Annotated in this window: 51 protein-coding genes, 5 tRNA genes and 4 pseudogenes (2 of these 60 cut by a window edge); 21 read left to right on the forward strand and 39 right to left on the reverse strand. The window is 73.2% G+C overall.

All coding sequences use genetic code 11. The annotated features are described in order from the left end of the window. Positions 1-166: the beginning of an ABC transporter permease gene (locus VSR01_RS16740; protein WP_326450017.1), read on the reverse strand. 857 nt of this gene lie to the left of the window's left edge; the window shows 166 of its 1,023 coding nt (coding positions 1-166); its start codon is at positions 164-166; its stop codon lies beyond the left edge, outside the window. 137 nt (positions 167-303) lie between these two features. Between VSR01_RS16740 and hrpA the strand changes: the two genes are divergently transcribed. Together hrpA and VSR01_RS16750 are read left to right on the forward strand one after the other, a co-directional pair. Continuing rightward, positions 304-4,347, forward strand: coding sequence for an ATP-dependent RNA helicase HrpA (gene hrpA / locus VSR01_RS16745; protein WP_326450018.1), 4,044 nt, complete (start codon positions 304-306; stop codon positions 4,345-4,347). Between the two features lie 79 nt (positions 4,348-4,426). Further along, positions 4,427-4,501, forward strand: a tRNA-Asp gene (locus tag VSR01_RS16750). A 721-nt stretch (positions 4,502-5,222) separates the two neighbouring features. Here VSR01_RS16750 and bldC read toward each other — a convergent pair. Then, positions 5,223-5,429, reverse strand: coding sequence for a developmental transcriptional regulator BldC (gene bldC / locus VSR01_RS16755; RefSeq protein ID WP_003949541.1), 207 nt, complete (start codon positions 5,427-5,429; stop codon positions 5,223-5,225). Positions 5,430-6,020: 591 nt separating this feature from the next. Continuing rightward, positions 6,021-6,866 carry a hypothetical protein gene (locus VSR01_RS16760; RefSeq protein ID WP_326450019.1) on the reverse strand — a complete coding sequence of 282 codons (846 nt, stop codon included), beginning with the start codon at positions 6,864-6,866 and terminating at the stop codon, positions 6,021-6,023. Positions 6,867-7,068: 202 nt separating this feature from the next. On the opposite strand from VSR01_RS16760, the gene VSR01_RS16765 reads away from it, so the two are divergent. Then, entirely contained in the window at positions 7,069-8,205 is a 1,137-nt protein-coding gene (locus tag VSR01_RS16765; protein ID WP_326450020.1) for a Leu/Phe/Val dehydrogenase, read from the forward strand. A 281-nt stretch (positions 8,206-8,486) separates the two neighbouring features. After that, positions 8,487-8,747, forward strand: a complete 261-nt coding sequence (locus tag VSR01_RS16770) for a DUF3073 domain-containing protein (protein WP_326450021.1) — start codon at positions 8,487-8,489, stop codon at positions 8,745-8,747. Positions 8,748-8,789: 42 nt separating this feature from the next. On the opposite strand, the gene purM is transcribed toward VSR01_RS16770, so the two are convergent. The 5 genes from purM to VSR01_RS16795 form a co-directional block, all read right to left on the reverse strand. Then, positions 8,790-9,884: a phosphoribosylformylglycinamidine cyclo-ligase gene (gene purM / locus VSR01_RS16775; RefSeq protein ID WP_326450022.1), complete on the reverse strand. Its 1,095-nt coding sequence runs from the start codon at positions 9,882-9,884 to the stop codon at positions 8,790-8,792. A gap of 96 nt (positions 9,885-9,980) precedes the next feature. Continuing rightward, positions 9,981-11,498: an amidophosphoribosyltransferase gene (gene purF, locus VSR01_RS16780; protein ID WP_326450023.1), complete on the reverse strand. Its 1,518-nt coding sequence runs from the start codon at positions 11,496-11,498 to the stop codon at positions 9,981-9,983. Positions 11,499-11,769: 271 nt separating this feature from the next. Next, complete coding sequence (locus VSR01_RS16785) at positions 11,770-12,573, reverse strand: maleylpyruvate isomerase family mycothiol-dependent enzyme (RefSeq protein WP_326450024.1); 804 nt, start codon at positions 12,571-12,573, stop codon at positions 11,770-11,772. Positions 12,574-12,656: 83 nt separating this feature from the next. Further along, a complete protein-coding gene (locus tag VSR01_RS16790) occupies positions 12,657-12,860 on the reverse strand; it encodes a DUF4177 domain-containing protein (protein ID WP_326450025.1) in 204 nt (67 codons plus the stop codon). Positions 12,861-13,033: 173 nt separating this feature from the next. Next, positions 13,034-13,768: a PGPGW domain-containing protein gene (locus tag VSR01_RS16795; protein ID WP_326450026.1), complete on the reverse strand. Its 735-nt coding sequence runs from the start codon at positions 13,766-13,768 to the stop codon at positions 13,034-13,036. Positions 13,769-13,845: 77 nt separating this feature from the next. On the opposite strand from VSR01_RS16795, the gene VSR01_RS16800 reads away from it, so the two are divergent. Next, positions 13,846-14,100, forward strand: a complete 255-nt coding sequence (locus tag VSR01_RS16800) for a type II toxin-antitoxin system Phd/YefM family antitoxin (protein WP_326450027.1) — start codon at positions 13,846-13,848, stop codon at positions 14,098-14,100. After that, positions 14,085-14,486 (forward strand): PIN domain-containing protein, encoded by a 402-nt coding sequence (locus VSR01_RS16805; protein WP_326450028.1) that lies wholly within the window; start codon positions 14,085-14,087, stop codon positions 14,484-14,486. The genes VSR01_RS16800 and VSR01_RS16805 overlap by 16 nt, the downstream gene beginning before the upstream one ends. Positions 14,487-14,606: 120 nt before the next feature. Here VSR01_RS16805 and purL read toward each other — a convergent pair whose 3' ends face one another. The 3 genes from purL to purS are packed head-to-tail and all read right to left on the reverse strand — an operon-like array spanning position 14,607 to position 17,799. Further along, complete coding sequence (purL, locus tag VSR01_RS16810; protein WP_326450029.1) at positions 14,607-16,856, reverse strand: phosphoribosylformylglycinamidine synthase subunit PurL; 2,250 nt, start codon at positions 16,854-16,856, stop codon at positions 14,607-14,609. Beyond that, positions 16,853-17,557 carry a phosphoribosylformylglycinamidine synthase subunit PurQ gene (gene purQ / locus VSR01_RS16815; RefSeq protein WP_326450030.1) on the reverse strand — a complete coding sequence of 235 codons (705 nt, stop codon included), beginning with the start codon at positions 17,555-17,557 and terminating at the stop codon, positions 16,853-16,855. Before purQ ends, purL begins: the two co-directional genes overlap by 4 nt. Continuing rightward, the gene (gene purS / locus VSR01_RS16820; protein ID WP_326450031.1) at positions 17,554-17,799 is read right to left on the reverse strand and encodes a phosphoribosylformylglycinamidine synthase subunit PurS; all 246 of its coding nucleotides are present in this window, start codon (positions 17,797-17,799) and stop codon (positions 17,554-17,556) included. The genes purQ and purS overlap by 4 nt, the downstream gene beginning before the upstream one ends. Before the next feature lie 418 nt (positions 17,800-18,217). Between purS and VSR01_RS16825 the strand changes: the two genes are divergently transcribed. From VSR01_RS16825 to VSR01_RS16840, 4 genes are all read left to right on the forward strand, one after another. Then, complete coding sequence (locus VSR01_RS16825) at positions 18,218-18,535, forward strand: histone-like nucleoid-structuring protein Lsr2 (protein WP_326450032.1); 318 nt, start codon at positions 18,218-18,220, stop codon at positions 18,533-18,535. Between the two features lie 131 nt (positions 18,536-18,666). Beyond that, a tRNA-Gly gene (locus VSR01_RS16830) sits at positions 18,667-18,737 on the forward strand. Positions 18,738-18,767: 30 nt separating this feature from the next. Then, a tRNA-Gly gene (locus VSR01_RS16835) sits at positions 18,768-18,843 on the forward strand. 111 nt (positions 18,844-18,954) lie between these two features. Further along, positions 18,955-19,030 (forward strand) — tRNA-Gly (locus tag VSR01_RS16840). A gap of 60 nt (positions 19,031-19,090) precedes the next feature. Here the strand turns inward: VSR01_RS16840 and VSR01_RS16845 are convergent. From VSR01_RS16845 to purD, 4 genes and pseudogenes are all read right to left on the reverse strand, one after another. After that, positions 19,091-19,991: pseudogene (locus VSR01_RS16845) on the reverse strand (phosphoribosylaminoimidazolesuccinocarboxamide synthase). A 96-nt stretch (positions 19,992-20,087) separates the two neighbouring features. After that, positions 20,088-21,620: a N,N-dimethylformamidase beta subunit family domain-containing protein gene (locus tag VSR01_RS16850; protein WP_326450033.1), complete on the reverse strand. Its 1,533-nt coding sequence runs from the start codon at positions 21,618-21,620 to the stop codon at positions 20,088-20,090. Positions 21,621-21,965: 345 nt separating this feature from the next. Next, positions 21,966-23,561 (reverse strand): hypothetical protein, encoded by a 1,596-nt coding sequence (locus tag VSR01_RS16855; protein ID WP_326450034.1) that lies wholly within the window; start codon positions 23,559-23,561, stop codon positions 21,966-21,968. 435 nt (positions 23,562-23,996) lie between these two features. After that, entirely contained in the window at positions 23,997-25,253 is a 1,257-nt protein-coding gene (purD, locus tag VSR01_RS16860) for a phosphoribosylamine--glycine ligase (RefSeq protein ID WP_326450035.1), read from the reverse strand. Positions 25,254-25,437: 184 nt separating this feature from the next. Between purD and VSR01_RS16865 the strand changes: the two genes are divergently transcribed. Further along, a complete protein-coding gene (locus tag VSR01_RS16865; protein WP_326450036.1) occupies positions 25,438-26,190 on the forward strand; it encodes an SLATT domain-containing protein in 753 nt (250 codons plus the stop codon). Between the two features lie 48 nt (positions 26,191-26,238). On the opposite strand, the gene VSR01_RS16870 is transcribed toward VSR01_RS16865, so the two are convergent. Both VSR01_RS16870 and VSR01_RS16875 read right to left on the reverse strand, forming a co-directional pair. Beyond that, entirely contained in the window at positions 26,239-26,892 is a 654-nt protein-coding gene (locus VSR01_RS16870; protein ID WP_326450037.1) for a hypothetical protein, read from the reverse strand. A gap of 222 nt (positions 26,893-27,114) precedes the next feature. Next, complete coding sequence (locus VSR01_RS16875) at positions 27,115-27,804, reverse strand: GntR family transcriptional regulator (protein WP_326450038.1); 690 nt, start codon at positions 27,802-27,804, stop codon at positions 27,115-27,117. 289 nt (positions 27,805-28,093) lie between these two features. Here VSR01_RS16875 and VSR01_RS16880 point away from each other — a divergent pair, with 289 nt between their 5' ends. Together VSR01_RS16880 and VSR01_RS16885 are read left to right on the forward strand one after the other, a co-directional pair. Further along, positions 28,094-29,773, forward strand: coding sequence for a serine/threonine-protein kinase (locus VSR01_RS16880; RefSeq protein WP_326450039.1), 1,680 nt, complete (start codon positions 28,094-28,096; stop codon positions 29,771-29,773). A gap of 14 nt (positions 29,774-29,787) precedes the next feature. Beyond that, positions 29,788-30,102 (forward strand): hypothetical protein, encoded by a 315-nt coding sequence (locus VSR01_RS16885; RefSeq protein WP_326450040.1) that lies wholly within the window; start codon positions 29,788-29,790, stop codon positions 30,100-30,102. A gap of 81 nt (positions 30,103-30,183) precedes the next feature. Here VSR01_RS16885 and VSR01_RS16890 read toward each other — a convergent pair whose 3' ends face one another. Continuing rightward, positions 30,184-31,467: an adenylosuccinate synthase gene (locus VSR01_RS16890; protein WP_326450041.1), complete on the reverse strand. Its 1,284-nt coding sequence runs from the start codon at positions 31,465-31,467 to the stop codon at positions 30,184-30,186. A 135-nt stretch (positions 31,468-31,602) separates the two neighbouring features. On the opposite strand from VSR01_RS16890, the gene VSR01_RS16895 reads away from it, so the two are divergent. Beyond that, positions 31,603-32,439, forward strand: a complete 837-nt coding sequence (locus VSR01_RS16895) for a diacylglycerol kinase (protein ID WP_326450042.1) — start codon at positions 31,603-31,605, stop codon at positions 32,437-32,439. 115 nt (positions 32,440-32,554) lie between these two features. On the opposite strand, the gene VSR01_RS16900 is transcribed toward VSR01_RS16895, so the two are convergent. The 6 genes and pseudogenes from VSR01_RS16900 to VSR01_RS16920 all read right to left on the reverse strand — a co-directional run bounded on the left by VSR01_RS16900 (position 32,555) and on the right by VSR01_RS16920 (position 36,553). Then, positions 32,555-33,820 (reverse strand): cytochrome P450, encoded by a 1,266-nt coding sequence (locus VSR01_RS16900; RefSeq protein ID WP_326450043.1) that lies wholly within the window; start codon positions 33,818-33,820, stop codon positions 32,555-32,557. A 50-nt stretch (positions 33,821-33,870) separates the two neighbouring features. Next, positions 33,871-34,713, reverse strand: coding sequence for an MBL fold metallo-hydrolase (locus VSR01_RS16905; protein WP_326450044.1), 843 nt, complete (start codon positions 34,711-34,713; stop codon positions 33,871-33,873). After that, positions 34,710-35,258, reverse strand: a pseudogene (locus VSR01_RS37795) (NUDIX hydrolase); the annotation flags it as partial. The gene VSR01_RS16905 and the pseudogene VSR01_RS37795, both read right to left, overlap by 4 nt. Before the next feature lie 156 nt (positions 35,259-35,414). Further along, positions 35,415-35,774, reverse strand: a pseudogene (locus VSR01_RS16910) (NUDIX hydrolase); the annotation flags it as partial. A 156-nt stretch (positions 35,775-35,930) separates the two neighbouring features. After that, positions 35,931-36,392 (reverse strand): annotated as a pseudogene (locus VSR01_RS16915) (RidA family protein); the annotation flags it as partial. Further along, positions 36,389-36,553 carry a DUF4177 domain-containing protein gene (locus VSR01_RS16920; RefSeq protein WP_326450045.1) on the reverse strand — a complete coding sequence of 55 codons (165 nt, stop codon included), beginning with the start codon at positions 36,551-36,553 and terminating at the stop codon, positions 36,389-36,391. The pseudogene VSR01_RS16915 and the gene VSR01_RS16920, both read right to left, overlap by 4 nt. Before the next feature lie 81 nt (positions 36,554-36,634). Between VSR01_RS16920 and VSR01_RS16925 the strand changes: the two genes are divergently transcribed. After that, positions 36,635-37,660 carry an ArsA-related P-loop ATPase gene (locus VSR01_RS16925; RefSeq protein WP_326450046.1) on the forward strand — a complete coding sequence of 342 codons (1,026 nt, stop codon included), beginning with the start codon at positions 36,635-36,637 and terminating at the stop codon, positions 37,658-37,660. A gap of 14 nt (positions 37,661-37,674) precedes the next feature. Then, the gene (locus tag VSR01_RS16930) at positions 37,675-38,997 is read left to right on the forward strand and encodes an ArsA family ATPase (RefSeq protein ID WP_326450047.1); all 1,323 of its coding nucleotides are present in this window, start codon (positions 37,675-37,677) and stop codon (positions 38,995-38,997) included. Positions 38,998-39,132: 135 nt separating this feature from the next. Here VSR01_RS16930 and VSR01_RS16935 read toward each other — a convergent pair whose 3' ends face one another. Next, the gene (locus VSR01_RS16935) at positions 39,133-39,465 is read right to left on the reverse strand and encodes a WhiB family transcriptional regulator (RefSeq protein WP_326450048.1); all 333 of its coding nucleotides are present in this window, start codon (positions 39,463-39,465) and stop codon (positions 39,133-39,135) included. 386 nt (positions 39,466-39,851) lie between these two features. On the opposite strand from VSR01_RS16935, the gene VSR01_RS16940 reads away from it, so the two are divergent. Continuing rightward, positions 39,852-42,269, forward strand: a complete 2,418-nt coding sequence (locus VSR01_RS16940; RefSeq protein ID WP_326450049.1) for a transglycosylase domain-containing protein — start codon at positions 39,852-39,854, stop codon at positions 42,267-42,269. Positions 42,270-42,484: 215 nt separating this feature from the next. Here VSR01_RS16940 and VSR01_RS16945 read toward each other — a convergent pair whose 3' ends face one another. Beyond that, entirely contained in the window at positions 42,485-42,943 is a 459-nt protein-coding gene (locus VSR01_RS16945; RefSeq protein ID WP_326450050.1) for a GatB/YqeY domain-containing protein, read from the reverse strand. Positions 42,944-43,159: 216 nt separating this feature from the next. Between VSR01_RS16945 and VSR01_RS16950 the strand changes: the two genes are divergently transcribed. Both VSR01_RS16950 and VSR01_RS16955 read left to right on the forward strand, forming a co-directional pair. Then, positions 43,160-44,089 carry a metallophosphoesterase gene (locus VSR01_RS16950; RefSeq protein ID WP_326450051.1) on the forward strand — a complete coding sequence of 310 codons (930 nt, stop codon included), beginning with the start codon at positions 43,160-43,162 and terminating at the stop codon, positions 44,087-44,089. An 85-nt stretch (positions 44,090-44,174) separates the two neighbouring features. Beyond that, a tRNA-Pro gene (locus tag VSR01_RS16955) sits at positions 44,175-44,248 on the forward strand. Between the two features lie 396 nt (positions 44,249-44,644). Here the strand turns inward: VSR01_RS16955 and cyaB are convergent. From cyaB to VSR01_RS17000, 9 genes are all read right to left on the reverse strand, one after another. Beyond that, a complete protein-coding gene (gene cyaB / locus VSR01_RS16960; RefSeq protein ID WP_326450052.1) occupies positions 44,645-45,205 on the reverse strand; it encodes a class IV adenylate cyclase in 561 nt (186 codons plus the stop codon). Between the two features lie 7 nt (positions 45,206-45,212). Beyond that, positions 45,213-46,280 carry an aldo/keto reductase gene (locus tag VSR01_RS16965; RefSeq protein WP_326450053.1) on the reverse strand — a complete coding sequence of 356 codons (1,068 nt, stop codon included), beginning with the start codon at positions 46,278-46,280 and terminating at the stop codon, positions 45,213-45,215. Between the two features lie 11 nt (positions 46,281-46,291). Beyond that, complete coding sequence (locus tag VSR01_RS16970) at positions 46,292-48,448, reverse strand: B12-binding domain-containing radical SAM protein (RefSeq protein WP_326450054.1); 2,157 nt, start codon at positions 48,446-48,448, stop codon at positions 46,292-46,294. A gap of 177 nt (positions 48,449-48,625) precedes the next feature. Then, positions 48,626-49,525, reverse strand: a complete 900-nt coding sequence (locus VSR01_RS16975) for a helix-turn-helix domain-containing protein (protein ID WP_326453689.1) — start codon at positions 49,523-49,525, stop codon at positions 48,626-48,628. Then, complete coding sequence (locus tag VSR01_RS16980) at positions 49,525-49,935, reverse strand: hypothetical protein (RefSeq protein ID WP_326450055.1); 411 nt, start codon at positions 49,933-49,935, stop codon at positions 49,525-49,527. Before VSR01_RS16980 ends, VSR01_RS16975 begins: the two co-directional genes overlap by 1 nt. Before the next feature lie 86 nt (positions 49,936-50,021). Further along, entirely contained in the window at positions 50,022-50,207 is a 186-nt protein-coding gene (locus VSR01_RS16985) for a hypothetical protein (RefSeq protein ID WP_326450056.1), read from the reverse strand. Positions 50,208-50,209: 2 nt separating this feature from the next. Continuing rightward, on the reverse strand, positions 50,210-50,533 hold the full coding sequence (locus VSR01_RS16990) for a hypothetical protein (RefSeq protein ID WP_326450057.1): 324 nt from the start codon (positions 50,531-50,533) through the stop codon (positions 50,210-50,212). 305 nt (positions 50,534-50,838) lie between these two features. Further along, complete coding sequence (locus VSR01_RS16995) at positions 50,839-51,240, reverse strand: hypothetical protein (RefSeq protein WP_326450058.1); 402 nt, start codon at positions 51,238-51,240, stop codon at positions 50,839-50,841. A 183-nt stretch (positions 51,241-51,423) separates the two neighbouring features. Continuing rightward, on the reverse strand, positions 51,424-52,119 hold the full coding sequence (locus tag VSR01_RS17000) for an ATP-binding protein (RefSeq protein ID WP_326450059.1): 696 nt from the start codon (positions 52,117-52,119) through the stop codon (positions 51,424-51,426). A 57-nt stretch (positions 52,120-52,176) separates the two neighbouring features. Here VSR01_RS17000 and VSR01_RS17005 point away from each other — a divergent pair, with 57 nt between their 5' ends. Both VSR01_RS17005 and VSR01_RS17010 read left to right on the forward strand, forming a co-directional pair. Further along, complete coding sequence (locus VSR01_RS17005; protein WP_326450060.1) at positions 52,177-53,040, forward strand: helix-turn-helix domain-containing protein; 864 nt, start codon at positions 52,177-52,179, stop codon at positions 53,038-53,040. Beyond that, positions 53,037-53,267: a DUF397 domain-containing protein gene (locus VSR01_RS17010; protein ID WP_326450061.1), complete on the forward strand. Its 231-nt coding sequence runs from the start codon at positions 53,037-53,039 to the stop codon at positions 53,265-53,267. Before VSR01_RS17005 ends, VSR01_RS17010 begins: the two co-directional genes overlap by 4 nt. Positions 53,268-53,404: 137 nt before the next feature. Here VSR01_RS17010 and VSR01_RS17015 read toward each other — a convergent pair whose 3' ends face one another. The 4 genes in view from VSR01_RS17015 to VSR01_RS17030 are tightly spaced (at most 11 nt apart) and all read right to left on the reverse strand, a layout consistent with a single transcriptional unit that may run on beyond the window. After that, complete coding sequence (locus VSR01_RS17015; protein ID WP_326450062.1) at positions 53,405-53,809, reverse strand: hypothetical protein; 405 nt, start codon at positions 53,807-53,809, stop codon at positions 53,405-53,407. A 2-nt stretch (positions 53,810-53,811) separates the two neighbouring features. Continuing rightward, positions 53,812-54,786, reverse strand: a complete 975-nt coding sequence (locus VSR01_RS17020; RefSeq protein ID WP_326450063.1) for a hypothetical protein — start codon at positions 54,784-54,786, stop codon at positions 53,812-53,814. Further along, entirely contained in the window at positions 54,783-55,094 is a 312-nt protein-coding gene (locus VSR01_RS17025) for a hypothetical protein (RefSeq protein ID WP_326450064.1), read from the reverse strand. The genes VSR01_RS17020 and VSR01_RS17025 overlap by 4 nt, the downstream gene beginning before the upstream one ends. A gap of 11 nt (positions 55,095-55,105) precedes the next feature. Next, positions 55,106-55,695, reverse strand: the 3' portion of a protein-coding gene (locus VSR01_RS17030) for a hypothetical protein (protein ID WP_326450065.1). Its footprint extends 235 nt past the window's final position; the window shows 590 of its 825 coding nt (coding positions 236-825); its start codon lies beyond the right edge, outside the window; its stop codon occupies positions 55,106-55,108.

Raw genomic sequence — 55,695 nt, forward strand, 5'->3', positions numbered from 1 at the left:
GGATGCGGCGCGGGGTGGGGTTGGCCATGTTGTACGTGTACGACCCGGCGAAGAGCCCCGCGGCGGCGGCGATCAGCAGGAGCAGCACGCAGGCGGGCAGGAACGGCGACCTCCTGAACGCGTCCCACCTCGACGCCCGCGCCGCACTCGCCCCGTTCTCCGCCACAGCGCCACGGTATGCGGTGTACGTCACACTCGCCTGTCGGCGCCGGGCGCCGGCACACCGGCGGTGCGGCCCCCGGCGCCGGGGGGCGCGAAACGTGTTCGCCGGGAGCGCGCCCCGGATGCGATGCTGGGGTGCGTATGCCTACCGACCAGCGCCCCGCCGACCGGGCGGAAGACCACACCGCGAGCCTCCCGGCCCTGGCCGGGAGGCTCCCCGCGCTCACGTTGCGCGACGAGCAGCGCCTGGGCCGGCGCCTTGAGGGCGCCCGGCGCATCCGCAAGCCCGAGGCGCGCGCCGCGGTGCTCGCCGAGATCGGCGCGGAGATCGACAAGGCCGAGCAGCGCACCGCGGCGCGCGCGGCGGCCGTGCCGCGGATCACGTATCCGCAGGAGCTGCCGGTCAGCAAGAAGAAGGACGACATTCTCGCGGCGGTCCGCGATCACCAGGTGGTGATCGTCGCGGGCGAGACCGGCTCGGGCAAGACCACGCAGATCCCGAAGATCTGCCTGGAGCTGGGCCGCGGCGTGCGCGGCCTGATCGGGCACACCCAGCCGCGGCGGATCGCCGCCCGCACGGTCGCCGAGCGGGTCGCGGAGGAGCTGCGCACGCCGCTGGGCGAGGCGGTCGGCTGGAAGGTCCGCTTCACCGACCAGGTGGGCGACTCCACGCTGGTGAAGCTGATGACCGACGGCATCCTGCTCGCGGAGATCCAGACCGACCGCGACCTGCGCGCCTACGACACGATCATCGTGGACGAGGCGCACGAGCGCAGCCTGAACATCGACTTCATCCTCGGCTACCTGGCCCAGCTGCTGCCGCGCCGCCCCGACCTGAAGGTGATCATCACCTCGGCGACGATCGACCCGGAGCGGTTCTCCCGGCACTTCGGCGACGCGCCGATCGTGGAGGTCAGCGGGCGTACGTACCCGGTCGAGGTGCGCTACCGGCCACTGCTGGAGGAGGGCGGCGACGACGCGGACCGCGACCAGGTCACCGCGATCTGCGACGCGGTCGACGAGCTGCAGGCGGAGGGGCCGGGCGACGTCCTGGTCTTCCTGTCCGGCGAGCGTGAGATCCGCGACACCGCGGACGCGCTGAGCAAACGGCAGCTGCGGCACACCGAGGTGCTGCCGCTGTACGCGCGGCTGTCCTCGGCCGAGCAGCACCGGGTCTTCCAGCGCCCCGGCGGCAACGCGGTGCGCCGCGTGGTGCTGGCCACGAACGTCGCCGAGACGTCCCTGACCGTGCCCGGCATCCGCTACGTGGTCGACCCGGGCACCGCGCGCATCTCCCGCTACAGCCACCGCACCAAGGTGCAGCGGCTGCCGATCGAGCGGATCAGCCAGGCCAGCGCCAACCAGCGCAAGGGCCGCTGCGGCCGCACGTCGGACGGCATCTGCATCCGGCTGTACGACGAGGAGGACTTCCTGTCGCGGCCGGAGTTCACCGACGCGGAGATCCTGCGCACCAACCTGGCGTCGGTGATCCTGCAGATGACCGCGGCGGGCCTCGGCGACATCGCGAAGTTCCCGTTCATCGACCCGCCGGACAGCCGCAACATCAAGGACGGCGTGCAGCTGCTGGAGGAGCTGGGCGCGCTCGACCCGCAGCAGAAGGACCCGCGCAAGCGGCTGACGGCCACCGGCCGCAAGCTGTCGCAGCTGCCGGTGGACCCGCGGCTGGCCCGGATGGTGCTGGAGGCCGAGCGCAACGGCTGCGTGCGCGAGGTGATGGTGATCGCGGCGGCGCTGTCCATCCAGGACCCGCGCGAGCGCCCCTCGGACAAGCAGCAGCAGGCCGACCAGCAGCACGCCCGGTTCCGCGACCCGACGTCGGACTTCCTGGCGTTCCTCAACCTGTGGAGCTACGTCCGCGAGCGGCAGCGGGAGTTGTCGTCCTCGGCGTTTCGCCGGATGTGCCGCTCGGAGTTCCTGAACTACCTGCGGATTCGCGAATGGCAGGACATCTACAGCCAGTTGCGTACCGTCGCCCGGCAACTGGGCATCGACACCGGAGACTCGCACAGGGGCGAGGGCCGGCGCCGGGACGACGGCGGGGAGCGGCTCGACGACGCGGTGGACCCGCAGCGGGTGCACGTCTCGCTGCTGGCCGGGCTGCTGTCGCACCTGGGCCTGAAGGACCCGGAGAAGAACGAGTACGGGGGTGCGCGCGGCGCGAGGTTCGCGATCTTCCCCGGCTCCGCGCTGTTCAAGAAGCCGCCGCGCTGGGTGATGTCGGCGGAGCTGGTGGAGACCTCCCGGCTGTGGGCGCGGGTCAACGCGCGGATCGAGCCGGAGTGGGTGGAGCCGCTGGCCCAGCACCTGGTCAAGCGCAGCTACAGCGAGCCGCACTGGGAGAAGGACCAGGCGGCGGTGATGGCGTACGAGAAGGTGACGCTGTACGGCGTGCCGCTGGTCGCCGACCGCAAGGTGAACTACGGGCGGATCGACCCCGAGGTCTCCCGCGAGCTGTTCATCCGCAACGCGCTGGTGGAGGGCGACTGGCGCACCCACCACCAGTTCTTCCACGACAACCGCAAACTCCTGGGCGAGGTCGAGGAGTTGGAGCACCGGGCGCGCCGCCGGGACATCCTGGTCGACGACGAGACGCTGTACGACTTCTACGACGCGCGGATTCCCGACCATGTGGTGTCGGGGGCGCACTTCGACTCGTGGTGGAAGCACAAGCGGCGCGAGGACCCGGAGTTGCTGACCTTCGAGCACTCCATGCTGATCAACGAGAACGCGGAGGCGGTCACCAAGGCCGACTACCCCGACTCGTGGCGGCAGGGCGCGCTCACGTTCCGCGTGACGTACCAGTTCGAGCCGGGCGCCGATGCGGACGGCGTGACCGTGCACATCCCGTTGCAGGTGCTCAACCAGGTGTCCGCGGACGGCTTCGACTGGCAGATCCCGGGCTTGCGCGAGCAGATGGTCACCGAGCTGATCCGTTCGCTGCCCAAGGCGATCCGCCGGCACTACGTCCCCGCGCCCAACTACGCGAAGGCGTTCCTGGACAAGGCCGTCGCCGGGCCCGATCCGCTGCCGGCCGTGCTGGCCCGGGAGTTGCAGCGGATGGTCGGCGTGCCGGTGGCCGCGGAGGACTTCGACCTGGCGAAGGTGCCGGACCACCTGAAGATCACCTTCCGGGTGGTGGACGAGCGGCGCCGCAAGATCGCCGAGGACAAGGACCTGGAGGCGCTGCGGCTGAAGCTGAAGCCGAAGACCCGCGAGGCGATCACCCGGGCCTTCGACCGGGCCTCGGCGGACCCGGCGCGCGGCGGCGAGACGCCGACCGGGCAGCGCACCGGGCTGACCGACTGGACGGTCGGCACGCTCCAGCGCACCTTCGAGACGCGGCGGGCCGGGCAGCCGGTCAAGGCGTACCCGGCGCTGGTGGACGAGGGCGCGACGGTCGCGGTGCGGCTGTTCGACACCGAGGCCGAGCAGGCCGAGGCGATGTGGCGCGGCACCCGGCGGCTGATCCTGCTGGGGGTGCCGGTGAACCCGGCGAAGTTCGCCGCGGACCGGCTGTCCAACCAGCAGAAGCTGGCGTTGTCCCGCAATCCGCACGGCAGCGTGCAGGCGCTCTTCGAGGACTGCGCGACCGCCGCGGCGGACCGGCTGATCGCCGCGCACGGCGGCCCGGCGTGGGACGAGCAGGGCTACCGCAAGCTGTACGACGCGGTGCGCGCGGACCTGGTGGAGGTGACCGTGCGCGCGGTGGAGCAGGTCCAGCAGGTGCTGGCGGCGTGGCAGGCGTGCGAGCGGCGGCTGAAGGACACCAGGAGCCTGGTGCTGGTGGCCAACCTCCAGGACGTCAGGGAGCAGCTGGCCGGCCTGGTGCACCCGGGCTTCGTCACCGAGGCGGGGCTGAAGCGGCTGCCGGACGTGATGCGGTACTTGGTCGCGGTGGACCGCAGGCTGCAGCAGATGCCGACGGGGGCGCAGCGGGACACCACGCGGATGGAGAAGGTCCGCGAGATCCAGGCGGAGTACGCGGAGCTGCTGGCCGCGCAGCCGCAGGGGCGGCCGGTGCCGGCGGCGGTGCGGGACATCCGCTGGATGGTCGAGGAGCTGCGGGTCAGCTATTTCGCGCACGCCCTCGGGACGGCGTTCCCGGTCTCCGACAAACGCGTGTTCAAGGCGCTCGACGAGGCGTGGTCGCGGACGCGGTCCTGAGTTCGACCCCGCGGCCTGACCTGCTGTACAGTCTGTCTCGCAGCCGCGCGGCCCCCTTCGGGGAAGCCCGCGCAGCCCAGGTCCTGTGGAGCAGTTTGGAGTGCTCGCCACCCTGTCAAGGTGGAGGCCGCGGGTTCAAATCCCGTCAGGACCGCACGCTGAGCCTACGGCCCGTTTCCGCGATCACGCGGAGGCGGGCCGCTTTGCGTTCCCCCTGCGGAGGCCTTCGGGGCCTGCGCAGCTTGCGGGGGTCGGTCGCTTCCGCGGCGGGCCGGGCACGCAGTTCCCCGCGCCCCCGCAGCGGCGACACCCGGCGTCGAGGCGGCGCACGGGGGTATGGGACGGGGGCAAGTGCCGCCCAACGCACGGGTGTTGGAGGTTGGGGGGTTTGTTGCCCGGTCAACTGTCGTAATAGGGGCGGAAGTTCCTATACCCCACCGGAGGCAAGATCCACAAGGGCGTCTCATGTGACGGGTGTCACTCAAAAAGGTCGCGGAACGTGGGAACTTGAGCGGTTCGGCGACGCCCTCGATTTAATATGTGCAATGGCACTGCCCGTCGCAGGAGCAACCAGGACCCCACGCACACCACACCCCCACGCCGGACGGGCACCCCGCAAGCACCCTACGGACGCCTCACAAGCACGCCGCGGGCGGCCCCCCGTGCCGCCACGCCCCCTCCCCGCGCACACAAAAGGATCGCACCGGACCCGGCGGAGTCCGATGCGATCCTCTTCATACCGTCAAACCAAGAAGCTGAGCCGAACCGTGGAGCGTGTCGTGCACTCCCTCCGGCCGCCCGTTGGGGGCGAGTCGGCCGTCGGGCCGGGTGGCCTGCGCGGGGTGGGGGCCCCGCTCACCGCCCGAAAACAGCTCTCAGGCCTCGCTGCGCTGCTGCGGAATGCCCGCGAGCAGCGCCCGGACCTCCGCCTCGCGGTAGCGGCGGTGCCCGCCGAGCGTGCGGATGGACGTGAGCTTGCCGGCCTTGGCCCAGCGCGTGACCGTCTTCGGGTCGACGCGGAACATGGTCGCGACCTCGGCAGGGGTAAGCAACGGCTCGGCATCAGGGGTGCGAGCGGTCATGAGCGGCCTCCTCGAGAGAACCGAACCAACGCGGTTCTTTCCTCTAAATTCTGCACCTTGACCCACGTTGCCCGAAATGGGCGACGCGGGCCGAGTCGGTAATAGGACGAACGGCTTGTCCTCGGCACTACAACTACACCATCCGTCCAGCCGCGTCGGCCAAACCGATGGATTTGCCCTCTCAGGTGTTCAACCTCGACGGAAGCCGATGGACCGGGCCATAGCGGACAGTCACCCCAACGTGACGATCAGTCACAGTTCAACCATCTGCAACATCCCCACCTTCGAAACGAGCCCGAGGCGGGCCCGATGTCCCATTTTGGCATGACAGATGGTGATGCAGGCAAGAGTCCGGTTACGTGCTCTGCGTCACGCTTGGGCCAATACCGCCATGTCTGAGAGCAGAAGGCAAGCGAAGAGGCTCAAGAGACACGAGGAGACAACAGCCCGCACACAGATCCTTCACAACCGGGCGAATGCGCAACCCTGGTGTGATTCCGACCACACACCCGCCCACACATCCGCCCGCCGTCCGACGCCGTCCGCGCATCCGGCCCGCCCGCCGCACCCGCATCCCGCCCGCGTCCGCGCTCAGTTGGCGAACTGCATCTCCCGCACCGCGCGCCACCGGTCGGTCAGCCGCTCGTACGCCACGCCCGCCGCCTCCGAGTCGCCCTCGCGCAGCGCCGCGAGCCCCTCGGCCACGTCCGCCGCCGAATGGTCGGCCACCAGCCGGTCCTCGCCCATGAGATGGGCCAGACCGCCGTAGTCCAGCTCCACCAGCGAGCGCGGGTGGAACTCCTCCAGCCAGCGGCCGACGTCGATCAGCCCGTCGATCAACGGCCCTTCGTCCAAGGCGTCCTTGAGCACCCGCAGCCCCCGCGCCACCCGCCGCCTGGCCTGCACCATGGGCGTGCGGTAGCGCAGCAGCGGCTCCTTGGACTCCCCCGCGCCGGCCGGTTCGTACTCCCGCTCGTCGTCGCCGACCAGCACGAACCAGCGCACCGGCACGTGCCAGGTGGCCGACCTGATCCAGGGCCTGGCGTCGGGGTTGCGCTCGCGCCACGCCTCGTGGTCCGCGGCGGCCTGACGGCGCACCACCGGCGGCAGCATCGCGTCGAGCACCGGCTCCGGCAGCAGTTCGCCGACGTGCTCCATGGCCAGCCAGCCGCGCAGCCGGGTGCGCCACGGGCAGACGTGCGTCACGCCGCCGACCACCGCCACGAAGGCGTCCCGGCTCTCGTGCACCGGCACCGCGACCGGCGGCACCGGCACCAGGTCGGCCAGGGACTGCCGCAGTTCGTCCTGTGCGGTGCGCCCGGCGCCCGCGGCGGCGTAGCGGTACCAGTGGGTGCGCTCGGGCTCGGGAAAGGCCGCCAGCGGCTCGTACACGCGCAGATAAGCCGCGTACGGGACCAGTACCGGTGAACCGCCCACACCCGCTCCCTCGCCGCCTGCGCCGTGCCTCGACGTCCGACCTCTCGATCGTCCCACGCGGGCCCCATGATCGGTCCCGCAGGGCCTACGCTGACTCCGACGAGCCCTCCGCCACCCTTACGGGGGGCTGAGCACCTCACCGGGCCCCCGACCCGAACGGGCCCACCGCACACCGCTGGACACCTCTGGACACCTCTGGACTATGGGAGTCACCACCGTGACCGACGTACGACAGGCAGTACGCGAGGACGGCGCGCTCGCCACCCTCTTCCGCTCCGAGCAGGGCGGGCACGAGCAGGTCGTGCTCTGCCAGGACCGCGCCTCCGGCCTCAAGGCCGTGATCGCCGTCCACTCCACCGCGCTGGGCCCGGCCCTCGGCGGCACCCGCTTCCACGCCTACGCCTCCGACGAGGAGGCCGTGCAGGACGCGCTCGACCTCTCCCGCGGCATGTCCTACAAGAACGCGCTGGCCGGGCTCGACCTCGGCGGCGGCAAGGCCGTGATCATCGGCGATCCCGAGACGCTGAAGTCCGAGCAGCTGCTGCTCGCCTACGGCCGGTTCGTGGCCTCGCTCGGCGGCCGTTACGTCACCGCGTGCGACGTCGGCACCTACGTCGCGGACATGGACGTCGTGGCCCGCGAGAACAAGTGGACCACCGGCCGCTCCCCCGAGCACGGCGGCGCCGGCGACTCCTCGGTGCTCACCGCGTTCGGCGTCTTCCAGGGCATGCGCGCCGCCGCGCAGGCCACGTGGGGCGAGCCCACGCTGCGCGGCCGCCGGGTCGGCGTCGCGGGCGTCGGCAAGGTCGGCCGCCACCTGGTGGAGCACCTGGTGGAGGACGGCGCGCAGGTCGTGGTGACCGACGTGCGCGCGGACGCGGTGGCGCGGATCACCGCCCGCCACCCGCGGGTGACCGCGGCGGCCGACGTGCGGGCGCTGGTCCGCTCGCCGCTGGACGTGTACGCGCCGTGCGCGCTCGGCCACGCGCTGGACGACCCGACGGTGGCCGCGCTGACCGCGAAGGTGGTGTGCGGGGCGGCCAACAACCAGCTCGCCCACCCCGGGGTGGAGAAGGACCTCGCCGACCGCGGCGTCCTGTACGCGCCGGACTACGTGGTCAACGCCGGCGGCGTCATCCAGGTCGCGGACGAGCTGCAGGGCTTCGACTTCGACCGGGCCAAGGCGAAGGCCGCCCGGATCTTCGACACCACGCTGGCCATTTTCGAGCGGGCCGCGGCCGACGGAGTGCCGCCCGCGGTCGCCGCCGACCGGCTGGCCGAGCAGCGGATGGCCGACCGTACGCCGGCCGCGCGCTGGGGCCGTCCCGAGGAGGCGTGACGGGCGCGACGCGGGGCGTGACGGGTGGTTCGCGTGACCGAGAGCACGGCCCGATAGCAAGTTCGCGCTAGAAGAAGGTAAAATGGGGCCTGACCAGGCAGGACAGGGCCGCAAACAGTGCCTTCGGCGACGCGCGTCGTGCGGGCGACGTACCGTGTGGCGTCGGAAGCAGGTACCGTTGAGGCCCTACGGACCGGTCTCCCTCCAAAGAGGCCGCTTCGCATCATGAACGCGTGTCAAGACTCGGGGCCGTTGAGCCCCGCCGTTGAGGGGGTCGAGCCATGGGGCGCGGCCGGGCCAAGGCCAAGCAGACGAAGGTCGCCCGCCAGCTGAAGTACAACAGCGGCGGCACGGATCTCTCGCGTCTGGCCGAAGAGCTGGGCGCATCGCCGTCGAGGCCGGTTAATCCGGAGCCAGTCGAGGACGATGACGACGAGTTGGAAGACGACCCGTACGCTCAGTACGCGGATCTTTACAACGACGACGATGACGATGAGGAGGAGGACGACTCCCGCTCCTCCTCCCAGCGTCGCCGCGCTTGACGCCGCACGCGCGCTGACCCGGTCCGGGCCTCCCGGACCGGGTCAGCCCGCGTGGTCGCCGACCAGTTCGACGGCGACCGCGCCGTCTTCGCGTGCCGTGATCTCGCCGGCCACCCATGCCTCCACGCCGCGGTCGGCGAGCACCGAGAGCGCCACGTCGACGGACTCCTCGGGCAGGACGGCGACCATGCCGACGCCCATGTTCAGGGTCTTCTCCAGCTCCTGGCGCTCGACGCCGCCCAGCTCGCCGACGGTGCGGAAGACCGGCGCGGGGGTCCAGGTGGAGCGGTCGACCACCGCGCGCAGGCCGTCCGGGATCACCCGGGCGAGGTTGTTGGCGAGCCCGCCGCCGGTGATGTGCGAGAAGGCGTGCACCTCGGCGGTGCGGGCCAGCGCCAGGCAGTCCAGCGAGTAGATCCTGGTCGGCTCCAGCAGCTCCTCGCCGAGGGTGCGGCCGAACTCCGGCACCTCCCGGTCCAGCGCCCAGCCGGCCCGGTCGAAGACCACGTGCCGCACCAGGCTGTACCCGTTCGAGTGAAGTCCGGAGGACTCCAGGGCGATCACCGCGTCACCCGTACGGATGCGGTCCGCGCCCAGCAGCCGGTCCGCCTCGACCACGCCGGTGCCCGCGCCCGCCACGTCGAACTCGTCGGCGCCCAGCAGCCCCGGGTGCTCCGCGGTCTCGCCGCCGACCAGCGCGCAGCCGGCCAGCACACAGCCCTCGGCGATGCCCTTGACGATCGCCGCGACCCGTTCGGGGTGGACCTTGCCGACGCAGATGTAGTCGGTCATGAACAGCGGCTCGGCGCCGCACACCACCAGGTCGTCGACCACCATGCCGACCAGGTCGTGGCCGATGGTGTCGTAGACGCCCATCCGGCGGGCGATGTCGACCTTGGTGCCGACGCCGTCGGTCGCCGAGGCGAGCAGCGGGCGCTGGTAGCGGGCGAGCGCGGAGGCGTCGAAGAGGCCGGCGAAGCCGCCGATGCCGCCGACGACCTCCGGGCGGGTGGCCTTGCCGACCCACTCCTTCATCAGGGTGACGGCGCGGTCGCCCGCCTCGATGTCGACGCCCGCGGCGGCGTAGCTGGCGCCGGTGGTCCCGGTGCCGGTGGGCCCGGCGGCTGTCTCAGACATGGCTGGCACTTTCGTGTCGTGGGTACGTCGCGGGGGCGGCCACGGTGCGGCCGCTCGGGGAGGCGGCGGTCATGGCGGTCGCGGCTCCTGCGGTGGTCACGGCCTGCGCAGGGCGTCGGCGGCGTCGGCGCCGCCGGCCAGCTCGACCTCCAGCAGCTGCTTGCCGAGCAGCTCGGGGTCGGGCAGGTCCATCGGGTACTCGCCGTCGAAGCAGGCCCGGCACAGGTTCGGCTTGGCGATGGTGGTCGCCTCGACCATGGCGTCGATGGAGATGTACGCCAGGGAGTCCGCGCCGAGCGAGGCGCCGATCTCCTCGACGCTCATCCCGTTGGCGATCAGCTCCGCGCGGGTGGCGAAGTCGATGCCGAAGAAGCACGGCCACTTCACCGGCGGCGAGGAGATCCGCACGTGCACCTCGGCGGCGCCGGCCTCGCGGAGCATCCGGACCAGGGCGCGCTGGGTGTTGCCGCGGACGATCGAGTCGTCCACCACGACCAGCCGCTTGCCGCGGATGACCTCCTTGAGCGGGTTGAGCTTGAGCCGGATGCCGAGCTGCCTGATGGTCTGCGACGGCTGGATGAACGTACGGCCCACGTAGCTGTTCTTGACCAGCCCGGAGCCGTACGGGATGCCGCTGGCCTCGGCGTAGCCGACCGCGGCCGGGGTCCCGGACTCCGGGGTGGGTATCACCAGGTCCGCCTCGACCGGGGCCTCACGGGCCAGCCGGCGGCCCATCTCGACCCGGGACAGGTAGACGTTGCGCCCGGCGATGTCGGTGTCGGGTCGGGCCAGGTAGACGTACTCGAAGACGCAGCCCTTGGGGCGGGCCTCGGCGAAGCGCGAGGAGCGCACGCCCTGCTCGTCGATGGCGATCAGCTCGCCCGGCTCGATCTCGCGGACGACGGTGGCGCCGCAGATGTCCAGCGCGGCGGTCTCCGAGGCGACCACCCAGCCGCGCTCCAGCCGGCCCAGCACCAGCGGGCGGATGCCCTGCGGGTCGCGGGCGGCGTAGAGGGTGTGCTCGTCCATGTAGACCAGGCTGAAGGCGCCCTTGACCTTCGGCAGCACCTGGACGGCGGCGGCCTCCACGGACAGCGGGGCGCCGTCCGGGCCGGTCTGGCCGGCCAGCAGCGCGGTGATCAGGTCGGTGTCGTTGGTGGCGGCGACCTTGGTGGCGCGGCCGGGGCCCTGCGGGAGGTCGGCGACGAGTTCGGCCAGTTCGACGGTGTTGACCAGGTTGCCGTTGTGGCCGAGCGCGATGGAGCCGTGCGCGGTGGCGCGGAAGGTGGGCTGGGCGTTCTCCCACACGGAGGCGCCGGTGGTCGAGTAGCGGGCGTGGCCGACGGCGATGTGGCCGGTCAGCGAACCGAGGGAGGTCTCGTCGAAGACCTGGGAGACCAGGCCCATGTCCTTGAAGACCAGGATCTGGGAGCCGTTGCTCACTGCGATGCCCGCGGACTCCTGTCCGCGGTGCTGCAGGGCGTACAGCCCGAAGTAGGTGAGTTTGGCGACCTCTTCACCGGGGGCCCAGACACCGAAGACGCCGCAGGCGTCCTGGGGGCCCTTCTCTCCCGGAAGCAGGTCGTGGCTGAGTCGTCCGTCACCACGAGGCACATCACGAGTCTAGGGCAGGATCGGCCGTCGTCCGAACGAGGGACCCTTCGGATCAGCGGCTTCGCGCCGGGTCTATGCGCGTAGTGCCTTGTGCGGCAAGGGGCTGTGACGTCAACCCCAAGGCGGGGACGCGCTTCTACGGCGGGGGCGCGACCGAGGGCCGGGGGCGGGACGGGTCACGCGGTGATCACTGGGCGTGAGGCCGGGGGGCGCGGGCTCAGCGCAGCACCCGGAGGCTCCGGGCTCAGCCCATCACCGGCAGGTTCCGGGGTCAGCCCATCACCGGCAGGTACGCGGCGAGGTCGGCGCGTTCGCCGCTCGCCGAGACGGCTGCGGCGTCCAGCGCCTCGGACCAGGCGAGGCGGCCGGTGGCCAGCCGCACCCAGGTCAGCGGGTCGGTCTCCACGACGTTCGGCGGGGTGCCGCGGGTGTGCCGGGGGCCCTCGACGCACTGCACCGCGGCGTACGGCGGCACCCGGACCTCGACCGAGCCGCCCGGCGCCTTGGCCGCGAGCGCGTCGGCGAGCACCCGCACGGTCGCGGCGAGGGCCTGCCGGTCCAGCGTGACCGGGACACCGGTCGCCCGGGACAGGTCGTCGCTGTGCACGACCAGCTCCACCAGGCGCGTGACCGTGAAGTCCAGCGCGCGCATCGCGGTGAACACGTGCGGGACGACCAGGTCGGTGCGGACCGCCGCGGCGCGCAGCTCGGCCGCGCGCGCGGTCGCCGCGTCGAGGGCGGCGACCGGGTCCTCGGTCGCGGCGGCCGTCTCCCGGGTGTCCCGGTCCAGCCGGTCGGCGATGCCCGCGGTGGACAGCGCCCACCGCGACAGGCCGGTGACCTGCGCGGTCGGCGGCAGCGGCGGCTGCGCGAGCAGCTCGGGCACGGCGTCGACCTGGCGCACGACGTGCACGACCAGCGTCCGCACGTCCCACCCCGGCAGGCCGCTGTCCGCGGCCCACTGCTCGGCGGTCAGCTCCCGCACGGCGCGCCGCACGTGCTCCACCTGCGCGAGCAGCGCGTCCCACGTCCTGCCGGGGTCGTACGTCCGCGCGCGGCGGCTGGCCTGAGACATGCGCCGAGCCTAACGGCCGCCCCTGACAGACCGGCCCGGCCGGTGGGCGGCGGGCGGGCGGCGGGCCGGCTGGGCGCCGGGGATCAGCCCTGGCGGGGGCGCTCGAAGGTGAGCAGCAGGCCCTCGACGGCCCCGGGGCCTATCCGGCCCTTGACGTCGGCCGAGGTGATCGCCTTGAGCGCCCAGCCGTCCTCCGCGTGCTTGTTGAGGGTCTTCTCCAGCTTGTCGCTGTCCAGGGCGTCGCCGATGAGCGACTCACGGAACGTGACGACCTTGTACTCGTACATGTGCGGGCCCTTCGGGTGCGGTCGGTGGTGCGGGCGCGTGGACGGGTGCGGTTCCCGGGACGAGACCCGCGGGTGCGCGCGACAGGTACGACGGTCGGGACGGCCGGTCGGGTTCCGCCGTTGGGCCGTACGGGTGGCGGCGGGGACAGCCAACCACGCGTGGCGGTCCGCGGTCAGCGCCCGCGGGACTCCGGCGTGTCCCCGGCGGGGTCCGCGGGCTGGTTGGCGGGCTGGTCCGCGCCGGGTTCGGCGGTCGGTTCCGCGGTCGGTTCGGCGGCCGGGGCAGCGCCCGTGGCGTCTTCTCCGCCCGGGGCGTCGCCCGGGGCGTCGCCCGCGGCCGCCGCGCGGCGGCCGCGGACCCGCCGGTAGCTCCACGCCAGCAGGCCGAGCAGGATCAGGCCGGACAGGATGAGGCTCGAACCGGTGCTCCAGCCGGCGAAGGGCAGCCACGACACCGGCCGCACCCCCCAGACCACGCCCGCGCCGATCAGGCCGAGGCCGGCCAGCAGCGAGCCGGCGATCCGCCAGCCGGTCGCGACGCTCGCCTCGACGCCTTCCATGGCCTTGGCACGGACCGGTTCCTCGAACCGGGCGACCGCGGGAATCGCGCGCGACAGCAGGACCAGGCCGGCCAGCACGAGCAGCATGCCCGGCCCCGGCAGCACCAGCAGCGCCACGCCGACCAGCAGCAGCACGCCGCCGAGCGTGCCGAGCACCACGCGGGTGACGGGATGCAGCTGCCCCTCGGGCCTGCGCCGCCCCTCGCGCCCCGCCCGGCCGCCGCCCGCGCCATCGGGCCCCGCCCCCGCGGCCCCAGCGCTCCCGGCGCTCCCCGCCCGGTCGTCCCCGTCCCGCGCGCGCGCCGCGTCGGCCGCCGCCTGCTGATCCGCCCGTCGCGCTGCGCTCACGCCTTCACCGTAACCGCGCGGCCCGAAGAACCCGGGCTTACGCCCCGGACAAGGGGAAATCAGATACTCTGATAGGCATGAAGCTGATGACCGCCACCGAGGCGTCGCGCAACTTCGCCGCAGTATTGGACGCCGCCGAGCACGGTGAGACGATCGTGATCACGCGTGCCGGCCGCAGGCTCGCGCTGGTCGGTCCCGCGCCGACGGGGAACGGCGGCGCGCTCAACGACGCACTGGCCGGGCACCGCCCGGACGACCGCTTCGCCGAGGACGTGAGCGGGGCGCGGGACCTGCTCACCGACGAGCCGGGTGCACAATGGCCCGACGCCTGATCCTGGACACGGGGGTGCTCATCGGTGTCGAGCGCACCGGCGCGGCCGTCGCCTTCGCGCCCGACGACGACGTGGTCATCGCCGCCGTCACCGCCGCCGAGCTGCTCCTCGGCGTGGAACTCGCAGACGACGCCCGGCGGCAGGCACGCGAGGACTTCGTCACCGCGGTCCTCGCCGTCGTCCCGGTGGCGGAGTACGACCTCACCGTCGCCCGCACCCACGCGCGCTTGCTCGCCCATGTCCGCCGCCAGGGCCGCCCGCGCGGCGCCCACGACCTGATCATCGCCGCCACGGCCGCCGCCACGGCCCGCACCGTCGTCACCCACGACCGCCAAGCGGCCTTCGACGCCCTCCCCGGCGTCCGCACCACCTCCCTCACCGACTGACCCGGCGGACGCGGCAGCCGGCGCCTTCCCCGGCCGGGCGCCGGAGACGCCCGCCCCAAGCAGGCGCCCCGGCGCGCTGTCGGCGCGGCCGGGGCACCCGGGGACGTACGAGGAGGGGGATCAGCCCAGCAGTGCCGGGATCGCCTTCTCGTGGGCTTCGCGCAGCTCGGCCAGGGGGAGGGTGAACTCGCCCTGGACCTCCAGCGCGTCGCCGTCGACCACGCCGATCCGGGTGGCCGGCAGGCCGCGCGCGCCGCACATGTCGGTGAAGCGCAGCTCCTCCGAGCGCGGCACCGCGACCACCGCGCGGCCCGCGGACTCCGAGAAGAGGAAGGTGAACGCGTCCAGGCCGTCCGGCACCACCAGCCGCGCGCCGAGCCCGCCGCGCAGGCACGACTCGGTGACGGCCTGGACCAGGCCGCCGTCGGACAGGTCGTGCGCGGCGTCGACCATGCCGTCGCGCGACGCGGCGATCAGGATCTCGCCGAGCAGCCGCTCCCGCTCCAGGTCGACGGCCGGCGGCAGCCCGCCGAGGTGGTCGTGCACGACCTGCGCCCACGCCGAGCCGCCGAACTCCTCGCGGGTCTCGCCCAGCAGGTAGAGCAGGTGGCCCCGGTCGGCGAAGGCCATCGGGGTGCGGCGGCTCACGTCGTCGATCACGCCGAGCACCGCGACCACCGGCGTGGGGTGGATCGCCGTCTCGCCGGTCTGGTTGTACAGCGAGACGTTGCCGCCGGTGACCGGCGTGCCCAGGGCCAGGCAGCCGTCGGCCAGCCCGCGGGTCGCCTCGGCGAACTGCCACATCACCGCCGGGTCCTCGGGCGAGCCGAAGTTCAGGCAGTCCGAGACCGCCAGCGGCTTCGCGCCGGTCGCGGCCACGTTGCGGTACGCCTCGGCGAGCGCGAGCTGCGCGCCCGCGTACGGGTCGAGCTTGGCGTAGCGGCCGTTGCCGTCGGTGGCGATCGCGACGCCGAGGTTGGTGTCCTCGTCGATGCGGACCACGCCGGAGTCCTCCGGCTGCGCCAGCACCGTGTTGCCCTGCACGAACCGGTCGTACTGGTCGGTGATCCACGCCTTGGACGCCTGGTTCGCCGAGCCGACCAGCGCGAGCACCTGCGCCCGCAGCTCCTCGCCGCCGCCCGGCCGGGGCAGCGCGGCGGCGTCGTCGGCCTGCAGCGCGTCCTGCCAGGACGGCCGCTCGTACGGGCGGTGGTACGTCGGGCCCTCGTGCGCGACCGACCGCGGCGGCACGTCCACGATCTGCTCGCCGTGCCAGAAGATCTCCAGCCGGGTGCCCTCGGTCACCTCACCGATGACGGTGGCGATGACGTCCCACTTCTCGCAGATCTCCAGGAAGCGGTCGACCTTGTCGGGCTCGACGATCGCGCACATCCGCTCCTGCGACTCGCTCATGAGGATCTCCTCCGGCGAGAGCGTCGCGTCGCGCAGCGGCACCGTGTCCAGCTCGACCCGCATGCCGCCGGAGCCGGCGCTGGCCAGCTCCGAGGTGGCGCAGGACAGGCCCGCGCCGCCGAGGTCCTGGATGCCGGCGACGAGCTTCTCGCGGAAGATCTCCAGGGTGCACTCGATGAGCAGCTTCTCCTGGAACGGGTCGCCGACCTGCACCGCGGGCCGTCGCGAGGGGCCGGTGGAGTCGAAGGTCTCCGAGGCCAGCACCGAGACGCCGCCGATGCCGTCGCCGCCGGTCCTGGCGCCGTAGAGGATCACCTTGTTGCCGGCGCCGGACGCCTTGGCCAGGTGGATGTCCTCGTGCTTCATCACGCCCACGCACAACGCGTTGACCAGCGGGTTGCCCTGGTAGCAGGGGTCGAAGACGACCTCGCCGCCGATGTTGGGCAGGCCCAGGCAGTTGCCGTAGCCGCCGATGCCGGCCACCACGCCGGGCAGCACCCGCTTGGTGTCGGGGTGGTCGGCCGCGCCGAACCGCAGCGGGTCCATCACCGCGACCGGCCGCGCGCCCATCGCCAGGATGTCGCGCACGATGCCGCCGACGCCGGTGGCCGCGCCCTGGTAGGGCTCGATGTACGAGGGGTGGTTGTGCGACTCGATCTTGAAGGTGACCGCGTAGCCCTGGCCGACGTCGACCACGCCGGCGTTCTCGCCGATGCCGACCAGCAGCGCGTCGGTGCGCGGGGCCTTCTCGCCGAACTGCCTCAGGTGCACCTTGCTCGACTTGTACGAGCAGTGCTCGGACCACATGACCGAGTACATCGCCAGTTCCGCGCCGGTCGGGCGGCGGCCCAGGATCTCCCTGATCCGCTCGTACTCGTCCTGCTTGAGGCCCAGTTCCTTCCAGGGCTGCTCGGCCTCGGGCGTCTGGCCGGCCTGCTTGACCGTGTCGAGACTCATGCGCTGACCAGCTTCTTGAGTACGGAGGTGAAGAACGCGAGCCCGTCGGTGCGGCCGGTGCCGATCAGCGGCTCCACGGCGTGCTCGGGGTGCGGCATCAGGCCGACGACGTTGCCGGCCGCGTTGGTGATGCCGGCGATGTCACGCAGCGACCCGTTGGGGTTGCCGTAGCCGTCGGCGACCGGGCCGGCGGTGGCGTAGCGGAAGGCCACCCGGCCCTCGGCCTCCAGCTCGTCCAGGGTGCGCTCGTCGGCGGTGTAGCGGCCGTCGATGTTCTTCAGCGGAATGGAGATCTCCTGGCCCGCGGTGAAGTCCGCGGTCCACGCGGTCGCCGCGGTCTCGACCCGCAGCCGCTGGTCCCGGCAGACGAAGTGGAGTTCGGTGTTCCGCAGCATCGCGCCGGGCAGCAGGTGCGCCTCGCACAGGACCTGGAAACCGTTGCAGATGCCCAGCACCGGCATTCCGTCCTTCGCCTGGGCGATGATCGTCTCCATCACGGGCGAGAAACGGGAGATGGCGCCGGCCCGCAGATAGTCGCCGTAACTGAAGCCGCCGGGCAGCACCACCGCGTCGACCTGCTTGAGGTCCTTGTCGCGGTGCCACAGCGGCACGGCTTCGGCGCCGGCCAGCCGCGCCGCGCGGGCGGTGTCACGGTCGTCCAGTGTTCCCGGGAATGTGACGACACCAATGCGTGCAGTCACGACTCGACCTTTACATTGAAGTCCTCGATCACGGTGTTGGCGAGAAACGTTTCCGTGATCTCCCGAATGCGGGCGAGGGCCGCGTCGTCGACGGGACCCTCGACCTCCAGTTCAAAGCGCTTTCCCTGACGTACGTCGGAGATCCCCTCGAAGCCCAGGCGCGGCAGTGCTCGCTGCACCGCCTGGCCCTGGGGGTCGAGGATCTCCGGCTTGAGCATGACGTCGACTACGACGCGTGCCACTGGCACTCCCGGTGGTGTGGTGCGTGAGGTTCCCTCAGCGTACCGGGTGGGAAAATCTACGCGCGTGGACATACGTGTGGGTCACATCTGGTTGCCCGAAGCACTCACTCGCACCTCTTCCTCGCACTCCCGCGCGCCTCCCCGCGCCCCCTGGCGCACCACCGGTCGCATCGCGCGGCGTACCGGCGGACACCCCCTCGGCCGCCGGCGAAGGCGCCGAGATCTTCGATCACGTTTATGTATCAGCTGGCGGATTACTTGGGCTGACCCCCGAAGAAAACATAGGGTCCCCGTGCGAAGTGATGCGGCTCTCACGCTTGCGGCGCCGCTTGCTTGGGAATTATCTCGAACAGCACCACCGGGCAGCCCTGTCGCCGTCGCCCGGCGAGCCGATGGCGTAATGAAAGGACCGAACCTTATGGCGCAACGCGTACTGGTCACCCTCGCCGACGACCTGGACGGCGGCCAAGCGGAGGAAACCATCGCTTTCGGCGTCGACGGACAGTGGTACGAGATCGATCTCTCGTCCGAGAATGCGGACAAGTTGCGCAAGGAACTCGCGCCTTACGTGGAGGCCGGCCGCCGCCGCACCCTTTCCGGCCGCGCCTACAAGCGCACCCCGATCGCCCCCACGCCGGCCACCGTGCGCGCGTGGGCGCAGTCGAACGGCTTCGAGGTGCCGGCCCGCGGGCGCATCCCCAAAAAGGTCTACGAGGCGTTCAACCGGGCGAGCTGACGCCGCGTCGGGGCCGGACGCGCGGGCGGTCGGCCCCGATTGGACAGCCACCCCCTGATGTCCGCTAGTGTGGGGACCACGCCGAGGGCGGGGCCACCGCAGCAGCGGGAAAGCCCAGGTCGAGGCGGCGTGCGGGTGTAGCTCAGTAGTAGAGCGCCCCCCTTCCAGGGGGAGGGGCAGTGTGCAATTCCTGTCGCCCGCTCTGGTCACTGGTACAGTGATCGCAGCACGTGCGGACGTGGCTCAGTTGGTAGAGCATCACCTTGCCAAGGTGAGGGTCGCGAGTTCGAATCTCGTCGTCCGCTCCAGCACGACGGAGGCCCCGGTCAAGCGACCGGGGCCTTCGCCGTGTCCCGGCCAGGTGTGCGGAACCCGTTTCTCACCTCCCGGACGCTTCGGGTACAGTAGCGACACGCCCTGCGGACGTGGCTCAGTTGGTAGAGCATCACCTTGCCAAGGTGAGGGTCGCGAGTTCGAATCTCGTCGTCCGCTCCAGCACGGCGAAGGCCCCGGTCGACCGACCGGGGCCTTCGCCGTGTCCGCGGGCCGGGCCGGCTACGCCCACGTCGTCCCGGTCAGGCGCTCGTACGCCTCCACGTAGCGGGCCCGGGACTGCTCGACGATCTGCTGCGGCAGGGGCGGCGGGGGCAGCTCGCCCGACCGGTCCCAGCCCGAGGCGTCCGAGGTGAGCCAGTCGCGGACGAACTGCTTGTCGAAGGACGGCTGGGGATGCCCCGGCTCCCACTGGTCGGCCGGCCAGAAGCGGGAGGAGTCCGGGGTCAGCACCTCGTCGGCGAGCACCAGCGCGCCGTCCTCGTCGCGGCCGAACTCGAACTTGGTGTCGGCCAGGATGATGCCGCGCTCGCGGGCGATGTCCCGGCCACGGGAGTAGACGGCGAGGGTGGCCTGCCGCAGCTGGGCGGCGGTGTCCGCGCCGACCTGCCGGGCCACCTCCTCGTACGAGACGTTCTCGTCGTGGTCGCCGACCGCGGCCTTGGTGGCCGGGGTGAAGATCGGCGCGGGCAGCTCGGAGCCGTCCACCAGGCCCTCGGGCAGGGCCAGTCCGCACACCGTGCGGTGCTCCTGGTACTCGGCGAGCCCCGAGCCGGTGAGGTAGCCGCGGGCCACGCACTCCACCGGCGCCATCGTCAGCGGCCGGCACACCATCGTGCGGCCCTCCCACTCCGCGGGCGCCGGCCGGCACCTCGGTGGACACCACGTGGTTGGGCGTGAGGTCCGCGAGCTGGTCGAACCACCACAGGGAGAGCTGGGTGAGGATGCGGCCCTTGTCCGGGATGTTGTCGAGCAGCACCCAGTCGAAGGCGGAGGTGCGGTCGCTGGCCACCATCACCAGCTCCCCGGCCGCGTTCTGGTACAGGTCGCGCACCTTGCCGGTGTGCAGATGAACCAGCCCCGGCACCTGTACGGGCTCGGGCTTGTCGACGAATCCGGGCATGGGCGTCCTCCCCAACTGGGTGCTTTCCGCCCCGATTCTCCCGCACCTGTCCGGAAGCGGCGGCACGGGCCGCCGCGGGAGGCCGGCGCCGGGGTCTCAGTCCCGCTTGCAGATGCGGTCGAGCAGGTTGGCCGTGGCGCGCTGGATGCGGGGGTCGACGCAGTCGGGCCGGTCCAGCGCGGGCGACCACGCGAAGGTGCCCGAGGCGAAGACGTACGCGCCGCTGGGCGCGCGGTACAGCGACGTCTCCTGGTGGCCGGGGCGGCCGTCCGCGGCCTGGTACGGCGAGTGGGCGAGCAGGACGCGCTCGGTGGACTCCGGCAGCGGCACCCGCGGGAAGTAGTGGTCGGCCTCGCCCGCCACCAGGCCGTCGATCTCGTCGCCCTCGCCCGCGCCGGTGGCCTCCCACAGCCAGTGGTCGGCGTTGGCCACCACCAGCGGCGCCGGCTGCGGCACCCGGCCGGCGTACTGCAGGCCGAGCAGCAGTTGCTCGGGCTCGCCCTGGTCGCGCCAGAGCGCGCTGCGGCCGGGGGGCGCGCCGCGGCGCTTGCGGCAGGTCAGCAGCCGGTCCCGGTCGCCGGCCGGGGACGGCGCGAGGTCGACCTGCCAGTACATGGTGTTGGCGGACAGGAACACCAGCGAGGTGCCGGCCGCGCGGGCCGCCTCCGCCGCGCGGCGCATCGGCGGCGACCAGTACTCGTCGTGGCCGGGGAAGACCAGGCCACGGTAGCGGGTCGGGTCGATCCGGCCGGCGTGCAGGTCGCGTGAGTCGGCGTAGGCCAGGTCGTAGCCGTAGCGTTCGGCGAAGCGCACGAAGTCGTAGGCGTGGCCGATGTGCAGCGGCAGACCGGCGCCGGCGTAGGGGCGGTCGAAGGACACGGTGGTGGCCGCCTCCTCCTCGCCGAGCAGCCTCCCCTCGGCGTCCCACGCGTGGTACAGGCTGGCGCCGGTGCGCCCGTCCTCGGGGTAGAGGTTGTACGCCTGCCAGGTGATGTCCGGCAGCAGCAGGAGCAGGTCGGCGGGGGTGTCCAGGTCCCGTACGGTGAAGGGCACATGGCTGCGGTAGCCGTCGTTGGTGGTGAGCACGGCGACGTACGCGCCGGTCTTCCAGTACGACGGCACCTGGAGCCGCCAGGACTGCCACCAGTGGTGGCACGAGACGGTGCGGCCGGCGGCCAGCGGCGCGGGCTGCGCGATGCCGGCCAGGCGGGGGCTGGCGGAGATCTGGGCGGCGCCGTCGCCGCCGTAGTGGCCGATCCGGTAGACGTCGACGGTGTACTCCTGCGGCGGGTCGACGGTGATCCGGAAGTCGATCGCCGAGCCGGGCTCGACCGCGCTCTGGGTGGCGAAGCCCTTGATCTGGCGGCGGACGTCGTCGGCGGTGCGGGGGCCGGGGACGTGGGGACGGCCGGAGTGCGCGCGGGACGTGGCGCCGGCGGGGTGTGCGGCCCCGGCGGTGCCCGCGCTGCCGGCGGTGCCCGCGGCGAGGTCGACGTACCAGGGGACGACCTGGCCCTCCTCGCCGAGGTACTGCGGTTCGCCGCGGAGCCAGGGCAGCGGGCCCTGGCCGAACGGGTCGGACACGCCGTGCGCGAGTGCGCCGGACTCCCAGCGTCGCGTCTGCGCCATTCCCCATCCCCTCCCCCGGGCGCGATGGCCCTCTCGCGGGGCCGGACTCCTTCGCCCGGTGCAACCGTGCGGTCTGCTGTGCCCAGCACATCACACGAGGTGTGCCCGCCGTGACGCTTCGTCCGCATTCCCGCCTCCGGCGTCGGTTCGGCCCCTACGTCCCCCCGGCGCTGGACGCCGCGCACGTCGGGGGCGCGGGGCTGCGTGGTGCGTGCGGCCGGCGCCGCGGGGGCGCGAGCAACCCGCCATCGGCCGAGGGTGCCTCCCAGGCGGAGCTCCGGGGGAGGCTGAGCGCGCAGTTCCCCGCGCCCCTGAAGGGCAGCGCCCGGCGCGACGCCGGCGGGGTCAGGGGGAGCCGGGCCGCAGGCCCCATGTCGTGGTGAGGGTGAGGAGGGGGGCCGGGTCCGCGTGGTCGACCAGGCGGGCCACCGGCGCGGCCAGCTCGCCCGTACGGCGGACGCCGCCGACGAGCAGCGCGGGGCCGTCCAGCCAGTCCAACCCCGCGACGCCGCCCGAGGCGTCCAGCACCGCACAGCACACCACCGCCACGACATGCTCCGCGAGCAGATCCCGCCCGGTGCGCACCGGCATCGGCAGGCACGCGGGCGCCAGCGGCGCGGGCCGCGTCGCCGCGCCGGCCGCGCGGCCGACCTCCGCCTCCAGCCGGGCCACCACCGACGCGACCTCCTCCGGCGAGCCGGCCGCGAGGCGTTCGACGACGCGCGCGAGCGTCGCCCCGCCGTCCGCGCCGCCCGGCTCGCCGCCCACCAGGACGCCGCCCGCCACCGGCGACAGCGCGCGGGCCGGCGCCTGCGTACCGACCTCCGCGAGGACGCGGACCAGCCGGGCCGCCTCCTCGCGCCAGATCCGCTCCACCACCTCCTGGGGATAGCGCGCCCAGCTCACCGGCTGCCAGCCGGGCCCCGGCTGCCCGGGCCCGCCGTGGAACAGCCGCGCGGCCAGCAGCGACACGGCCTCGTCGACCACGCCCGGCTCCTCCAGCAGGTCGCACGCGGGGCGCTCGCCGAGCCGCGACTCGAAGCCCTCCGCGAGCCGGTCGCGCCGCGACAGCTCGGTGAGCGCCGCGACCACCCCCGCGTCCAGCCGGGCCGGCCAGCGCCCGGTCCGCCACGCGGGCAGCGCGACGCGGGTGAGCAGCCGGTCCCAGCCGGCGTAGGCGAGGCCGACCTGCTCCTGGGCGACGATGCGCAGGCCGTAGTCGACCGCCTGGGCGCGTTCGGACGCCGCGGCGGCGACCGCGCGCTCCATCTCGCCCGCGTGCACCCGGCAGCCGCGCAGCAGCAGCCGTACGACCCCGCCGAGCAGGGCGTACGCCGGGCGCAGCGCCCGTGTCCGCCGGGCCGACGCGACCCCCGCGGCCGCGTCGGCCCCGCGCAGGAAGCGGCGGGCGGCGGATATCTCGGGGTCGGCGGCGGGCGCGGTGCCGGCCACCACGGGGGCGAGCAGCGCGCGCAGTTCGGCGACGCGCATCCACCACAGGAACGGCGAGCCGATCACCAGCACGGGCTCGGGCCGCGCCGAGCCCGGGCCGCCGCCGGGCTCCAGCCAGCTGTCGCAGTCCGGGGTCAGCTCTATCGCGCCGGGCGCGGGGACGTGGAGCCGCTCGGCGAGTTCGCGCACGAGGCGGTAGAGGTCGGGTGCGGCGGACTCGGCGACCGGCACGGTCGGGGCGGCCGCGGGGCGCGCGCGGGCGATCACCGCGGCGACGGCGGCGGCCACCGCGAGGACCGCGAGGGCGACGGCGGTGACCGCCCACCGGGCGGGGGTCCAGGCGGCGCCGAGGTGGCCGGTCAGCGCGGCGGCGTGCAGCACGACCGCGACGGCGGCGGGGATCAGCGCGGCGGCGAGCGCGGCGCCGCGCACCCGGAGCACGGCGAGGGCGCGGGCCCGCGCGACGGCTTCGCCCGTCTCTCCGGCCATCGGCGGCTCACCCCCAGCGCTACGGCGGCCGTCACGGTGACGGCCCTCTCCCCACTGTCGCACCGCCCGCTGACATCGCAATGCGGTAGGGCTGATTGCCGCAATGTCCCCGCGGGGGGCTTTCGGGGCACCCTAGTTGGGGTCTCGCGCGGAGTCACCCATATGGCCCACGCATCACTCCTTGGAGTGGCTTCCCCCGCTTCCCCTGCGCCGACGGCTCCGCCCTTCCCCCTCAGCTCCGCGCTGCGCGCTACCCACCGGGGGCGCGGGGAACTGCGCGCCGAGCCACCACGCGCCCGCAGATCGCCACCGCCCCGAAGGGGAAGATCGGTCCGCTCCGGACCACCGGCATGTGGACAGCTGAGCGCGCAGTTCCCCGCGCCCCCGGTGGGTGACGCTCAGCGCGGAGCCGGCCGGGGGAGCTGGCTCGGTAAGTCAGATGGCCGCGGCGATGTCCGTGCGGTGGTGCGCGCCGTCGAGGCTGAGGCGGTCCACCGCGCGGTACGCGCGCTCGCGGGCGGTCGCGACGTCCTCGCCGGTCGCCGTGACGGACAGCACGCGGCCGCCCGCGGAGACGACCTGCCCGTCCGCGATCCGCGTCCCCGCGTGCAGCACGTACGCGTGCTCGTCCTTCTCCGCGACGTCCGCGAGCCCGCCGATCGGATCGCCGGTGCGCGGGGCGCCGGGGTAGTTGTGCGACGCGATGACGACGGTGACCGCCGCGTCGTCGCTCCAGCGCAGCTCGGGGAAGTCCGCGAGCTGCCCGGTCGCCGCGGCCCGCAGCAGCCCGGCCAGCGGCGTCCGCAGCCGGGCCAGCACGACCTGCGTCTCCGGGTCGCCGAACCGCGCGTTGAACTCGATGACGCGCACCCCGCGCGAGGTGATCGCGAGCCCGGCGTAGAGCAGGCCCGCGAACGGCGTGCCGCGGCGGCGCAGTTCGTCGACGGTCGGCCGCAGCACGGTCCGCTCGACCTCGGCGACCAGCCCGGGGTCCGCCCACGGCAGCGGCGAGTACGCGCCCATGCCGCCGGTGTTGGGGCCCTCGTCGCCGTCCAGCGCGCGTTTGAAGTCCTGGGCGGGCTGCAGCGGGACGACGGTCTCGCCGTCGGTGACCGCGAACAGCGACACCTCGGGTCCGTCGAGGTACTCCTCGATCACCACCCGGCCGCCCGTGCCCGCGCCGATGCAGGCGAGCGCGTGCGCGCGGGCGGCGTCGAGGTCGGAGGTGACGACGACGCCCTTGCCGGCGGCGAGCCCGTCGTCCTTGACGACGTAGGGCGCGCCGAAGGCGTCCAGCGCGGCGTCGGCCTCCTGCGGCGTGGCGCACACGTAGGAGCGGGCGGTGGGCACGCCGGCCGCCGCCATCACGTCCTTGGCGAAGGCCTTGGAGCCCTCCAGGGCCGCCGCCTGCCGGGACGGCCCGAAGCAGTCGATCCCCCGGTCCCGTACCGCGTCGGCGACGCCGGCCACCAGCGGGGCCTCGGGGCCGACGACGACGAGGTCCGCGCCGAGCGAGCCGGCCAGGTCGGCGACCGCGGCGCCGTCCAGCGCGTCGACCGGGTGGAGTTCGGCGACCTCGGCGATGCCGGCGTTGCCGGGCGCGCAGTGCAGCGACGTCACGTCGGGGTCGAGGGACAGGGAGCGGCACAGGGCGTGTTCGCGGGCGCCGCCGCCGATGACGAGGACCTTCACGCGCACCAGGGTAGTGGGCCCGCGCCGGACGGCCGACCTCACTCTTTCGGGCGACGGCCGCAGCGGGTCTCCACCTGTTCACACGGCACGTGCGGGCGGATCCCCCGGGGGCGCCTCGCCACGCTCAGCCGTTCGGCGGTAAGAAGAGACTTTCAACCGGGCGGGGTCGTACGAGGAGCGTGCAGTGAGCCAGCCGGACATGTTCCCCGAGGAGTCCCCTCGGGAGGAGCCTCAGCGGCGGGCGCTGCACCACCGGCACGAGGACCTGCGCGCGCTGCCGTTCCCGCTGGGCGACTGGGGCGAGCCGGCCGAGCGGCTGGAGGAGGTCTACCGCTGGGCGGAGGAGGACGCGCTGCGCACGGTCGACTGGTACCTGGCCGACCGGGTGTGGAAGAGCCGCGGCGCACGGTGGCTGCGGGCGGCGGCCGCGGTGTGCGCGGCCGCGGGCGCGGCGCTGCCGCTCACCCAGGTGACCGGCGCGGCCGACGGCACCGCGGCGTGGGGCTTCGTCGCGCTGCTCGCGGCCGGGGTGTGCGTGGGCCTCGACCGGGTGCTGGGCCTGACCTCGGGCTGGATGCGGGACATGGCCACCGCGCAGGCGGTGCGGCGGCGGCTGGAGGCGCTGCGTTTCGACTGGGCCTCGGAGAGCGTGCGGGAGATCCTCGGGCCGACCGACGGGACCGCCGCGGAGGCGGCCGAGCGCTGTCTGACGATCCTGCGCCGGTTCTCCGAGGACGTCGCGGAGCTGGTCCGGCAGGAGACCGCCGACTGGATGCTGGACTTCGGGGGGCGGACGGCCGGCGCGCCGCTGCGCGCCCAGTCCGCGGTGTGGCCGGCGGGCCGCGCGGACGGGGGTGCGGCGGCCCCCCGGCTGCCGCACCCGAGCACCCGCCCGACGATGCCGCGCCAGCGCCCGCCGGAGACCCCGCCGCGCTGACGCGGGCCGCCGCGCCCGTCGCCGAGCGCCTTCGGCCGGCGACCCCCTTCAGCTGAAGACGATCATCGACCCCTGGCCGAGCGAGCGGGTGGCCGCTGCGTGCAGGCCGAGCCAGACGTGGTGCTCGCGGGCGAAGGGGCCCGCGGTGACCGCCGCGGAGGTGAGGGCGGGCTCCTCCAGGGTGGTGTGGCGCTCCGGCGGGGCCGGGGGCGCGGGCGGGTTGGCCGGGTCGATGCCGATCGCGGGGGCGACGAACTCCAGCTCGCGCAGCAGCCCGTGGCTGGAGCCGAGCGGGCCGCCGCCCTCCAGCAGCTCGTCGTTGACGACCGGCTCGGGGAAGTCCAGCGGCACGTACGCGCCCGCGTGGTCGTAGTGCCACACCAGGTGGGAGCGCTGCGCGGTGCCCTCGAACATCTCCAGCAGCTGCTCGTAGTCGCCGCCGAGCGCGTCGACCGGCGTGACCTCCAGGCCCTGGAGGGTCAGCAGGTAGGCGCGGCGCAGGAAGTGCAGCGCGTCGTAGTCGAAGCAGGCGACCGGGGCCACGTCGCCGGACAGGCCCGGCATGTAGCTGTAGACGGGGACCGGCGGCTGGCCCGCGTCGTTCAACGCCTTGTCGTAGCGGGCGATCTCCTCGGCGAAGGGGTTGTCCGGGCTGTGGCAGAGCACGTCCACGAGAGGCACCAGCCACAGGTCGCAGGCCACGGACACTCCATCCGGTCGGGGGCGTCCAGCCTAGTTCGCCGCAGGGCCTCCCGTCAGCGGCGCCTCACCCCCCGCGGGCGGTCCGGCGGCGCGCGGGGAGGGGCGGCTGACGGTCCGCCAGGCGCGGCCCGGCGGCGCGTCGCACGTCGCGGCGGGTGTCACGGCGGGTGTCGAGGCGGGTGTCGAGGCGGGTGTCACGGCGGCGGGGTCGGGCCCCTGGCCTCACGGCCCCGCGGGCGGTGCGAGCCGCTCGATCAGCGCGCGGCCGTGCACGTGGTACTCGTGGGTCAGCCGGCGGGCCGTCTCGGTGTCGCGGGCGGCGACCGCGTCGACCAGCGCGACGTGCTCGGACCAGCACACCCCGGCCAGGTCGCCGAGGCCGCGCAGGTGCGGAACCGCGTATATCCAGATCTGGGTCCGCACCCGGTCCAGGAACTCGCACAGGTGCGGATTGCCGCCGATGGCCGCGAGTTCGCCCCAGAACCGCAGGTCACAGCCGATCAGTACGTCCAGCACGCCGGCCCGCGCGGCGCGTGCTGCGGCCTCGGCGCGGCGGCGCACGGAGGCGATCGCGTCGGCCGGCAGCTCGCCCATGCCGTGCTCGGCCATCCAGCGGAAGGCCGCGTCGACCACGAACGCCCGCGCCTCGGTGAGCGAGCGGAAGTCCGCGGCGGTGAACAGGCGCACCTGGAAGCCGCGGTGCTGCTCGACCTCCAGCAGGCCCTGGGCGGCCAGGTCCACCAGCGCCTCGCGGACCGGGGTCGCGGAGACCCCGTAGGTGTCGGCGATCTCCTTGACGGTGAAGTGGCGGCCGGCCTGGAGCCGTCCGGTGAGCACCTCGTCGCGCAGGGCGTCGGCGATCTGCTGGCGCAGGCTGGTGCGCCGCACCGCGATCGGGCCGCCCTGCCCCATGCTGTCTCCTCGTCGCGCGTCCGCGTCACGGACCGGCGGCACGGACCGGCGTCACGGCCTGGTGTCGCACATCCGTATGGTCCCCCACACCTTAAGGGGCCCTCCGGCCCGGCCCGGCGCGGCGGCCGGGGACGGCCCGGGAGCGGTCGGCCCGGTGCGGCCCGGTGCGGCCCGGTGCGGCCCGGTGGCGTTCCGATGCGGCCTGGCGGGGCCCGGCCCGACCCGCCGCGCACGCTTGCCCCTATCCTTCGGTGGCACGGCGAGCGGCCAGGCTGGGGGGCGTACGGACATGGACGAGCTGAGGAGCGACGATCCGCGGTGGATCGGCGGCTACCGGCTGCTCGGCCGGCTCGGCGCGGGCGGCATGGGCCGGGTGTACCTGGCGCGTTCGCCCCGCGGGCGCACGGTCGCGGTGAAGGTGGTGCGCGCGGAGCTGGCCGAGCAGGAGGAGTTCCGCGGCCGCTTCCGGCGCGAGGTGGCGGCGGCCCGCAGGGTCGGCGGCCCCTGGACCGCGCCGCTGATCGACGCCGACACCGAGGCGGACGTCCCCTGGCTGGCCACGGGCTATGTCGCGGGCCCTTCGCTGCAGCAGGTCGTCGCCCGCGACCACGGCCCGCTGCCGGTCTCCTCGGTCCGGGTGCTGGCCGACGGCCTGACCCGCGCGCTCGCCGACATCCACGGCGCCGGGCTGGTGCACCGCGACCTCAAGCCGTCCAACGTGATGCTCACCATCGACGGCCCGCGGGTGATCGACTTCGGCATCGCCCGCGCGCTGGAGACGGTCGCCGACGACGGCTCGATCACGTACACCGGCGCGATGGTGGGCTCGCCGGCCTTCATGTCGCCCGAGCAGGTCCGGGGCGACCGTGTGACGCCCGCCTGCGACATCTTCTGCATGGGCTCGGTGCTGGCGTTCGCGGCGACCGGGCTGCAGCCGTTCGGCGCGGCGAGCAGCGGGGTGCACGCGCAGATGTACCGCATCGTCCAGGAGCCGCCGGACCTCGACGCCGTCCCCGAGGAGCTGCGCGGCCTGGTCGCGGCCTGCCTGGCCAAGGACCCCGCGGAGCGCCCCTCCCTGACGGACGTGCGGCGCCGCCTGGCCGCGATCGCCGCGCCGGCGCCGGGCGGGGGCGCGGACGCGGATCCGCGCGCGGCAGCGCAATCCGGTCCAGGCTCCGGTACGGGCTCCGGTACGGACTCGTTCGGCGCCACGGGATCGGCTGCGGGCGCGGGAGCGCGGGCGGCGGCCGAGGAGCCGTGGCTGCCGGCGGCGGTCGTCGCGCGGCTCGGCCGCCAGGCGGTACGGCTGCTGGAGCTGGAGGAGGCGGAGACCGGCTCGCTGCCGGTGATCACCACGCCGCGGCAGCGGGCCCGCCCGGAGCCGCCGGCTGAGCCGGCGTCGCAGCCGCCCGCGCAGTCCCGGCCGCGGGTCCCCGCGCAGCCGGGACCCGCGTCGGACACCGCGCGTCTCCCCCAGGCCGCCGCGGCGTCGGCGACCCCGGCCGCGTCAGGGCTCTCCAAGGCCGCCGACCCGCGCGACCCGCGCACCGCCGCCGCCCCGCCCGAGCCGTCCCCCGGTCAGACCGGCCTGGCCACGGCGTACCCGGCGGGCATCGCCTACCCGACCCCGCCACCCCCGCCCCCGCGGCAGGCCCCCGGACCGGCCGACGCCCGGCCGGCCCCGCGGGCCCGGCCGACCCGGCCGGACCAGCCGCGCCGGCCGCGTACCCGGGACCTTCCGGGCCCGCGGGACCGGGGCGGGCCGAGGGCGCGCGTCGGCGGCGGCGTGTGCTGGCCGCGGGGGCCGCCGTGCTCGTGGTCGCCGCGGTCGCGGTCACCGCGGTCGTGGCCCGCGGCGGCGGGGAGGGCTCGGGCCGCGGGCGGGCCGCGGCGCCGAGTACGCACGCGTCGGCGCCGGCGTCGGCGCACCCGAGCGCCCCGGACACGCCCGCCGCGGCCGGGAGCCTGAGGCCGCCCGCGGACATGGTCGGCACCTGGCGGACCAGCTTCGACGGCGGCGACGCGACCGCCGCCGACACCCGCGTGCTCACCGTCCACGCCGACGGCACGGTGGAGTTGACCGGCGACGGGCCCTCGTACTCCTGCGCCTGGACGATGCACGTGACGGCCGCGGGGCCGCCGGTCGCGCTCAGCCCCTCGCGGGTGACCCGCGGCTCGGCCGCCTCCTGCCTGCCCGGCGGCGCGACCACGCTGACCCTGGTCGACGCCGACCACCTGCGCCGCGACAACGTCGACAGCGGCAGGTCCCCGCTGACGTACGAGAAGACCGCCGGCTGACGCACCGCGGAGCGCCCCGCGCCCGACGACGGTCCGAGGGGAATCAGCGGAATCAGCGGAATCAGCGGAGAATCAGAGGAATCAGAAAAAGGGGTTGACCTCGATCGTCTCGGTGCGGCCGGGGCCGACCCCGATCGCGGAGATCGGCGCGCCCGACATCTCCTCCAGCGCCTTGACGTACGCCTGCGCGTTCTTCGGCAGGTCCGCCACCGACTTGGCGCCCGAGATGTTCTCCGACCAGCCCGGGAGGTACTCGTACACCGGCTTGGCGTGGTGGAAGTCGCTCTGGCTGTACGGGAGTTCCTCGACGCGGCGGCCGTCGATCTCGTAGGCGACGCAGACCGGGATGCGCTCCCAGCCGGTCAGCACGTCGAGCTTGGTGAGGAAGAAGTCGGTCAGGCCGTTGACCCGGGTGGCGTAGCGCGCGATGACCGCGTCGAACCAGCCGCAGCGGCGGTTGCGCCCGGTGGTGACGCCGAACTCCCCGCCGATCGTGCGCAGCTTCTCGCCGTCCTCGTCGAGCAGTTCGGTCGGGAAGGGGCCGGAGCCGACCCGGGTGGTGTACGCCTTGAGGATGCCGATCACGCGGGTGATCTTGGTGGGCCCGACGCCGGTGCCGGTGCAGGCGCCGCCCGAGGTCGGGTTGGACGAGGTGACGAAGGGGTACGTACCGTGGTCGACGTCCAGCAGCGTGCCCTGCCCGCCCTCCATCAGCACGACCTCGCCCCGGTCCAGCGCGTCGTTCAGGACCAGCGTGGTGTCGGCGACGTAGCCCTTGATCTGCTCCGCGTAGCCGAGGTACTCCTCGACGACCTGCTCGGTGCTCATCGCGCGGCGGTTGAAGATCTTGACCAGGATCTGGTTCTTGTCCTGGAGGGCGGCGTCGACCTTCTGCTGGAGGATCGATTCGTCGAAGAGGTCCTGGACCCGGATGCCGACCCGGTTGATCTTGTCCGCGTAGGCCGGGCCGATGCCGCGCCCGGTGGTGCCGATCTTGCGCTTGCCGAGGAAGCGCTCGGTCACCTTGTCGATGGTCTGGTGATACGGCGTGATCAGGTGCGCGTTACCGCTGATCAGCAGCTTGGAGGTGTCGACGCCGCGCTCGTTCAGCCCGCTCAGCTCGGAGAGCAGGACCGCCGGGTCGACGACGACGCCGTTGCCGATCACCGGGACGCAGCCCGGCGAGAGGATTCCGGAGGGGAGCAGGTGCAGCGCGTACTTCTGGTCGCCGACGACGACCGTGTGGCCGGCGTTGTTGCCGCCCTGGTAACGCACCACATAGTCCACGGAGCCGCCGAGCAGGTCGGTGGCCTTCCCCTTGCCCTCGTCACCCCACTGAGCACCGAGCAGCACAAGTGCGGGCACAGGCGTACACCCCTTCCGGGCGGGGCATGTCCAACGTGCAGAGAGCCGTCGAAACCTGCCCCGGAATAGACGAAGCCCCTGACGCAACGGCGCAAGGGGCTCTTGCACCGAGATTTTACCTGAGGAAGGACGAAGGTGTCGGCTCACGTCCCGGCCGGGCATTCCCTGCTCGTCGTCATCGACCCCGCGGCCCGTGCGACCGACGGCGAATCCGTGCGGATCGCCAAGGATGTGCTGCGCGCGGGGGCGTACTCGGTGAAATTCGTCTTCCCGCAGTCGGCCGAGGAGGCCGAGCACGCGCTCAGCCACCGCGGCCGGCGGCACCCGGTGCTGCTCGGCGACGACGCGGCGCTGCTGCGCACGGTCCGCGCGCTGCGCCGCGACCGCACGCTCGGCGAGGCGGCGCTGTCGGTGGTGCCGATCGGGCCGCGGGCCTCGCTGGCCCGCGCGCTCGGCGTGCCCGAGCAGGTGCCGGCCGCGGCCCGCGCGGTGCTCGACGGCGTGCAGCGCGAGCTGGACCTGCTGGTGGACGACAGCGGCGGCATCGTGCTGGGCGCGCTGAGCATGCCGTGCGGCGCGCCGGTCGCGCACACCGCGGCGCACTGGTGGACGCCGGTGGAGAAGACCGCCCGCTCGCTGGCCCGCACCCTGACCTCGCCGATCCCGGTGGGCGGGCGGCAGCCGCCGCCGCTGCGCCGGCTGCGGGTCGAGGCGGACGGCGTGCTGCTGACCGACCTGGACCAGCCGGTGCACGAGGTCTCGGTGCGCACCGCGCCGACCGGCTTCGCCGAGGTGCTGGTCAGCCGGCCCGACGAGGCCGGCGCGACCGACCAGTTGCGGGCCGTCGCCCGGACCGTCACCGTCTCCGGCCGCGACTTCCGCTACCGCGCGGACTCCGCGGTGACCGGGCCGGTGCGCACCCGCACCTGGACGGTGGAGCCGGCGGCGTGGCGGCTGACGGTGCCGCGCTGAGCGTCCGCGCGCGGCCCGCGCGGCTCCCGGACCCCTCGCGGCTGACGGGCCCCTCCCGGCTCACAGGCGTCTCGCGGCTGACGGGCCCCGCGCCGCTGACGGATGCGGCCTCAGCTCACCAGGTGACGTGCAGCTCGCGGGGGCCGCGGATGACGTAGCCCGGCCGCCACTCGGGCTCCCGGACCAGCCGCATGCCGGGCGCGTCGCGCAGGAACGCGCCGAAGGAGGCGGCCAGTTCGACCCGGGCCAGCGGCGCGCCCAGGCAGTAGTGGATGCCCGCGCCGAAGGACACGTGCTTGTTGCCCGCCGCGGGCCGGGTGATGTCGAAGCGGCCCGGGTCGGCGAAGCGCGCCGGGTCGCGGTTGGCCGAGCCGAACAGCAGCGCGACCTCGCTGCCGCGCGGGATCGCGGCGCCGCCGATCTCGATGTCGTCCAGCACCCAGCGTTCGAACAGCTGCAGCGGGGTGTCGTAGCGCAGCATCTCCTCGACCGCGTCCGGCAGCCGCCGCTCGGGCTCGGCGGCCAGCAGCGCGAGCTGGTCGGGGTGCCGGAACAGGTGCAGCCAGCCGAGCGTGGTGGTGTTGACGGTCGCCTCGTGGCCGGCGTTGAGCAGCAGCACACAGGTGGAGACCATCTCCTGCTCACTGAGCACGTCGCCGCCGTCGTGGGCCGCGATCAGCGCGCTGATCAGGTCGTCGCCGCTGTCACGGCGCCGGGCGGCGATCAGCGCGCGCAGGTACGCGGAGAACTCCTCGCTGGCCCGCACCGCGCGCCGGGCGGTCTCCTCGGTCGGGTTCAGCTCGTACATGCCGGTGATCGCCTCCGACCAGGGCCGCAGCAGGCCGCGGTCGGCCGGCGGGACGCCCAGCATCTCGGCGATCACGGCGACCGGCAGCGGCTCGGCGACCGCCGTCAGCAGGTCGCCGCCGCCGTCCGCGTACAGCGACGCGACCAGTTCGCCGGCCAGCCGGCGCACGGTCGGCGCGAGGTCCTCGACCATCCGCGGGGTGAACGCCTTGGCGACCAGCCGGCGGATGCGGCCGTGCGCGGGGTCCTCCAGGTCGAGCATGCCCTCGCCGTTGAGCACGGTGAACGGCTCGTGCTCGGGCGGCGGGGGCGTGCGCCCGAACTCCTCGTGGCTGAAGCGGTGCAGATACGTACGGCCCAGCCGGCGGTCGCGCAGCAGCGCGCTCACGTCGTCGTGGTGCGGGACGAGCCACTGGCCGGTCGGCTCGAACCAGTGCGCGCGGCCGGCGGCGCGCAGGGCGTCGTAGGCGGGATAGGGGTCGGCCACGAAGGCGGGGTCCCAGGGGCGGAAGAGGTCCGTGGGGCGGGCGTCCGCCGGGGAAGCGGGCGGCGGGGGCGGGGGCGCAGAGGTCATGGCGGCTCGCTCAGTCCGTGGTCGCGTCGGTCAGTCCGTGCTCGCGTCGATCAGTCCGTGGCCGCGTCGATCAGTCCGTGCTCGCGCAGGTAGTCCAGCTGGGCGCGGACCGACAGTTCGGCGGCGGGCCACAGCGCGCGGTCCACGTCCGCGTAGACGTGGGCCACCACGTCCCGCGGGGTGCGCAGGCCGCCCTCGACGGCGGTCTCGACCTGCGCGAGGCGGTGGGCGCGATGCGCGAGGTAGAACTCGACGGCGCCGCGCGCGTCGTCCAGCACCGGTCCGTGGCCGGGCAGCACGGTGTCCACGCCGCCGTCGACGGTGAGGGTCTGCAGCCGGCGCAGCGAGTCCAGGTAGTCGCCGAGCCGGCCGTCGGGGTGCGCGACCACGGTGGTGCCGCGGCCCAGCACGGTGTCGCCGGTGAGCACCGCGTCGTCGGCCGGCAGGTGGAAGCAGAGCGAGTCCGCGGTGTGCCCGGGGGTCGCGATCACCCGCAGCTCCAGGCCGCCGACGCCGACCGCGTCGCCCTCGGCCAGGCCCTCGTCGCCCAGCCGCAGCGCGGGGTCGAGCGCGCGCACCCGGGTGCGGGTCAGCTCGGCGAAGCGCGCGGCGCCCTCGGCGTGGTCGGGGTGGCCGTGGGTGAGCAGCGTCAGGGCGACGCGCTTGCCGAGCCGCTCGGCGGTGGCCACCACGTTCGCCAGGTGCGCCTCGTCCAGCGGACCGGGGTCGACCACCACGGCCAGCGGCGAGTCCGGCTCGGCGAGTATCCAGGTGTTGGTGCCGTCCAGCGTCATCGCCGACGGGTTCGGGGCCAGCACGCACAGGGCGCGCTCGGTGGCCCGGCCGCCGACGGCCGGCTGCGGCCGGCCCGGCGGGGTGGTCGCCGCGGTCATCGGCCCGCGCCCCCTTCCATGATCACCCGGTCGAAGTGGCCGTGCCGCGGCCAGCTCAGCACCACCGAGCCGGCCGCCTCGTCCACCGTGGCGTACGGCACCACGGGCGTCAGGTCCCGGCCGGGCGCCGCCGCCAGCGCCTCGTCGGCGCTCGGGTACGGCAGCAGGTCGCGCAGCATCGTGACGGTCGGCGGGAGCATCACCATCTCGCCGCGCTCGTATCCCTCGACGGCGTCGGCGGGGCGCAGCCACACCGTGCGGTCGGCCTCGCCGTCGCCGGTCACGTCCAGGGTGCGCTGGCCCCGCGGGAGGCGGGCGAGGAAGAACCACGTGTCGTAGCGGCGCTCCTCAAACTCCGGGGTGATCCAGCGCGCCCAGGGCGTCAGCAGGTCCGAGCGCAGGACGAGGTCGCGGCGGGCCAGGAAGTCGGCGAAGCCCAGTTCGCGGCGGACCAGCGCGCGGCGGTCGGCCTCCCAGTCCGGGCCGGTGGTGTCGGCGACGATGCCGGCGTCGGAGCGCCGGTCGGCGTGGCTCTCCGGGTCGCCGGGGTGCTGCGGGCCGCCGGGGGACGCGGGGTGCTCCGGGTCGCCCGCCGGGTGCTCCGGGTCGCCGGGGTGCTGCGGGCTGTCCCCCGGGTGCTCCGGGTCGCCCGCCGGGTGCTGCGGGCCGTCGAGGTGCTCCCGGTCGCCGGGGGTCGCGAGGCCGGCGAGCAGCACGCCGGACTCCTCGAAGGTCTCGCGCACCGCGGCGCACACCACCGCCTGCGCCCGGCGCTCCGGCACGCCGAGCACGGCCGCCCACTGCGCGAGGCCGGGTCCGGCCCAGCGCACCGGCCGCTCGTCGCGCGGGTCCACGCCGCCGCCGGGGTACGCGTAGGCGCCGCCCGCGAACGCCATGGAGGCGCGGCGGCGCAGCATGTGGACGCTGAGGCCGCCGGCCCCGTCGCCGTCCTTGAGCAGCAGCACGGTCGCCGCCTCGCGCGGCGTGACGGGGTCCAGCTCGCCGCGCGCCAGCGCCCGGATGCGCTCGGGCCACGCGGCGGGGTACGCCGCACCGTCCATCGCTGTCATGCCCACGAGGCTACCCGCGCGCACCCGTTCGCCCAACGTCCGGACGCCGCGCGCAGGGCCTCGGCGGTCGGTCCGGGGGCGCCCAGGCTCCGGGCCGCCCGGACGCCGCGCGCGCAGGGCCCGGCGCCCGGCGCCGGCTGAGTCGCGGAGCTCGACCTGGAGCTCGACCTCGACGGGGGCGTCGAGGGGCAGGACCGCGACGCCGACCGCGCTGCGGGCGTGCACGCCGGCCTCGCCCAGCACCTCGCCGAGCAGCTCGCTCGCGCCGTTGACGACCCCCGGCTGCCCGGTGAAGTCCGGCGCGGACGCGACGAAGCCGACGACCTTCACCACGCGCGCGATCCGGTCGAGGTCGCCGTCGACGACCGAGCCGACCGCCGCGAGGGCGTTGAGCGCGCAGGTCCGCGCCAGCTCGTACGCCTGCTCCGCGGTGACCTCCGCGCCCACCTTGCCGGCGGCCGGCAGCTTGCCGTCCACCAGCGGGAGCTGGCCCGCGGTGAAGACGTAGGCCCCCGACCGCACGGCCGGCCGGTAGGCGGCCAGCGGCGGGACCACCTCGGGCAGCGTCAGGCCCAGCTCGGCCAGCCGCGCGGCGACCGCGCCGCTCACGCGTCCTTCTCCCGCTTGAGGTACGCCACCAGCTGCTCGGAGCCGTTCGGACCCGGCACCACCTGCACCAGCTCCCAGCCGTCCTCCCCCCAGGTGTCGAGGATCTGCTTGGTCGCGTGCACGAGCAGCGGCACGGTCGCGTATTCCCACTTCTTCGCCATACCGCGACTGTAGTGCCTGTCACCTTCCCAACCGGTCGGCCACCGGACTACCGCGGGCGCCGAGTGGTTAGGCTCGCAAGAGTGAGCCCTCAACAGTCCTCCGCCGCCAGGCTCCACATCGTGACGGGCAAGGGCGGCACGGGGAAGACCACGGTCGCCGCCGCGCTGGCGCTCGCCCTCGCCGCCGAGGGCCGCAGCGTGCTGCTCGTGGAGGTCGAGGAGCGCCAGGGCATCGCCCAGCTGTTCGAGACCGAGGCGCTGCCCTACGAGGAGCGGCGGATCGCCTCGGCGCCCGGCGGCGGCGAGGTGCACGCGCTGGCGATCGACGCCGAGCTGGCGATGCTGGACTACCTCGACATGTTCTACAAGCTCGGCCGGGCCGGCCGGGCGCTGAAGAAGCTCGGCGCGATCGACTTCGCCACCACCGTCGCGCCCGGCCTGCGTGACGTGCTGCTCACCGGCAAGGTGTGCGAGGCGGTGCGGCGCAAGGACAAGGCGGGCTGGCCGGTCTACGACGCGGTGGTGCTCGACGCCCCGCCGACCGGCCGCATCACCCGGTTCCTGAACGTCAACGACGAGGTCGCGGGCCTGGCCCGGGTGGGGCCCATACACAACCAGGCGCAGTCGGTGATGCGGGTGCTCAAGTCCCCGCAGACCGCGATCCACCTGGTCACGCTGCTGGAGGAGATGCCGGTCCAGGAGACCATGGACGGCGTCGCCGAACTGCGCGCGGCCGGCCTGCCGGTGGGCACGGTGATCGTCAACATGCTGCGCCCGGTGCTGCTGGCCGACGCCGAGCTGGCCGAGGTCGCCGACGGCGGCCCTCGGCGCACCGCGATCGCCAAGGCGCTGTCGCAGGCGGGCCTGGGCGGCGCGCGGCGCGGCGGGGTCGCCGAGCGGCTGGTCGACCCGCTGCTGGCGCAGGCGCACGAGCACGCCGAGCGGGTGGTGCTGGAGCGCGAGCAGCGTGCCGAGATCGCCGGACTCGGCCTGCCGCTGCGGGAGTTGGAGCTGCTCGGCGACGGCGTCGACCTCGGCGGGCTGTACCGGCTGGCGGAGAGCCTGCGCAAGCAGACGGTCGCGCACGACGACCGGGACGAGGACTGAGAGGCGAGGACGGGATGAGCCTGGACAGCCCCGTGCTGGAGATCGACCCGCTGCTCGACGACCCGAAGACCCGCATCATCGTGTGCTGCGGCTCCGGCGGCGTCGGCAAGACCACCACCGCCGCGGCCCTGGGCGTGCGCGCCGCCGAGCGCGGCCGTACCGCGGTCGTGCTGACCATCGACCCGGCCCGCCGGCTGGCGCAGTCGATGGGCCTGACCGAACTCGACAACACCCCCCGCGAGGTGGCCGGAATCGATCGGTCGGCCGGCGGTTCGCTGCACGCGATGATGCTCGACATGAAGCGGACCTTCGACGAGGTCGTGGTCCAGCACTCCGATCCCGAGCGGGCCAGGGCGATCCTGGACAACCCCTTCTACCAGTCGCTGTCGGCCGGCTTCGCGGGCACGCAGGAGTACATGGCGATGGAGAAGCTGGGCCAGCTGCGCGCCCAGGACGCCTGGGACCTGATCATCGTGGACACCCCGCCGAGCCGCAGCGCGCTGGACTTCCTCGACGCTCCCAAGCGGCTGGGGTCGTTCCTGGACGGCCGGTTCATCAAGCTGCTGATGGCGCCGGCGAAGGTCGGCGGCCGGGCCGGGGTGAAGTTCCTCAACATCGGGATGTCGATGATGACCGGCACCCTGAGCAAGGTGATGGGCGCCTCGCTGCTGCGCGACGTGCAGACGTTCGTGGCGGCCATGGACACCATGTTCGGCGGCTTCAGGACCCGCGCGGACGCCACGTACCGGCTGCTGCAGGCCCCGGGCACGGCGTTCCTGGTGGTCGCGGCCCCGGAGCGGGACGCGCTGCGCGAGGCGTCGTACTTCGTGGAGCGGCTCGCGTCGGAGGACATGCCGCTGGCCGGGCTGGTGCTGAACCGGGTGCACGGCAGCGGCGCGGACCGGCTCACGGCGGAGCGCGCGCTGGCGGCGGCGGAGGCCCTTGAGGACGCGGACGCTCCCGATGACCCCGCGGATGCCCCGAGCGCCGGCGGCGAAAATCTTGACGGCGGCGGCATTGTCGATCACCCCGCCGGGAAAGCTGTTGCAGGCGGCTCCGAAGGGGCCCGTGACACGCGTGACAGCGCTGCTCGCGGCCGTACGGAGGGAGGGCAGGACCAGGACCGTGCGGAACGGCTCACCGCCGGACTGCTGAGGCTGCACGCCGAGCGTATGCAGGTGGTCGCGCGTGAACGGCGCACCCGTGACCGCTTCGTCTCCGTGCACCCCGAGGTGCCCATGGTGGACGTCACCGCTCTGCCCGGCGACGTGCACGACCTGGACGGGCTGCGCGCGATCGGCCTGCGCCTGGGCGGCGACGCGTCCGCCGCGGCGTGAGGCCCCTGCCGGTGCCCGCGGCGGCGCCCACGGAGGGCGGCGCGGACACGGCGTGTTGCTGATCCGCGCCGCGTGCGGTCCGGCCCGCGGCGGCGAATCCGCGGCCCGGGGCCCGCGACGGCGAATCCCGCGCGGTCAGCCCGCGGCGGCGTAGTCCTCGTCGTCGCCGAGCGGCAGCAGGCCCGTGCTGCGCTCGTACTCGGTGCGGGCGGTCTCCAGCAGCCGGCGCCATGAGGTGACGGTGGGGCGGCGGCGCAGCAGCGCCCGGCGCTCACGCTCCGTCATGCCCCCCCATACGCCGAACTCGACGCGGTTGTCGAGCGCGTCGGCCAGGCACTCGGTCCGCACCGGGCAGCCGGTGCACACCGCCTTGGCCCGGTTCTGGGCCGCGCCCTGGACGAAGAGCTCGTCCGGATCAGTCGTCCTGCACGCCGCCTGCGTGCTCCAGTCGGTTACCCAGCTACCCATGCTGGTGCCGTCCTCTCCCGAATCGAGGCTCCCCCACGGCGGCAACCGGCATATTCACCGTCGCCAGTTGAGGACGTTACGGAAGGTAGGCGCGGCGCAACAGCCCTTTCAGGCCCAATCTTGCATGGCCCGAATGGACTATGCGTGCACGGGAGATCACCCGCCGGAGTGATCGACGGCGGATACGGACCTTTCGGTCATTTCCCCCCAGGGTGACTGTTCCGAGCGGCAAGACCCTGGTCATATGCCCAAATTCGGGCAGTTCTCATCACTCACAAGAGTGAGGGTGGAGGGCAGCGACGCGGGCGGCGATCGCGTCCTGTCCGTTACAGAGTAGGCGAACAGATGGGCGCACGTCCTCAGAATTGGCACGTAGGCTGCTCCCCATGGCTCACAAGCGTTCCGGCGGGGGGCTGTCGACGGCCCAGCAGGCCGCCAAGTTCCTCGGTGTCAGCGTGCTGGCCGGTGTCGTGCTCGCGGGAATCGCCCTGCCGGCCGCCGGCGCACTCGGTCTGTCCGCCAAGGGCACGGCCAAGGGATTCGACGACCTGCCCGGTGAGCTGAAGGCGCCGGCGTTGAGCCAGGCGTCGAAGATCCTCGACGCCGACGGCGGCCTGATCGCGACCGTCTACTCGCGCGACCGCACCGTCGTCCCGATCGACCAGATGAGCCCGAACATACTGAAGGCCATCGTCGACATCGAGGACGCGCGGTACTACAAGCACGGCGCGCTCGACCTCAAGGGCATCCTGCGCGCGCTGAGCCACAACGCCTCCGACGGCGGCACCCAGGGCGCCTCCACGCTGACCCAGCAGTACGTGAAGAACGTCTTCGTGGAGCAGGCCGGCGACGACCCGGACAAGGTCGCCCAGGCCACCGAGCAGACCGTGGGCCGCAAGATCAAGGAGATGAAGTACGCGATCCAGGTCGAGAAGGAGCTGGGCAAGAAGAAGATCCTGGAGAACTACCTCAACATCACCTTCTTCGGCGAGCAGGCCTACGGCATCGAGGCCGCCTCGGAGCGCTACTTCAGCGTCCACGCCAAGAACCTCAGCCTCACCCAGGCCGCGCTGCTGGCCGGCCTGGTCCAGTCGCCGAGCCGCTACGACCCGGTCAACGACGAGCAGGAGGCGATGAACCGCCGCAACACCGTGCTCGCCCGCATGGCACAGCTCGGCGACATCACCCCGGCGCAGTCGGCCGCCGCCCAGAAGCAGCCGCTGGGCCTGAAGGTCAGCAAGCCGCGCAACGGCTGCATCACCGCGGTCAACGGCGCCGGCTTCTTCTGCGACTACGTGCGCGAGACGTTCCTGCAGAACGCCGCCTTCGGCAAGACGAAGGAGGAGCGCGCACAGCGCTGGAACACCGGCGGCCTGACCATCAGGACCACGCTGGAGCCCAAGGCCCAGCGGGCGCTGCTGCACGGCATCTCCGAGCACGTCTACAAGAGCGACGCGATCGCCGCCGCCGACACCATGGTGGAGCCCGGCACCGGCAAGATCATCGCCATGGGCCAGAGCAAGCCCTACGGCTTCGGCAAGAACGAGACCCAGATCAACCTGTCGGTCGACAAGAGCATGGGCAACAGCGGCGGCTTCCAGAACGGCTCGACGTTCAAGCCGATCACCGCGGCGGCGGCCCTGGACGCGGGCTACCAGCCGTCCCAGACCTACCCCTCGCCGTACAAGCTGGACACCTACCCCGACGTCACCACCTGCAGCGGCCAGACGCTGCACTACACGGACGTCGGCACGCAGAACGAGATGACCACCGAGGTCGGCCCGTACTCCATGCCGGACGCGCTGAAGCACTCGATCAACACGTACTTCGTCGCCCTGGAGCACGACCTGGGCCTGTGCCCGATCATGAACATGGCCTCCCGGCTGGGCTTCGTGCGGGCCGACGGCAAGCCGCTGCAGGAGGGCGCCGCGCTCACCCTGGGCGTCAACGAGGTGTCGCCGCTCACCGTGGCCAGCGCCTACGCCGCCTTCGCCAACCGCGGCGTCTACTGCACGCCGATCGCCATCAACGCGGTGACCGACTCGCACGGCAAGCAGCTCAAGGTGCCGCACACCATCTGCTCCCGGGCCATGTCGCAGAAGACCGCGGACACCCTGAACAGCATGCTCAAGGGCGTCGTCGACGACGGTACGGGCACCGCGGCCGACCTGCCGGGCCGCGACACCGCGGGCAAGACCGGTACCACCGACGACCGCAAGGACGCCTGGTTCGCCGGCTACACCCCGAGCCTGGCCTCGGCGGTGTGGATGGGCGACCCGTTCGGCGCCGGTCCGCACGGCACCCGTCTGACCATGAAGGAGCACAACGGCGTGCCGATCAAGATCGGCCCGGAGTCGTTCGACAAGGTCGAGGGCGCGACCGGCCCCGCGCCGATCTGGAAGGACGCGATGAGCGGCGCGCTGGACGGCACGCCGGCGGAGAACTTCGTCACGGTGCAGCTGCCCGGCTCGGCGCCCAAGGGCGGCGACCAGGGCGGCAACCAGGGCCAGGGCGGCGACCAGGGGGCGACGCAGGGCACCGGCCAGGGACCGGGCGGCGGCGACAACAAGCCCGGCGGCGGGCACGGCCACGGCCACGGCGCGACCGTCATGGGCGCGACGACCGGCCTGATCACCGGGGGCGCGGCGGGCGGCGTCACCGGCGGGACGGCGGGCGGCACGACGGCGGGCGCGACCGCCGGCACGGCGGGTGCGTCGGGCGGCGGGACGACGGACGGGTCGACGGGGGCGTCGTGGCCGCCGTTGCTGCCGTCCGGCGGGAAGGGGAACGGGGGGACGGCGTAGGGGGTCGCGGCGGCGTGCGTCGACGCGCGGCTCGGTAAGGGGCGCTCACCAGGGGTGGGCGCCCCTTACGCATGGGCTGGGCTACGCATGGGCCGGGCTACGCCTGGGCTGCGCGGGCCGGCGGGCCGTTCGCCGGGGCGGCAGGGCCGACGGGCCGTTCGCCGGGGCGGCCGGGGGTGGGCGCGGCAGGCGCGGGGCCTTCGTACCCGGCAGGGTCAGCCGGCGAGCTGCTTCCTGACCTCGGCGGCGACGCGCCCGCCCTCCGCGCGGTCGGCGACCTTGGGGCCGACGGTCTTCATGACCAGGCCCATCGCCTTGGGCCCCTGCGCGCCGCTCTCGGCGATGGCGGCCCGCACGACCTCGGCCAGCTCCTCGTCGCTCAGCTGCTGCGGCAGGTACGCGGCGAGCACCGCGCCCTCGGCCTTCTCACGCTCCGCGGACTCCGCCCGGCCGCCCTGCGCGAAGGCGTCCGCGGCCTCGCGCCGCTTCTTCGCCTCGCGGGCGATCACCTTCAGCACCTCGTCGTCGGAGAGCGTACGGGCGGTGGCGCCCGCGACCTCCTCCTTCGTGATGGCGGAGAGGGTCAGCCGGAGCGTGGCGGAGACCAGCTCGTCGCGGCTCTTGATGGCCGCGGTGAGGTCGTCCTGCAGTCGCTGTTTGAGCGTCGTGGTCATGCTGCGATTTTCGCACCGCGCGGGGACGGCCGCTGGCATTAACCGGCGGGGCGGGAGCAGGAGCGGGGCGGGGCCAAGGGCGGGGCGGGAGCGCGAGCGGGGTCGGGACCAGGAGCGGGGCGGGAGCAGGAGCGGGGCGGGTGCGGGGAGCGGTGGAAGCGGGGTGGGGCCGCGCCCGGGGCCCGGGAACCGCGCGGACTCTGACACGATGTCCGTATGCGCGCGCGATACGGAATCCCCCTTGGCGTAACGGCGGTCGGCGCGGCCTGCGTGGCGTACGCGGCCGGTTTCGAGGCCCGGTCCTTCCGGCTGCGCCGCGTCCAGGTCCCCGTACTGCCACCCGGAATGCGTCCGATCCGCATCCTCCAGCTCTCCGACATCCACATGGTCTCGGGGCAGACGAAGAAGCGGCGCTGGCTGCAGTCGCTGGCCGGGCTGCGCCCGGACCTGGTGGTGAACACCGGGGACAACCTGTCCGACCCCACCGCCGTGCCCGAAGTGCTGGACGCGCTGGGCCCGTTGATGCAGTTCCCGGGGACGTACGTCTTCGGGTCGAACGACTACTACGGCCCGAAGTTCCGCAACCCCGGTCGGTATCTGGTGGAGAAGGCCCGCGGCCAGCACGGGCTGAACGGCAAGAGCCACAGCGCGCACGGGGTGATCAGGAACCCGTGGGGGGACCTGCGGGACGCCTTCGACGCGGCCGGGTGGGTGGGGCTGAGCAACTCCCGGGGTCGGATCAAGCTGGACCACGGGCCGGTGCTGGGGCTGACCGGGCTGGACGACCCGCACATCAAGCGCGACCGCTACGCCAAGGTGGCGGGCGGCCCCGACCCCGACGCGGACTTCACCCTGGCCCTGGTCCACGCGCCGTACCTGCGCGTCCTGGACGCGTTCACCGCGGACCGCTACCCGCTGATCCTGGCCGGCCACACCCACGGCGGCCAGATCTGCATCCCCTTCTACGGCGCGCTGGTCACCAACTGCGACCTGGACACCGACCGGGTGAAGGGCCTGTCCACCCACACGGCCACCGGCTTCACCTCCCACCTCCACGTCTCCGCGGGCTGCGGCGCCAACCGCTTCACCCCGGTCCGCTTCGCCTGCCCCCCCGAGGCCACCCTCCTCACCCTCACCCCCGCCTGACCCGCCCCTCCCCCGCCCCCGGCGGCCCCCCCGAAACCGGATTTCGCCTCCGGCCCCCGGTCCGCTAAAGTAAACCCCGTTGCACCGGGGTGTGGCGCAGCTTGGTAGCGCGCTTCGTTCGGGACGAAGAGGCCGTGGGTTCAAATCCCGCCACCCCGACTTCGGTAACGCAGGTGAAGGGCCGTTCCTCCGCAGGTCAGCGGGGGGCGGCCCTTCGTCTTTGCCAGGTGTTGCAGGGTGAGGCGACGTCTCAGGCACCGCCGGAATACCCCTCGGCACCCTCTCAGTCCTTCAAGATCACACCCAACTCACACCCAGAATCCGCGAGAGGTAGCCGAGAAGTACCGCAGGTCACAGCATCGGGTGCAACTCCGGTCACGCCCGCAGGCGAGCACCGGCGCCATGGCCCCGTCATCAGACACGCAGACCCCCACCGGCCGCCTGCCCGTACGCGCCGCGTGCTGGGCGTACCGACAGGTGGCCGGTGGGGGTCACGGGCGCGAGGGGCCTGCGCCTCGTCAAACAACAGGCCCCCGCGCCACCGCCGCGTACGGCTCAGCGGGGGTCGATCCCCAGAGCCATGTGCGGGTATCCCGCGTGGATGCGGTCCCCGAGCTTGATGTCCAGGCCGTCGATGAACTTCTGGATCCGGTCGGTGGCCTGCTCGATGGTGTCGGCCTCCCCCTTGAACTCGAACTCCACGAAGGTCCCCAGGCCGGCCACGGTGTCGAAGGCCACCGCGATGTCGTCGAGGTGCCACTCCTCGCGGACCTTGTCGACCTCGGTCAGCGGTGTGAAGTCCAGGGCCGCCAGGGTGCGGCGGACGGCTTCGGCATCGGCCACCACGGTCTCGAACTCGTCGCAGTGGGTCTTGATCTTCTCGTCCAGGGGGTGCCAGCGCTTGAAGTTCAGGGAGGCCTGGTCGTCCTCGACGCGCACGCGCAGCCACTCCGAGATGCTGGGGGCGGCGAGGAAGTCCCGGTGCGGGGCGTTGTAGTAGCTGTCCACCTGGCGGGTGGGGGCTCCGGACGTCGCGCCGCGGGCGGTCAGGGCGGCCTTGAAGTCGTCCGGCTCGCTCAGCAGCCGGAACTTCTGCTCGACCTCGATGTACTGCATGACGCTCCTAGCGCTCGTAGGTGTGGGATGGCACGGGGAACAGCATCTCCCGTACCGGCTCCATGAGTTGACGGATGGCGTGAAGGTCCCCCGATGTGAGGGACCGCTCGGCGGCCGTGACGGTCTCGGTGATCTGGTCCGCGTCGCGGAACCCGAGCAGGGCCACCGCATCGGGGTCCGCCTGGAGCGCGTACTGCACGGCCGCTCGGGTCAGGGAGCAGTCCGGGCCGAGCTGCCGTTGCAACTCGCTGAGGGCGGCGTGCAGCGCGTCCAGGACGTCCACGGCGAAGCGGGGGTCACCGCGACGGTGGTCCCCGGGCGGGAACGCGGGAGGGCGCCGCGGGTCGTAGGCGCCGGTCAGGAGTCCTTGGCCGAGGACCTGCTTCATGAGCACGCCCACGCCATGGCGGCGCGCGAACCGGAAGATGTCCGTCTCCTGCGGGCCGTACAGGGGGCTGAGGGTGCTGTGCCGCACGGCCAGGACGTCCGGCCGGATGCGGTCGAACAGCTCCAGCCACCGGGCGATCCGCGGCCCGTGGGGGTGGTGGGGGTCGGCCGCCCACTGCTCTGTGAACTCGTGCGGCGCGCGCATGCCCACCGCACGGACCCGCGCCTCAGCACGCAGGCCGCCTACCGTCTCTACCGCCTGGTCCAGGTAGCGGTCGCCGGGGCCGAAGTCCGGGCTGTGCAGGAAGTAGACGTCCAGGTACCCGGTGCCCAGGTTCTCGGTGGTGGTCTCGAACTGCCGCAGGATCTGCCGGTGCTCGTAAGGGTGGACGGCGGTGCCGGCGAAGAACCCGACCTTGCTGCACACCACGACGCGCTTGCGGTCGATCTGCCGCAAGAGGCGGCCCACCAGGCGCTCGGACTGGCCCATGCCGTACACGTCGGCGGTGTCGTACAGGGTGATCCCTAGGTCGAAGGCTCGGCCCAGGCCCTCGAAGGCCCGGCCCTCGTCGACGCCAGCCCACCCGATGGGCACGCCGCGGTTGGTGGCCGAGCCGCCGATGGTCCAGCATCCGGCGCCGATCGCCGAGACGTCACGGTCCAGGCCGGGAAGGTGTCGCATGTCCATGGGGCCTCCTTTCAGGTTCCGCAGGGGTCGGCCGCGTTGATCGACCGCCATTCCTCGGCGCGCTCCCACCGGCCGTGCTCGTGGCGTAGCGTCTGAGCGTGACGTTCCGGCAGCCCCCCGGCCACGTCCGCCACGGTCTTGGCCATGCGCTCGCGCAGCTCCTCCACCTCCTGGTCCAGCAGGGCCCGGATGCGTCGCTCCAGTCCCTGGTGCTGGACGGGCAGCCGGGCGGCCGGCGCCTCCCGCGCGGCGGCGATCATCCCTCCCAGAACGGTGTAAGCGGCGTCCTTGAGGACCACCCGGGCACCGCGCACCCGGTGGCGCGGCTCGCCGTCGAGGATCTTCTCCAGGGACTTGAGGGTGTAGTCCAAGGCGAAGTGGCGGTCCACCCACAGCTGCGCCCACTGGCTGCACACCCCGATCCGCCAGTCCGCGAACTGCGCGTCCTGACGGCCCATCGACGGCCGCACCTCCCCGGCCAGCCCCGCGCGCTGCACCTGCTTGGTATACGCGGCGCCGATCAGGCACTCCATGGACACCAGCATGTAGGAGATGCCGGTGTGCAAGGCCCGGCCGGTGGCGTGGGCCCGCACCCACTCCGGGTCCCGCACCCCGGCGACGATCTCCTCGACCGGCACGCCCGGCATGGGGCGCAGCAGCAGGTCCGTACGCCCCTGGTAGGCGTACGTGGCCTCCAGCTCCTGGAGCGTCATCAGGTGGTCGAACGTGATGTACGTGTACCTCGTGGGCACGCCGAGCGCGGACAGGGTGCGGATGGCCAAGGCGTTCTGCTCGCCGCCGGTCTCCTTGTTGAAGCGGTCCAGGATCGAGTCCACGCCGGACTCCACGCCGAACAGGCAGCGCCGCAGCCCCCGCTCCACCAGCGTGCGCCACATGCCGGCGCGCTCGACATGCCAGGCGAAGTCCCGCTCCGGGTGGGTGACCTGGTCGATGCGGCAGCTCGTCTCCCACTTGAACCCGGCCCCGTGCAGCACCTCGGCCATCTCCAGCGCGCGGGGTACGGCGTCCGGGCCGCGGCCGATGAACTCCTCATCCACCAGGTACAGCGTCCGGGAGATGTCCGGGTGCCGGTCGAACACCGCGCCCATGGCTCCGAGCATCCACCCGAAGTCCGCGGGGGTGCCCCCGGCCCACTGACCCTTGTGGCCGCGCGGGCAGAAGCTGCAGAAATTGGTGCAGCCGCGCGAGGCCTCCAGTTGGGCAACGCCGTGGTGCTCGAACGTCGCCGGCAGCAGGTCCAGCTCCGGCAGGAAGTCGTCCTGCGCGCGGCTGACCGGCTTGGCCGTGCGGCGCCGCCCGATGGCGAGGGTGCCCTCGCCGCGGGCGGCCCCGTTGTAGCCGATCCCATGGACGTCGCCCAGCGGCAGGTCGCCGTGCCAGTGGGCCAGCAGGTCCTGCACCGTCAGCTCCCCGCCGCCCCGGGCGATCAGCAACTTCGGGTAGCGGTCCAGCAGCAGGCCCTCATTGCGCGCGGTCAGGCTGCCACCGGCGATGACCAGCGGCGGCGCCGGCAGCGCGTACGCCGCGTCCAGCAGCTCCGTCATGAGGTCGTGCTGCCCGAACGTGGCGCTGATCCCGAGGATGTCCGGGGCCTCCTCGGTCAGGAGCCGGATCAGGTCCGGCAGGGTGACGCCGAGCTGCATGTCCGCCAGGCCGACCGTGCCCATGAGAGTGGCGCGGGCCGCGCGCGCCACGTCGGAGATACCCAGCGGGAAGCGGGGTAGGGGGAAGTTCTCCGGGTGGTACAGCGCGGCCAGCAGCACCACGGGGCGGCTGAGCCGGTACACGGCCTGATCGTCCACCCGGGCCGGGGACAGCCAGCCCTCCGCGTCCTTGAGGTGGATGTGCCCCTCAGCCCACCCCGGCCAGGCCCGGGTGCGGTGCGGCTGGCCGGACAGGTCCGCCAGCGTCCAACGGCCGTCCAGCCGCTCGATGCCGACTAAGCGGCGGTCCAGTGTCCCGGCGACCCGCACCCTGCCGGCCCGGCCGGTGAGCGCGGTCTCCAGGTGCCGGCGCAGGCGCTCCGGGTCCAGCAGCAGCAAGTCGTCCACGCGGCCCAGGTTCAGGCCGGTGGTCTGGTGGACGGCCTCAGCGAGTAGTTCCGCTGCCCGCTCGGTGGGGCCAGTAGCGATGGTGTGTTCCTGCACGGTGCCTCCTCATATCGGTGGAGAGGGAGGGTGGAGCGCCGGCCTCATGCGGCCAGGCGCACGTCCACGAAGTGCGGCAGGTGGTCGGACGGAGAGGGCGGTGGCCGTACCGCCGTACGGCCACCGCCATGAGGTCCCCGGCCCGTCCCCGTCAGGGCGCGGGGGATCTAGCTGCGGCTACGCCGCGTCGGCGATGCGGTGACCCTCGAACCGGTATCCGCGCAGGGTCGGGTCCTTGACGGCCGCCTTGGCCTCCCGGACGCGCCGGGCGATGTACGGCGCGCAGCGGGCGTCCAGCTCCTCGTCGGCCAGGAGCTTGTAGTCGACCAGCTCCGGGTCCTCGCCCTCCGGCGTGCCGCCCGCGTTGAGCACGATCTTGTCCAGCTCACCCGGCGCCAGGCGGTGGAAGAACACGAGGGTGGTGGCCTCGGCGGACCGGCCCGGGTTGTCCGGCACCCAGTCGGTGATGAGCAGCGTGTGCGGGATGAGCGTGAGCCCGATCTCCTCCCGGGCCTCCCGGACGGCGGCGAGGTGCGGCGGTTCGTTGCTGTGGGCGCCGCCGCCGACCAGGTGGTACACGCCGTCCTTGTAGCTCGGCTGCACCAGCAGGGCGCGATCCTGGTCGTCCAAAATCAACCAGGCGCCGCCGTTGCGGCGCTGGCCGGGGTGCTGTAAGTCCGTATCGCGGTGTGCCACGGTGTTCTCCTGTCGTAGTGGTTCTTCTGTGGAGCCCGTCCCGGCCGGTGACCCGTCATCGACCGGCCGGGGCGGGGGTTCATCAGCGGCCGGCAAGGGGTCGCCAGGCTGCTGCGGCATGGGGTGCGGCTCAGGCGCTTCGCAGGCCGGGCACCGCTTGCGCTCCAGCACGACGATGGGGCAGTTGAGCGCGTCGGCGATCTTGATGAGGTTGGCGGGGGTGGCGCTGCGCCAGCCGTGTTCGATCTCGCCCATGAGCTGTTCGCTGATGCCGACCAGGCGGGCGAGCTGGCGCTTGGTCAGCCCGGCCTTCTGGCGTGCCCAGGCGACGGCTTCCGGCTCGTGGTACAGCGTGCTCGGGCGGGTGCGGACCCTGGGCATCACGCGCGCGCGGTGTGGTCCCAGGGGTCGTCCACCTGCCACGTATGGCCGCCGTCGTGGAACTCGAACTCCGAGCAGATCGCCTGCTGCTCGGGGTCGGTGGCCGGGCAGTCGGGCAGGACGAAGACGACCTCGGGGGCGTCGGTCGCGTTCCACCGGGTCCACACGCCGGTCGTCTCGGTGGCCTCCACGATGAAGGCCCAGTGGTCGCCGGTCGGATGGGCCTGGAGGGTGCAGCGCACGTCCCGGATCTCGGCCGGGTCGATCCCCGTGCGGTTGGCGTACCGAGCCGCCGTCACGGTGAGGCTGGTGGGTATGGTGACCAGTTCTCCGCAGATGGGCGGACGGCCGGCCTCCTCGTCGGGGTGCTTATCGGCCGAGCTGCGGGGTTCCTCGGTGGTGGTTGCCATTGCCGTGAATCGGTCCCTCGGGTCGTTGCTTCAGTGGAGCCCGTCCCCGGCTGGCGACCGGTCGTCAGCGAGCTGGGGACGGGAGTTCATTCGGTGCAGATGCCGCGCTGGACATCCGCGAGCGCCAGCTCCTCCAGGCGCCGGATGCACTCCTCGCAGGCGTGAAAGGCACCAGTGCCGTAGACGGTCTGCACGGGGCCGAGCCACAGCACCAGCCGGTCGGTGCTCTCGCACCGCCAGCACAGCCCCCGCATCCACGCGCGGCCGCGCACGGTCAGCCCCCGCGGCGGCCGGGGCGTACCGGCCTGCCCCCGGCGCAGCTCGTGTCCTGCGCCCCTTGGGCGGGGCCGGCGCTGGGCAGCTCCTCGCCCGGGTCGTCCGGCTCGGGGGGTGGGAGCACCTCGAAGACGGTGAGCTTCGACCCCGCCGCCAGGTACACGGGGTCGTGGTGGGCCAGATCGACCATGCGGCCAGCGACGCCCACCTGCCGCAAGTTGGTGATGCGGTAGGCCCGCCCGTCCACGCCCACCCAGTCGTTGAGCTGCAACTGATTCGGCCCCCGCTCCTGCGGGTTGACCAGGCGGGAGCCGTCGCTCAAGGCCCAGCCGGGGGGCCGCTGGGGGGCGTTGGCGGTGGTGGGGGTGCTGATGGCCGTTCTCCTTCGGTGTGTGGTCGCGCTGCCCGGCCGCCGGAGCACGGTCGGCGGCCGGGCGCGCACCGGTCCCCGCCACCCGGGGACCGGTCGGCCCACCCCGGCCCGTGCCACGGGGGAGGCACGTGGACGGCGCCAACCCGTAGAGCGCCGCTGGCCGGGGTGGGGGTCTTATCTGGTGGCGACACCGAGCGTCAGGGCGATCACCAGGCAGGCCGCGGCCACCATGCAGACCACCTGCTCGGTACGGTTCACCCCGACCCCCGCTGGACGGCCCGCAGGTGCCGGCCCTCGCCGCCCGCGGCGGTCCTGGCCCAGCAGCGCGGGCAGGCGTACGAGCGGTACAGAGAGCCGGACGGTCCCTCGAACACCTCCACCAGGTGACCGTCCCTGGTCGGGGCCCGGCAGTGCTGGCACACCCTCACCGGCCCGAGCACGGCGGCCTCCTCCAGCGGGCCGATGACGAACTCGATGCTGACGCGCAGCGCGTGGGGGTCGGTGTACTGGGGCAGCTCCAGCGGGGAGCGCAACCACCGGGTGCCGTCGTGGTAGCCGTCCGGGCCGGGAACGAGGAGCCGGTGCCCGTGCCCGTAGCGCACGACCCGGGCGGCCGAGGCGTCCGGCCAGTCCGCGGCGCCATCGGCGGAGAGCATCCACACCAGGTGCCGGCGCAGGCTCCTCGAAGACGGGGCCGGCCTTGTCGCCGAGCACATCCAGCACCTGCCGGCCCCAGTCCGCGGGCAGCGACAGCGCGGCCCAGGTGGGCGCGATGCGTACCGGCCCGATCGGCCCGTCAGGCAGGAAGTGAGGGAGGGCCGCGGTCGTGGTTGCCCGTATCACCTGGCCACCTCCGTGCCCGGACGACGGAGCGTGCACCAGGTGGTGGTCCCGTCGTCGCCGATGCCCCAGGAGGAGGCAAGGGCCGCGACGATGAACAGCCCCCGGCCGTTCTCGCTGTCGGTGTCGCTCTCAACGGCCCGGGGCCGGTAGGAAGTGCCGCCGTTCACCGCGAGCGTGATTGTCTTGGTGGTCAGGATGAGGCGGAAGGCGATCTCCGCGGCCTCGCCGTATCGCAGGGCGTTCGTCACCAGCTCGCTCACGATGAGCTGGGCGTCCTGGACGGGCTCGCCACTCATGCCCCAGGTCGTAAGCTTGGCGGCCACGATCCGGCGCAGGGAGCCGACCCAGCGTCCGTCCGTCTCCGGAGTGCTTCCGCTGTGGTCGTCAGCCCGCGTGACGCGAATGCCGAGGTCGTCACAGACGTCGGTCATGCAGGCGTCGGGGACGATGCACTCGGGCCCTTTGTCCGATAACAACCGAACCACCACCGCACTTTGAAGCATCGTCATGCCGGCCTCAGATTCGCTCGGCGGGCCCCCAGCGGGCTGCTCAAAGGGGCAGCCAGAGACCCGGACACTCTCAGTGGGGCCGACAACGGCCTGTAGTTGCGCCGCGTCTGCCCGCAACCAGCTTGCTCCTTCGGTCGCAGGCGATGCAATACCGCTGCGCAATATTGTGATCGCAAGCGCCATAGGTGCGAACCTCTGTGTGGATAGCGTGGTGCGCCGACGACGTGCGAGACTGCACCCATGGCGCAGAAGCGGACCACTCCGACGGTGAGAAGGCGACGTATTGGCGCCCAGATGCGCCGCTGGCGTCTGACGACACCGCTCACCGCAGCTCAGGCCGCGAAGAAGCTGGGCACGGACACCGGGCGCTTCTCACGCCTGGAGCGCGGCGTGTACCGGATCTCCGCAGAGGAGATCCGCACCCTCGCGGAGATCTACGGGCTCAATGATGCCGAGGGCGTGGAGGAAGTCATCCGCGCCAATCAGGAGGAGCCCGGCTGGTGGGCCGCCTACGGCGACCGTCTGTCGGAGAGCTACCGGGACTTCATCGAGCTGGAGGCAGACGCACGGACGATCCGCATCCACCACCCGGTGATCATCCCCGGTTTGCTCCAAAGCCCGCCGTACATCCACGAGATGCTGACCCGTGGGCCCGGCGCGGTACGGCGCAATGAAGCCGAGATGCTGGTCAACGTCCGCATCGGTCGACAGCTCATCGTCACCCGGGATGAAAATCCGGTTGACGTCCACGCTCTCGTCCCGGAGGCTGCCTTCCACGCGCAGTTCGCAGAGGGATCACTCGTCATGCGGGACCAGCTCCAACGGCTGCTCCTACTCTCGGACCTTCCCAACGTCACGCTGCAGATCGTCCCGCTCACCACGCATCCCAGCTTCGGCTCCAGCGGGCCCATGACGCTCATGACCTACCGTCACCCGTGGGTGCCGATCGCCAGCGTGGACAACGCCCTGGGCGGGCACCACACAGAAGACCCTGCGGAGGTGGATTTCCTGGAGAAAGACTTCAGGGAAACCGCGTCCATCGCTCTTCCCGTGGAACGGTCGCGGGAGGTCATCGCCGAGCACCTGGAGGGACTCAACAAGTGACCAGAAACAGCATCGCGGCACCGGATCTGCGCGGTGCCGCCTGGAAGAAGTCGTCGTACAGCGGCAACAACCAGTCTCAGTGCGTCGAGGTCGCGGACGTGATAGCGACCTTCGGCGGCGTCGGCGTCCGCGACTCGAAGAACCCGGACGGCCCGGCCCTGCTGTTCCCGCAGCAGGCCTTCGCCGACTTCCTCGCGGAAGTGGCGGCCGGCCGCTTCGACGTGTGATCCAACCTCCACAGCCCGCTTCCCCCAGGCCGTATCCGGGGGAAGCGGGCTGTGGGGTTACATGGGCACCCGAACAGGAACCGGGCAGGCCCAGTGTTCACCCGCCGGGGCCGCGCTGACCGGCAAACCACCGAAGTTCACCGCGAGGGGGCTCCCCCTCCCCCCTCCGTGGCCGGGGGCGCCCGGTGCTCCGGGTCATCGCACTCCGGGCACAACCGGGCCAGCCGCCGGTTCGTCCGGTCCACCGCGTCCCGCAGGCTGGCCCCGTCGTTGGGGTGCACCTCGTGCACCACGATGCCGACCCGCTGCTCGATCGTGTCCAGGCGTTCCATCACGCCGGGCCGTGCCGGCACTCCGGGCCGCGCCGGGACGCCCTGCCAGTCGTCCACGACCTGTTCCAGGCGCCGCAGGACTGCGAACAGCCGGCGCAGGCCCTGAAAGCCGCCGACCAAGGCGCCGACGACCGCGATTGCCGCCCCGGCCCACACGACCGCGGTGTCGAGCGGGCCGATCCCCGTCGTGCCGTCGCCGAGCGGCCTCATGGTCAGCTCGGGGTGGGCTGCAGGCGCGCGGCGAGACGGTCGATCACCCGGTCCGCCAGGGTGTCGCCGAGCTGGGCGGTGATGCGATCCGCGAGCGCCTGCACCTGGCCGTCCGTCAGGACCGGACCACCGACCGCTTTGATCTCGGCCAGCAGCTTGGCGTAGTGGTCGTCGCCGTACCGCAGGAGGTCGCCGGCGCGCCGCGACGGGTCCGTGCCCGGCGCCGCGGTCGGGCTGTTCTCGGTGTGGTCCCAGATGGCTTTCACGAGCTTGGCGATAGCGTCGGGGGTCAGGTCGACCGTGGTCATCTCGTCCTCCGTGGTGTGGGTGCCGGCGGCCATCGCCAGCAGCTTCGTGATAGGGAAGGCGCCCGGGTCCCCATGCGAGTTTTCCGGGACGTGCGAGTGCCCGCACACCCCGCGGAAGCTGGTCCACTGCGCCGGGGTCATGCGGGCCGGGCTCGCCCCGTAGGAGGCCGGACTCACGCCGGGGCGGCGCGGGTCCGGGCCGTACGCCAGCCACACCGGCGGCGCGGCCAGCGGGACTCCATGGTTGGTGTGCAGCCACGCCACGAAGGCCGCGACCTGCTCCAGCGCCCAGTCCGGGGGCTCGGGCCAGTACACATAGTCGACCCCGGCGAGCGCGCTCCCCCAGGCGCCGCGGTGCGCCGCAACGCACGTCCCCACCAACTCGACCTGCGCGCAGTTCAGCGTGTTCGTCTCCACCCCGCCCGCGCGGTTCTCCAGGGCCCGAGCCGAGACGTCGATGTCGAAGTGCTGGTGCCAGACCAGGCGGCGGCCGCGCATGTCCGGCACGGCGGTCAGCGTCGGGGCCTGCTCACCGCCGCCGTAGTCCGGCAGACCCGTCGACTCCGTGGTGTGCATGACCAGCGCGTTGACGGCCATCGGAGAGCCCGGCCACCGGTCCTGCCACCAGTAGTCCGTGGACGCACCCGGGTAGCGCTGCGGCCGCGTCACGACCGACCCTCCGCAATCTGCTCGCCCCCGACGTACCCGGCAAGCCGCGCCGCCGTGGCCGGAGGAATCCCCGCGGCCGTGAGCGCGTCGAAGTCCTCGGCGGCCCGCGCCTGCTCGGCCTGCTGCAGCTCCGCCACGAACTGGGCCGTGCCCTGCTCCAAGGCAGCCACCAGCGAGTCATACTGCGCCTTCGTGATCGCGATGGCGCCGGGCGGAGGCTGCGGGTCGACGACGCCGCCGTCTACCACCACCGTCCGTTGCGTCACCGACCCGTCCGGCAGCCGGTAGTAGAACATCATCTGCTTCACGGCGCTCTCCCTCACGTCAGAACCCATGCCTTGATCGACCACTGGACCCGGTCGTAGACCGCGCCTCCCGCGCCCCGGGCCATGCCGATCGTGGTGACCTGGTTGACCGTGCCGCCGGGCGGCACCGACACCCGGAACGTCTGCGCCAGCTGCGCGTGCACGTTGGTGATCGTGGTCGTACCGGTGTTCGCCGTGAACCACATCTCGTCGCCGTTGATCGCGTACGCCGCGCTCGCCCCGCCCGGCAGGATGAAGCTGCCGTCGGCCGACACGGTCACGATCGCCGTCGCGGCCCGGCACGGGTCCGGATTCGCCAGCGCCAGCGTGTTCGTGACGACCGTCGTAAGCGACGAGGGCACCGCGATATTGGGATAGTTGGTGTTCGCGCCGTCCTCGAAGTACGCGACCTGCTTGGGCGGGTCTGTCCGCAGATTCCCGGCGCTGTCGCAGTACACGCCGCCCGCCGCGGTGTCCACGGTGCACGCGAACGGCCACGTCTGCACTTTCGCGGCCAGCGGCGACGATCCAGAGCCGTCACCTGTCAGCCCGCACCCCGTGGACACCGTAGCGGCGCCGGTCGGCACGAACAGCCCGCCATCGG

Source organism: Actinacidiphila sp. DG2A-62, from assembly GCF_035825295.1.
Lineage (GTDB): Bacteria > Actinomycetota > Actinomycetes > Streptomycetales > Streptomycetaceae > Actinacidiphila.

Bases quoted from the DNA above. Each gene is read 5' to 3' on its own strand.
- hrpA (WP_326450018.1), top strand. From the start codon at position 304: ATGCCTACCGACCAGCGCCCCGCCGACCGGGCGGAAGACCACACCGCG.
- bldC (WP_003949541.1), bottom strand. From the start codon at position 5,429: ATGACCGCTCGCACCCCTGATGCCGAGCCGTTGCTTACCCCTGCCGAG.
- VSR01_RS16765 (WP_326450020.1), top strand. From the start codon at position 7,069: ATGGGAGTCACCACCGTGACCGACGTACGACAGGCAGTACGCGAGGAC.
- VSR01_RS16770 (WP_326450021.1), top strand. From the start codon at position 8,487: ATGGGGCGCGGCCGGGCCAAGGCCAAGCAGACGAAGGTCGCCCGCCAG.
- purM (WP_326450022.1), bottom strand. From the start codon at position 9,884: ATGTCTGAGACAGCCGCCGGGCCCACCGGCACCGGGACCACCGGCGCC.
- VSR01_RS16785 (WP_326450024.1), bottom strand. From the start codon at position 12,573: ATGTCTCAGGCCAGCCGCCGCGCGCGGACGTACGACCCCGGCAGGACG.
- VSR01_RS16790 (WP_326450025.1), bottom strand. From the start codon at position 12,860: ATGTACGAGTACAAGGTCGTCACGTTCCGTGAGTCGCTCATCGGCGAC.
- VSR01_RS16800 (WP_326450027.1), top strand. From the start codon at position 13,846: ATGAAGCTGATGACCGCCACCGAGGCGTCGCGCAACTTCGCCGCAGTA.
- VSR01_RS16805 (WP_326450028.1), top strand. From the start codon at position 14,085: ATGGCCCGACGCCTGATCCTGGACACGGGGGTGCTCATCGGTGTCGAG.
- purL (WP_326450029.1), bottom strand. From the start codon at position 16,856: ATGAGTCTCGACACGGTCAAGCAGGCCGGCCAGACGCCCGAGGCCGAG.
- VSR01_RS16825 (WP_326450032.1), top strand. From the start codon at position 18,218: ATGGCGCAACGCGTACTGGTCACCCTCGCCGACGACCTGGACGGCGGC.
- VSR01_RS16850 (WP_326450033.1), bottom strand. From the start codon at position 21,620: ATGGCGCAGACGCGACGCTGGGAGTCCGGCGCACTCGCGCACGGCGTG.
- VSR01_RS16855 (WP_326450034.1), bottom strand. From the start codon at position 23,561: ATGGCCGGAGAGACGGGCGAAGCCGTCGCGCGGGCCCGCGCCCTCGCC.
- VSR01_RS16875 (WP_326450038.1), bottom strand. From the start codon at position 27,804: ATGGGGCAGGGCGGCCCGATCGCGGTGCGGCGCACCAGCCTGCGCCAG.
- VSR01_RS16880 (WP_326450039.1), top strand. From the start codon at position 28,094: ATGGACGAGCTGAGGAGCGACGATCCGCGGTGGATCGGCGGCTACCGG.
- VSR01_RS16885 (WP_326450040.1), top strand. From the start codon at position 29,788: ATGGTCGGCACCTGGCGGACCAGCTTCGACGGCGGCGACGCGACCGCC.
- VSR01_RS16900 (WP_326450043.1), bottom strand. From the start codon at position 33,820: ATGACCTCTGCGCCCCCGCCCCCGCCGCCCGCTTCCCCGGCGGACGCC.
- VSR01_RS16905 (WP_326450044.1), bottom strand. From the start codon at position 34,713: ATGACCGCGGCGACCACCCCGCCGGGCCGGCCGCAGCCGGCCGTCGGC.
- VSR01_RS16920 (WP_326450045.1), bottom strand. From the start codon at position 36,553: ATGGCGAAGAAGTGGGAATACGCGACCGTGCCGCTGCTCGTGCACGCG.
- VSR01_RS16930 (WP_326450047.1), top strand. From the start codon at position 37,675: ATGAGCCTGGACAGCCCCGTGCTGGAGATCGACCCGCTGCTCGACGAC.
- VSR01_RS16935 (WP_326450048.1), bottom strand. From the start codon at position 39,465: ATGGGTAGCTGGGTAACCGACTGGAGCACGCAGGCGGCGTGCAGGACG.
- VSR01_RS16940 (WP_326450049.1), top strand. From the start codon at position 39,852: ATGGCTCACAAGCGTTCCGGCGGGGGGCTGTCGACGGCCCAGCAGGCC.
- VSR01_RS16945 (WP_326450050.1), bottom strand. From the start codon at position 42,943: ATGACCACGACGCTCAAACAGCGACTGCAGGACGACCTCACCGCGGCC.
- VSR01_RS16950 (WP_326450051.1), top strand. From the start codon at position 43,160: ATGCGCGCGCGATACGGAATCCCCCTTGGCGTAACGGCGGTCGGCGCG.
- cyaB (WP_326450052.1), bottom strand. From the start codon at position 45,205: ATGCAGTACATCGAGGTCGAGCAGAAGTTCCGGCTGCTGAGCGAGCCG.
- VSR01_RS16965 (WP_326450053.1), bottom strand. From the start codon at position 46,280: ATGGACATGCGACACCTTCCCGGCCTGGACCGTGACGTCTCGGCGATC.
- VSR01_RS16975 (WP_326453689.1), bottom strand. From the start codon at position 49,525: ATGCCCAGGGTCCGCACCCGCCCGAGCACGCTGTACCACGAGCCGGAA.
- VSR01_RS16980 (WP_326450055.1), bottom strand. From the start codon at position 49,935: ATGGCAACCACCACCGAGGAACCCCGCAGCTCGGCCGATAAGCACCCC.
- VSR01_RS16995 (WP_326450058.1), bottom strand. From the start codon at position 51,240: ATGCTCTCCGCCGATGGCGCCGCGGACTGGCCGGACGCCTCGGCCGCC.
- VSR01_RS17000 (WP_326450059.1), bottom strand. From the start codon at position 52,119: ATGGCGCTTGCGATCACAATATTGCGCAGCGGTATTGCATCGCCTGCG.
- VSR01_RS17005 (WP_326450060.1), top strand. From the start codon at position 52,177: ATGGCGCAGAAGCGGACCACTCCGACGGTGAGAAGGCGACGTATTGGC.
- VSR01_RS17015 (WP_326450062.1), bottom strand. From the start codon at position 53,809: ATGAGGCCGCTCGGCGACGGCACGACGGGGATCGGCCCGCTCGACACC.